Source organism: Streptomyces sp. NPDC107522 (assembly GCF_055657525.1).
The window spans coordinates 109067-151795 of the sequence record NZ_JBVKAU010000006.1; the positions used below are offsets into that span (position 1 = coordinate 109067).

Annotated in this window: 43 protein-coding genes, 1 tRNA gene and 2 pseudogenes (1 of these 46 running past the window's edge); 24 read left to right on the top strand and 22 right to left on the bottom strand. The window is 70.9% G+C overall.

Going from position 1 to position 42729, the window contains the following annotated elements; all coding sequences use genetic code 11:
- From cysS to ACZ7L6_RS20775, 3 genes are all read left to right on the top strand, one after another.
- Positions 1–409 carry the 3' end of a cysteine--tRNA ligase gene (gene cysS / locus ACZ7L6_RS20765; protein ID WP_471925929.1) on the top strand. It extends 989 nt beyond the left edge of the window, so the window shows 409 of its 1398 coding nt (coding positions 990–1398); its start codon lies beyond the left edge, outside the window; it ends in the stop codon at positions 407–409.
- A gap of 90 nt (positions 410–499) precedes the next feature.
- Entirely contained in the window at positions 500–1441 is a 942-nt protein-coding gene (gene rlmB, locus ACZ7L6_RS20770) for a 23S rRNA (guanosine(2251)-2'-O)-methyltransferase RlmB (protein ID WP_471925931.1), read from the top strand.
- 134 nt (positions 1442–1575) lie between these two features.
- Positions 1576–3216 carry a DoxX family protein gene (locus ACZ7L6_RS20775; protein WP_471926793.1) on the top strand — a complete coding sequence of 547 codons (1641 nt, stop codon included), beginning with the start codon at positions 1576–1578 and terminating at the stop codon, positions 3214–3216.
- A 335-nt stretch (positions 3217–3551) separates the two neighbouring features.
- Here ACZ7L6_RS20775 and ACZ7L6_RS20780 read toward each other — a convergent pair whose 3' ends face one another.
- The 3 genes from ACZ7L6_RS20780 to ACZ7L6_RS20790 all read right to left on the bottom strand — a co-directional run bounded on the left by ACZ7L6_RS20780 (position 3552) and on the right by ACZ7L6_RS20790 (position 6136).
- Entirely contained in the window at positions 3552–4283 is a 732-nt protein-coding gene (locus ACZ7L6_RS20780; protein ID WP_471925933.1) for a nucleotidyltransferase family protein, read from the bottom strand.
- 84 nt (positions 4284–4367) lie between these two features.
- On the bottom strand, positions 4368–4826 hold the full coding sequence (locus tag ACZ7L6_RS20785) for a hypothetical protein (protein ID WP_471925935.1): 459 nt from the start codon (positions 4824–4826) through the stop codon (positions 4368–4370).
- Positions 4827–5047: 221 nt separating this feature from the next.
- Positions 5048–6136, bottom strand: a complete 1089-nt coding sequence (locus tag ACZ7L6_RS20790; RefSeq protein ID WP_471925937.1) for an ABC transporter ATP-binding protein — start codon at positions 6134–6136, stop codon at positions 5048–5050.
- A 217-nt stretch (positions 6137–6353) separates the two neighbouring features.
- Between ACZ7L6_RS20790 and ACZ7L6_RS20795 the strand changes: the two genes are divergently transcribed.
- From ACZ7L6_RS20795 to ACZ7L6_RS20815, 5 genes are all read left to right on the top strand, one after another.
- A tRNA-Thr gene (locus ACZ7L6_RS20795) sits at positions 6354–6431 on the top strand.
- A 219-nt stretch (positions 6432–6650) separates the two neighbouring features.
- Entirely contained in the window at positions 6651–6887 is a 237-nt protein-coding gene (locus ACZ7L6_RS20800) for a hypothetical protein (RefSeq protein WP_471925939.1), read from the top strand.
- Positions 6888–7177: 290 nt separating this feature from the next.
- Complete coding sequence (locus ACZ7L6_RS20805) at positions 7178–7564, top strand: hypothetical protein (protein ID WP_471925941.1); 387 nt, start codon at positions 7178–7180, stop codon at positions 7562–7564.
- Positions 7565–8033: 469 nt separating this feature from the next.
- Positions 8034–8246 carry a hypothetical protein gene (locus tag ACZ7L6_RS20810; protein WP_471925943.1) on the top strand — a complete coding sequence of 71 codons (213 nt, stop codon included), beginning with the start codon at positions 8034–8036 and terminating at the stop codon, positions 8244–8246.
- Between the two features lie 336 nt (positions 8247–8582).
- Positions 8583–8936, top strand: a complete 354-nt coding sequence (locus ACZ7L6_RS20815; RefSeq protein WP_471925945.1) for a hypothetical protein — start codon at positions 8583–8585, stop codon at positions 8934–8936.
- Positions 8937–9065: 129 nt separating this feature from the next.
- On the opposite strand, the gene ACZ7L6_RS20820 is transcribed toward ACZ7L6_RS20815, so the two are convergent.
- The 3 genes from ACZ7L6_RS20820 to ACZ7L6_RS20830 all read right to left on the bottom strand — a co-directional run bounded on the left by ACZ7L6_RS20820 (position 9066) and on the right by ACZ7L6_RS20830 (position 10632).
- A complete protein-coding gene (locus ACZ7L6_RS20820; RefSeq protein WP_433042744.1) occupies positions 9066–9374 on the bottom strand; it encodes a hypothetical protein in 309 nt (102 codons plus the stop codon).
- Positions 9375–9630: 256 nt separating this feature from the next.
- Positions 9631–9921, bottom strand: coding sequence for a hypothetical protein (locus ACZ7L6_RS20825; protein ID WP_398818633.1), 291 nt, complete (start codon positions 9919–9921; stop codon positions 9631–9633).
- A 228-nt stretch (positions 9922–10149) separates the two neighbouring features.
- Positions 10150–10632 carry a hypothetical protein gene (locus ACZ7L6_RS20830; RefSeq protein ID WP_471925947.1) on the bottom strand — a complete coding sequence of 161 codons (483 nt, stop codon included), beginning with the start codon at positions 10630–10632 and terminating at the stop codon, positions 10150–10152.
- 468 nt (positions 10633–11100) lie between these two features.
- Here ACZ7L6_RS20830 and ACZ7L6_RS20835 point away from each other — a divergent pair, with 468 nt between their 5' ends.
- The 6 genes from ACZ7L6_RS20835 (at position 11101) to ACZ7L6_RS20860 (ending at position 16489) form a co-directional block, all read left to right on the top strand.
- Positions 11101–11910 carry a hypothetical protein gene (locus ACZ7L6_RS20835; protein WP_471925949.1) on the top strand — a complete coding sequence of 270 codons (810 nt, stop codon included), beginning with the start codon at positions 11101–11103 and terminating at the stop codon, positions 11908–11910.
- 71 nt (positions 11911–11981) lie between these two features.
- Positions 11982–12263 (top strand): hypothetical protein, encoded by a 282-nt coding sequence (locus ACZ7L6_RS20840; protein ID WP_471925951.1) that lies wholly within the window; start codon positions 11982–11984, stop codon positions 12261–12263.
- 143 nt (positions 12264–12406) lie between these two features.
- Positions 12407–13684 (top strand): WS/DGAT domain-containing protein, encoded by a 1278-nt coding sequence (locus ACZ7L6_RS20845; protein WP_471925953.1) that lies wholly within the window; start codon positions 12407–12409, stop codon positions 13682–13684.
- 36 nt (positions 13685–13720) lie between these two features.
- Complete coding sequence (locus ACZ7L6_RS20850; RefSeq protein ID WP_471925955.1) at positions 13721–13996, top strand: acyl carrier protein; 276 nt, start codon at positions 13721–13723, stop codon at positions 13994–13996.
- Complete coding sequence (locus ACZ7L6_RS20855) at positions 13993–15201, top strand: beta-ketoacyl-[acyl-carrier-protein] synthase family protein (RefSeq protein ID WP_471925957.1); 1209 nt, start codon at positions 13993–13995, stop codon at positions 15199–15201. The genes ACZ7L6_RS20850 and ACZ7L6_RS20855 overlap by 4 nt, the downstream gene beginning before the upstream one ends.
- Positions 15202–15223: 22 nt before the next feature.
- A complete protein-coding gene (locus ACZ7L6_RS20860; RefSeq protein WP_471925959.1) occupies positions 15224–16489 on the top strand; it encodes a wax ester/triacylglycerol synthase domain-containing protein in 1266 nt (421 codons plus the stop codon).
- 96 nt (positions 16490–16585) lie between these two features.
- Here ACZ7L6_RS20860 and ACZ7L6_RS20865 read toward each other — a convergent pair.
- Together ACZ7L6_RS20865 and ACZ7L6_RS20870 are read right to left on the bottom strand one after the other, a co-directional pair.
- Positions 16586–16807: pseudogene (locus ACZ7L6_RS20865) on the bottom strand (GNAT family N-acetyltransferase); the annotation flags it as partial.
- A 187-nt stretch (positions 16808–16994) separates the two neighbouring features.
- Entirely contained in the window at positions 16995–17912 is a 918-nt protein-coding gene (locus ACZ7L6_RS20870; RefSeq protein ID WP_471925961.1) for an aminoglycoside phosphotransferase family protein, read from the bottom strand.
- Between the two features lie 18 nt (positions 17913–17930).
- Here ACZ7L6_RS20870 and ACZ7L6_RS20875 point away from each other — a divergent pair, with 18 nt between their 5' ends.
- On the top strand, positions 17931–19337 hold the full coding sequence (locus ACZ7L6_RS20875; protein WP_471925963.1) for an NAD(P)/FAD-dependent oxidoreductase: 1407 nt from the start codon (positions 17931–17933) through the stop codon (positions 19335–19337).
- 85 nt (positions 19338–19422) lie between these two features.
- Here the strand turns inward: ACZ7L6_RS20875 and ACZ7L6_RS20880 are convergent.
- The 3 genes and pseudogenes from ACZ7L6_RS20880 to ACZ7L6_RS20890 form a co-directional block, all read right to left on the bottom strand.
- Positions 19423–20857 (bottom strand): annotated as a pseudogene (locus tag ACZ7L6_RS20880) (MFS transporter); the annotation flags it as partial.
- Between the two features lie 152 nt (positions 20858–21009).
- Positions 21010–21990 carry a zinc-binding dehydrogenase gene (locus ACZ7L6_RS20885; RefSeq protein ID WP_471925965.1) on the bottom strand — a complete coding sequence of 327 codons (981 nt, stop codon included), beginning with the start codon at positions 21988–21990 and terminating at the stop codon, positions 21010–21012.
- A 90-nt stretch (positions 21991–22080) separates the two neighbouring features.
- Positions 22081–23241 carry an FAD-dependent oxidoreductase gene (locus tag ACZ7L6_RS20890; protein WP_471925967.1) on the bottom strand — a complete coding sequence of 387 codons (1161 nt, stop codon included), beginning with the start codon at positions 23239–23241 and terminating at the stop codon, positions 22081–22083.
- Between the two features lie 214 nt (positions 23242–23455).
- Here ACZ7L6_RS20890 and ACZ7L6_RS20895 point away from each other — a divergent pair, with 214 nt between their 5' ends.
- Entirely contained in the window at positions 23456–24109 is a 654-nt protein-coding gene (locus ACZ7L6_RS20895; protein ID WP_471926795.1) for a pentapeptide repeat-containing protein, read from the top strand.
- 203 nt (positions 24110–24312) lie between these two features.
- Here ACZ7L6_RS20895 and ACZ7L6_RS20900 read toward each other — a convergent pair whose 3' ends face one another.
- The gene (locus ACZ7L6_RS20900) at positions 24313–24813 is read right to left on the bottom strand and encodes a hypothetical protein (RefSeq protein ID WP_471926797.1); all 501 of its coding nucleotides are present in this window, start codon (positions 24811–24813) and stop codon (positions 24313–24315) included.
- A gap of 76 nt (positions 24814–24889) precedes the next feature.
- On the opposite strand from ACZ7L6_RS20900, the gene ACZ7L6_RS20905 reads away from it, so the two are divergent.
- On the top strand, positions 24890–26293 hold the full coding sequence (locus ACZ7L6_RS20905) for a M1 family metallopeptidase (RefSeq protein WP_471925969.1): 1404 nt from the start codon (positions 24890–24892) through the stop codon (positions 26291–26293).
- Positions 26294–26326: 33 nt separating this feature from the next.
- Here the strand turns inward: ACZ7L6_RS20905 and ACZ7L6_RS20910 are convergent, their stop codons facing one another.
- The 4 genes from ACZ7L6_RS20910 to ACZ7L6_RS20925 form a co-directional block, all read right to left on the bottom strand.
- Positions 26327–27877, bottom strand: a complete 1551-nt coding sequence (locus tag ACZ7L6_RS20910) for a M4 family metallopeptidase (protein ID WP_471926799.1) — start codon at positions 27875–27877, stop codon at positions 26327–26329.
- Positions 27878–28192: 315 nt separating this feature from the next.
- Positions 28193–28666: a hypothetical protein gene (locus tag ACZ7L6_RS20915; RefSeq protein WP_471925971.1), complete on the bottom strand. Its 474-nt coding sequence runs from the start codon at positions 28664–28666 to the stop codon at positions 28193–28195.
- A gap of 5 nt (positions 28667–28671) precedes the next feature.
- The gene (locus ACZ7L6_RS20920; RefSeq protein ID WP_471925973.1) at positions 28672–29193 is read right to left on the bottom strand and encodes a GNAT family N-acetyltransferase; all 522 of its coding nucleotides are present in this window, start codon (positions 29191–29193) and stop codon (positions 28672–28674) included.
- A gap of 76 nt (positions 29194–29269) precedes the next feature.
- Complete coding sequence (locus ACZ7L6_RS20925; RefSeq protein WP_471925975.1) at positions 29270–29845, bottom strand: TerD family protein; 576 nt, start codon at positions 29843–29845, stop codon at positions 29270–29272.
- Between the two features lie 159 nt (positions 29846–30004).
- Between ACZ7L6_RS20925 and arfB the strand changes: the two genes are divergently transcribed.
- Positions 30005–30442, top strand: coding sequence for an alternative ribosome rescue aminoacyl-tRNA hydrolase ArfB (gene arfB / locus ACZ7L6_RS20930; protein ID WP_471925977.1), 438 nt, complete (start codon positions 30005–30007; stop codon positions 30440–30442).
- Between the two features lie 190 nt (positions 30443–30632).
- Positions 30633–31514 carry a sigma-70 family RNA polymerase sigma factor gene (locus ACZ7L6_RS20935; RefSeq protein WP_471925979.1) on the top strand — a complete coding sequence of 294 codons (882 nt, stop codon included), beginning with the start codon at positions 30633–30635 and terminating at the stop codon, positions 31512–31514.
- On the opposite strand, the gene ACZ7L6_RS20940 is transcribed toward ACZ7L6_RS20935, so the two are convergent.
- Both ACZ7L6_RS20940 and ACZ7L6_RS20945 read right to left on the bottom strand, forming a co-directional pair.
- The gene (locus tag ACZ7L6_RS20940) at positions 31511–32014 is read right to left on the bottom strand and encodes a GNAT family N-acetyltransferase (protein ID WP_471925981.1); all 504 of its coding nucleotides are present in this window, start codon (positions 32012–32014) and stop codon (positions 31511–31513) included. The two genes, ACZ7L6_RS20935 and ACZ7L6_RS20940, sit on opposite strands and share 4 nt — an antisense overlap.
- A 163-nt stretch (positions 32015–32177) precedes the next feature.
- Positions 32178–32780: a flavin reductase family protein gene (locus ACZ7L6_RS20945; RefSeq protein ID WP_471925983.1), complete on the bottom strand. Its 603-nt coding sequence runs from the start codon at positions 32778–32780 to the stop codon at positions 32178–32180.
- 314 nt (positions 32781–33094) lie between these two features.
- Between ACZ7L6_RS20945 and cdgB the strand changes: the two genes are divergently transcribed.
- The gene (gene cdgB, locus ACZ7L6_RS20950) at positions 33095–34753 is read left to right on the top strand and encodes a diguanylate cyclase CdgB (protein WP_471925985.1); all 1659 of its coding nucleotides are present in this window, start codon (positions 33095–33097) and stop codon (positions 34751–34753) included.
- A 116-nt stretch (positions 34754–34869) separates the two neighbouring features.
- On the top strand, positions 34870–35811 hold the full coding sequence (locus ACZ7L6_RS20955; RefSeq protein WP_471925987.1) for a CBM35 domain-containing protein: 942 nt from the start codon (positions 34870–34872) through the stop codon (positions 35809–35811).
- Between the two features lie 70 nt (positions 35812–35881).
- Here ACZ7L6_RS20955 and ACZ7L6_RS20960 read toward each other — a convergent pair whose 3' ends face one another.
- The 4 genes from ACZ7L6_RS20960 to ACZ7L6_RS20975 form a co-directional block, all read right to left on the bottom strand.
- On the bottom strand, positions 35882–36238 hold the full coding sequence (locus ACZ7L6_RS20960) for a peptidase inhibitor family I36 protein (RefSeq protein WP_471925989.1): 357 nt from the start codon (positions 36236–36238) through the stop codon (positions 35882–35884).
- 130 nt (positions 36239–36368) lie between these two features.
- Positions 36369–37286, bottom strand: coding sequence for a 1-phosphofructokinase family hexose kinase (locus ACZ7L6_RS20965; RefSeq protein ID WP_471925991.1), 918 nt, complete (start codon positions 37284–37286; stop codon positions 36369–36371).
- A gap of 166 nt (positions 37287–37452) precedes the next feature.
- Positions 37453–38559: an N-acetylglucosamine-6-phosphate deacetylase gene (gene nagA / locus ACZ7L6_RS20970; RefSeq protein WP_471925993.1), complete on the bottom strand. Its 1107-nt coding sequence runs from the start codon at positions 38557–38559 to the stop codon at positions 37453–37455.
- A 131-nt stretch (positions 38560–38690) separates the two neighbouring features.
- Positions 38691–39635, bottom strand: a complete 945-nt coding sequence (locus tag ACZ7L6_RS20975; RefSeq protein WP_471925995.1) for an ROK family protein — start codon at positions 39633–39635, stop codon at positions 38691–38693.
- Between the two features lie 192 nt (positions 39636–39827).
- Here ACZ7L6_RS20975 and ACZ7L6_RS20980 point away from each other — a divergent pair, with 192 nt between their 5' ends.
- From ACZ7L6_RS20980 to otsB, 3 genes are all read left to right on the top strand, one after another.
- Positions 39828–41063, top strand: a complete 1236-nt coding sequence (locus tag ACZ7L6_RS20980; protein WP_471925997.1) for an ABC transporter substrate-binding protein — start codon at positions 39828–39830, stop codon at positions 41061–41063.
- A gap of 62 nt (positions 41064–41125) precedes the next feature.
- Positions 41126–41371, top strand: a complete 246-nt coding sequence (locus ACZ7L6_RS20985) for a DUF3263 domain-containing protein (protein ID WP_471925999.1) — start codon at positions 41126–41128, stop codon at positions 41369–41371.
- Between the two features lie 204 nt (positions 41372–41575).
- The gene (gene otsB, locus ACZ7L6_RS20990; RefSeq protein ID WP_471926001.1) at positions 41576–42451 is read left to right on the top strand and encodes a trehalose-phosphatase; all 876 of its coding nucleotides are present in this window, start codon (positions 41576–41578) and stop codon (positions 42449–42451) included.
- Positions 42452–42729: the final 278 nt, after the last annotated feature.

Sequence of the window (42729 nt, forward strand, 5' to 3'; positions counted from 1 at the left end):
CGTCGAGCCGTCCGCCGAGGTGCCGCTCGCCTTCGCCGAGGCGATGGACGACGACCTGGGCGTCCCGCAGGCACTTGCCGTCGTGCACACCACCGTCCGGCAGGGCAACAGCGCACTGGCCGCCGACGACAAGGAAGCCGCCGTGGCGCGGCTGGCCGAGGTGCGGGCCATGCTCGGCGTCCTGGGCCTGGACCCGCTCGACCCGCACTGGGCCGGCGAGACCGACCGCGGCGAGGACCTTCACGGCGTGGTCGACACCCTCGTCCGCATGGTGCTCGACCAGCGTGAGGCGGCCCGCTCCCGCAAGGACTGGGCCACCGCGGACGCCATCCGCGACCAGCTCAACCAGTCGGGCCTCGTCATCGAGGACAGCCCGCAGGGTCCGCGCTGGAGCCTCGGCCCGCGGTAGCCACCGCTGGTGATCGATTGTGCCGTCCGGCCATCCGGGCGGCACACTTCATAGACGTACGTACGAAAGCTCACGACAGACAGGTAGGTCATGGCCGCGAACAACCGCCGCATGTCCGGCAAGAAGGGCGCGCAGGTCGGCAGCGGCGGCAAGCGGCGCCGGGGCCTGGAAGGCAAGGGGCCGACGCCTCCGGCCGAGATGCGCAAGGGGCACAAGAAGAACCGCATCGCCACCGCCAAGGCCAAGCAGGCCCAGCGGCGTCCCGCGGCCCGCGGGCGCGGCGGCAAGGGCACGTCCGAGCTGGTCGTCGGCCGCAACCCGGTCGTCGAGGCACTGCGCGAGGGCGTCCCGGCGTCGACGCTCTACGTCCAGCAGTTCATCGACAACGACGAGCGCGTCCGCGAGGCGCTGCAGCTCGCGGCCGATCGCGGCGGCATCAACCTCATGGAGGCCCCGCGCCCCGAGCTGGACCGGATGACGAACGGCCTCAACCACCAGGGCCTCGTCCTGCAGGTCCCGCCCTACGAGTACGCCCACCCCGAGGACCTCGCCGACGCAGCCGCCGACGAGGGCGAGGACCCGCTGATCGTCGCGCTCGACGGCGTGACCGACCCGCGCAACCTGGGTGCGGTCGTCCGCTCGGTGTCGGCCTTCGGCGGCCACGGCGTCGTCGTACCGGAGCGGCGTGCGGCGGGCATGACGGCAGGCGCCTGGAAGACGTCCGCCGGCACGGCGGCCCGCACACCCGTCGCCCGCGCCACGAACCTCACCCGCGCCCTGGAGGCGTACAAGAAGGCGGGCATCGTGGTCGTCGGTCTCGCCGCCGACGGCGAGGTCGAACTCGGCGACCTGGAGGCCCTTCAGGGTCCGGTGGTCATCGTGGTCGGCAGCGAGGGCAAGGGCCTGTCCCGCCTGGTCGGGGAGACGTGCGACTTCCGGGTCCGCATCCCGATGCCGGGCGGCGCGGAGTCGTTGAACGCCGGTGTGGCGGCAGGCATCGTCCTCTACGAGGCGGCCCGCCGACGGGTCTGAACAGACATCCGCGGCATCACCCGTGCGGGTTAATTCTGGTGACAGTGGTGCGACCTGCGCATCTTTGACGGGGTCCGGACAGATCGGACCGGTCAAAGCAGTGTCCTAACCTCACGTCACTCGGTTAGTTGAGTGTGGACACCAGAACACCCCGCACACCCACGGGGGACCGCTCGTCGGGATACGACGACGCTCCCGCGCTGAGCATGGTGAAGGTGCCGAGCGATCCGGCGCAGATCATCGTCAATCACGCGAGTTTCCGCGTGCTGTTGGGCGCCTCGACCGGGCGCACCAAATCTTCGCGCATCGCACGGCACCTGAGCGCCACCGAGGACACCGCCCGCATCCCCGTCGTCAACGCGGCCGGCAGAGCGGGCGCGGCCCCCGCCGCCCGCCGCCGAGTCGCCGTCTGGAACGGCACGTCCGCGCCGGACGACACCGGCGCCCACCGCCTGCTCCAGGCCGTGCGGGACGGCAGCGTCCGCCACGGCGACGAGCCGGTCCCCGCAGGGGCCACCCAGGTCATCCCGCGCGTGGGCGTCGGCGGCTACGACGGCGGCTACGACGACGAGTTGACGCAGACCGTCGAGACGCCGATCGTCGGCGCCCAGCGCACGCACGAGTCGGTGGAGACCCGGCTGCTGCCGGGCATGCGCACGGTCGAGAGCGCGTACGACGAGGAACTCCCGTACGCGGACGAGGACTTCGAGGATCCGGACGGGCCGGACGGACAGGACGGGACCGGTGCACCGCCCAAGCGCCTGGGCGACGACCCGGCACGGCACGCCTACTACCCCGGCCGCCGCATGAACCTCGGCGTCGTCCTCCTCCCTCTCCGCGTCTTCCTCGGCTTCATCTCCATCTACGCCGGCATGGGCAAGCTCTGCGACCCCGTCTACTTCGACGGCGGCAAGCGCGGCTCGATGGTGAAGTGGCTCAACACCCTGCACCCCTGGGAAGTGGCCGAACCGCTCCGCCAGTTCGCCCTGGAGCACCCGATCGGCTCCGGCCTGGTCATCGCCTTCTTCCAGGTCATCGTGGGCGTCCTCACGGTCCTGGGCTGCTGGCAGCGGGTAGCCGCAGTCGTCGGCGCCCTGCTGTCCGCGGCACTCCTGGTCACGGTCAGCTGGAAGAGCGTCCCGGTCTACGACGCCCCCGACATCATCTACCTCGCCGCCTGGTCCCCGCTGATCATCGCCGGCGCGCCCGTCTACTCCATCGACGGCCGCCTCGCCGGCATGGCCTGGCGCCGCCTCGGCCCCCGCTCCGACATCTGGGAGCTGCGCAACTACGTCCTCCGCCGCGGCGCCCTGGTCACCGCGATCGTCAGCGGCCTCACCCTCCTCATCGGCTCGCTTCTCGGCGGCGCCGTCCGCGACGCCGACCGGGTGGTCGTCCCCGGCCCCGGCGAGGCCCCGCGCAACGAACTGCCCGGCTCCCCGTTCCCGCAGGAGCCCGACAGGCACAAGAAGACGCCGTCCGCCTCCAACTCCCCGACCCAGGGAGCCACGTCGGGCGCGGCCACCCCGTCGGGCGCGGCGACCACGCCGGGTGCCACCAGCGACACGGGCGCGACCGGCGCCGCGCCGAGCCAGACGCAGGGCACGACGGGACAGGCTCCGCCGCAGCAGTCCACCCCGGCCGACGAGGCCCCCAGCACCAGCACCGGCCCGACCTCCGGAGGCCCCACCTCCGGCGGCGGCTCAACCGGCGGCTCCGGCAACGGAGGCTCCACCTCCGGCGAACCGGGCCTGGTGGGCGGCCTGTTGGGGTAGACGCCGAGCACCACAACGAAGGGCCCCGGACGCGCCGCCGTCCGGGGCCCTTCGCCGTGGCTGCCGTACTCAGAAGCCCGGCGTGGGGCTGGCCGTGGGTGGGTCGCGCAGCCCGGCGCTGACGGGGTGCCGCCTCTGTGGGTCGGGAGCCGCCCCAGCGGCACGACTGCCCGCAGCTACGTTGGTTCAGCGCCTTCGGCGTCGGCGCGGGCACTGCTGGGGGCCTGCGGCCCCCAGACCCCTGCTTCGGCCCTGAAGGGGCCTCGTCCTCAAACGCCGGACGGGCTGAGTTTGCCGACCCGGCGCTGAGAGGCGGAGTTCACCGCGCCGGAGGCTCACCGCCCCAGCGCCGCCAGTTCCTTCGCTGCCTCTGTCAGGTCCTTCGCCGTGTCGATGGCCCGCCAGTACGCGCCCTGCGGGATGGGAAAACCGGCCAGGCGGCGTTCGCGGGCCAGGTGGGGGAACGTGGTGCGTTCGTGGTCGCCGCGTTCGGGGAGGAGGCCGGCGAACTCGGGGGAGAAGACGTAGACGCCCGCGTTGATCTCGAAGGTCGACGGCGGTGCCTCGATGAAGTCGGTGATGTGACCGAAGCCGTCCGTCTTCACCGCACCCCACGGGATCCGGGGACGCGCGAGCGCCAGCGTTGCGACGGCGTCGCGCTCGGCATGGAAGTCGGCCATGTCGCGCAGCGAGAAGCGCGTCCAGATGTCACCGTTGGTGGCGTACCACGGCTGGTCGGGATGCGGCAGATGCGCGGCCGCGTACTTCAGACCGCCGCCACGCCCGAGCGGCTCCGTCTCGACGACGGTCGTCACCCGCACCGGAAGATCGGCCGACTTCAGCCAGTCCTGCAGCACCTCCGCGAGATGCCCGCAGCTGACCACCACGTCCGTCACGCCCTCCTCGGCGAGCCAGGCGAGCTGGTGGCCGATGATCGGCGTCCCCGTACCGGGGATCTCGACCATCGGCTTGGGCCGGTCGTCGGTGTACGGACGCAGCCGGGACCCCTGGCCACCGGCCAGGACGACGGCTTGAACGGGGCGGGACGCGGCATTCGGATCAGTCATGACCGAACTGTACGCGGCGCCCCGCTCGCGGCATTCGCCGGCAACCGTTCCTTAATCAGCCGTTACCGTCCGCAAAAGGAGTGTTCAGCTGTGCGCGGCCGCCACGCCCGAGGCGAAGGCGGTGTCGCAGACGGGACGGGCGTACGACTGGGCACGCGTCGGACCGTACACCCGCACCGCGGCCCGCCCGAGCGCACGGGCGATCGAGGCGCAGTGCCGGGCCAGCGACGGGCGGTCGTGGACGGCCTGCTGGAGGTGGGTCAGGGCGACGCCCGGGTTCCTCTCCTGCAGCTCGGTCAGGAGCTGGTCGCGGAGCACGTCCTGTGGGGCGCGCGGGGCGGCGTTCTTCGCGTCACCCGCGCTCGTGACGTCGGTCGCGGCGAGCACCGAGTCCGAGGGGTTCCCCGACCAGTTGACCCGGGTGACCGCGAGGGTCCCGGAGAGCACCAGGACGACGGGCAGGACGAGGGCGAGAGTGCGGCCGAGCTGGCGGGCGGGGCCCCGGTGGCCGCGTCGTGTCTGTGGGTTGGTGGAGTGCTTCACGCGAGTGAGGGTAGCGTTCAGTACTGATATGGCGACATTTGGTCACCGTTTCGGGGGACGAAGTAGTGCTCTCCCCTGAACGGCACGTTGACGCACAGCCCTCGAAATCAACCGATTTGCCGGGGTATTTGTCGACACAAAAAAGGGCCCCGCAGCGGTCTGCGGGGCCCTCTTCGTCAACCTGGGTGAATTACCCGGGGTTGTACTGCCTGGTGCTGCCCTCAGTCGGAGAGCCGCTCGCCCGTCGAGGTCGAGAACACGTGGGTCTCGCCGGCGCGCGGGACGATGTGCAGCGAGCTGCCCTTCTCCGGGACGTCACGGCCGCTGACACGGACGACGAGGTCCTTGGACTCTTCGCCGACCTTGGCGGTGCCGTAGACGTACGCATCGGCGCCGAGCTCCTCGACGACGTTGACGGTGACCGCGAGACCCTGGTCCGAGTCGGAGCCGGCCACGTCGAAGTGCTCGGGGCGGACACCCACGGTGACGGTCTTGTCGGTGGTGGCGGAGAGCGCGTCACGGTCCACCGGCACGACCGAGTTGCCGAACTTCACGCCGCCGTCGGTGATCGGGACCTCGACCAGGTTCATGGCCGGGGAGCCGATGAAGCCGGCGACGAAGAGGTTGGCCGGGCGGTCGTACATGTTGCGCGGGGTGTCGATCTGCTGGAGCAGACCGTCCTTGAGGACCGCCACGCGGTCGCCCATCGTCATGGCCTCGACCTGGTCGTGGGTGACGTAGACGGTGGTGATGCCGAGACGGCGCTGCAGCGACGCGATCTGCGTACGCGTCGACACACGGAGCTTGGCGTCCAGGTTGGACAGCGGCTCGTCCATGAGGAAGACCTGCGGCTCACGCACGATGGCGCGACCCATGGCGACACGCTGACGCTGACCACCGGAGAGCGCCTTCGGCTTGCGGTCCAGGTAGTCGGTCAGGTCGAGGATCTTCGCGGCCTCCTCGACCTTCTTGCGGATCTCCGCCTTGTTGACGCCGGCGATCTTGAGCGCGAAGCCCATGTTGTCGGCGACGGTCATGTGCGGGTACAGCGCGTAGTTCTGGAACACCATGGCGATGTCCCGGTCCTTCGGCGGCAGGTGCGTGACGTCGCGGTCACCGATGCGGATGGCGCCGGCGTTGACGTCCTCGAGCCCCGCCAGCATGCGGAGCGAGGTGGACTTGCCGCAGCCGGACGGGCCGACCAGAACGAGGAACTCTCCGTCCTCGATGTGGATGTCGAGCGCGTCCACGGCGGGCTTCTCGGTGCCCGGGTAGATCCGGGTCGCCTTGTCGAACGAGACAGTGGCCATGGTGAATGGGCCCCCTTCTACCGGCAGGAACGTGCCGGACGATCCGTTGTAGGAAGGTGGTTGGTTTAGTCCACATGTGCGGACTGGCTCTGGACGCTACCTGGCGTTCGGCTGGTCTGTCAGTACCTGGAGGCATGTGAACTTCGCGGAAATTTTCGACAGGGCCCGCTCGGAACCTGGGTACACTGCACGGGCGCGTGCGTGACAGTGCGTGCAGGCCTCCTTAGCTCAGTTGGTCCAGAGCGGCTGTCTTGTAAACAGCAGGTCGTCGGTTCGAATCCGACAGGGGGCTCCAAAAAGCATCGGCAATCCGCCACAGAGCCTGGCGTGACGCTCCGCACCGCGGTCGTCACGCCGGGCATTTTTTATGCCCGCCGTGCGCGTGCGTCATATCCCATCTCCCGTCCAGGACACGGGATATGGACCGACATGGAACCTGGTCGCTACTGCTAGTGTTCGTTCAGTCACAGTAGGCAATCAGCCTCATCTATAGGTAATGAAAACCGAGGGTTCCATGCGCAAGCTTCACCAGGTCATGATCGTCGCGGCGGCGGCCGGCAGCCTGTCCGCCATCGGTGCCGGTACCGGTGTCGCCTACGACGTCAGGCCGACCTCAACCGACCTCTACCGCCCCTACCAGGAGTGCAGCCCGCAGACGGTGGCCTCGGGTGACCTCCCGATCGCCGTGCTCGGTCTCTCCGAGACCTTCGACACCACCTGCGGTCAGTTCAACAACGCGTTCACTGGCTGAGGTCGGCGGCGTAGTCGTGCGCGACGCCTTCCGCGGGCCCCTTCGGGGTCAGTCCCCGAGGGGGCCCGTTCCTGTACGGCTGCCCGGAGCGCAGGTCCGCTCCTGTGGCCCGTCGCGGCGCACGACCTGAACCTCGAAGCCCAGGTCACTCCTTCCCTTCGTAAGCGAAACGGCCCCGAACAGCCCGGACATGGCTGGATGCCGGGGCCCGTATCTCCGACCTCCCGGGCCCGGCGCGGCGGTTCGCCGCGCACGGCGTCCGGGCACCCCTCACAAAGGAGACGCATCACATGTTCAACGGAAAGAAGATCGCGGCCATCTCGGGGCTTCTTGGCGGCCTCGCCATGACCTGTATCGGTGTCACCCAGGCTCACGCCGCGGCGGACCCGCCCGCCTGCACGACCGACAGCCAGGGCAACACCAACTGCACCCAGCGGATCGTGGGCCAGACGCCCGAGGGTGACAACTTCATCGTCCGCCGGTCGGTGAACTGCCAGCCGACGAAGCCCGTGAGCGTGCCCGCTCCGGGTCTCTTCTCCAACGGGCAGACGCGGATCGGCCCCCACATCACCTGCAGCGACCTGGGCCCCGAGGTGGCGCCGGCCACGGACAACAATGAGATCAGCCCGGGGGCGGTCGGCAGCGCTCTTCAGCACCTGTTCGGCGGCGGAGCGTAGCCTGCGACGTCTTCCCCCCTCTCAAGCAGCGGACGGCCGCGCCGGGTTGACCGGTCCGGCCGTCCGCTGCTTTCCGCCTCTTCAGGGGTTGGCAAACGGGTGACCGCCGCTCGCTGCCCGTGACTCGCCCTCGGGGAAACGTCGTTCCTTTCAAGGAGAACGGTGGACCCGCGAGGGCCGCACACCGGCTTCCTCAATTCCCTTGGCGTCCATGGCGAGGCGGACGAAAGGGCTCCTTGCCATGGACCGACACGACACAGAGAAAGGTCATAGATCCCAAATTGCTACGGATTACCTGTATATGCTCACACTAAGTAGTCAAGCCAGGGCTTCGCGCCCGGGAAGAAAGGGTCTAACTATGCGCAGGTTTCAGCGCGTTGCGGTGGTAGCTGCAGCGGTCGCAGGGCTGTCCGCTTTCGGTGCTGCCGGCTCCGCGTTCGCCCACGAGGACGACTGGGATGCTCAGAACGTGACCGCGGTGGCCACCTCGACGGCCAACGCCGCGGGCACTTGGGGCGCTCCGTCCGCCGACAAGGCGGCCGCCACCCCGACGGCCACGCAGGCCGCGCCGGCCGCTGCTCCGGCCGCTGCGCCGGAGGCCGCTCCGGTCGCCGCGCCGGCCGCTGCGCCCGAGGCCGGTTACGGGGAGTACACGGCCGCCGCTCCTACCGCCGCTCAGTAACAAAGCACCGAGGGATCGATGCGCGAGTTTCAGGGCACTGTGGACGTCGTCGTGACGGCCGCGGGGCGGATGGCTCCGCATTCCGAGCCACGGTCGGCCCCGTAGGGCGTTTCTCACGACAGGCGCATCGATATCCGTCGGACCCTCAGCACATGCAGCCCGGACGCGCGGCAGACCCCTCGGGGTGCGCGGCCGGGCTGCCTCAATTTCCGTCGTCGGGCGAAGTCGAGAACGCGCCGGACGACGGGTTCCCGTATTTCGACGTTCTCCAAGGCTCGGGCGGGCGCCGGTCGTCGGCGCGGCCGCCCGGGCCTCGATGGCAAAGGAACGCAGCACATGATCGGTCGACAGAAGATCGCAACCGTCTCGGGGCTCCTCGGGGCGCTCGCCGTGATCTACGCAGGTGCCGCGCCGGCGTACGCCGAGGACGAACCCAAGGGTGAGTGCACCATCACCGCCCAGGGGGACATCGTCTGCGTCAAGAAGAGCGAGAAGTTCCACAAGGACAAGCGCGGGTATGTCATCAAGCAGAAGCAGGACTGCCAGATCATGGAGCGGCCGCGCGTCACGTTTCCCGAGGAGACCCTGCTGAACGGCGGTTCCACTCAGTCCGGTCCGGTCGTGGAATGCTCCAACAAGGCCAAGGTGCCCAAGGGTTTCCGAGTGCCCAAGTTCAAGTTCAAGTTCTGAGGCGCGAGCAGGAAATGCCGGACCGGGATTTACGCCCGGTCCGGCATTTCTGTTTTCCGCCGCCTGCGGTCGGCCGACAGAAGACCGGTGCCCCGGCCTGCGGCCGGGGCACCGGTGAAAGGGTCTGGCTTACTTGCCGAAGGCGCTGTTGTTGCAGCCCATCGACGAGCCCAGGCCGGTCTCCTGCGTGCCGGCGCTGCCCTCGCCGTTCAGCAGGTTGCCGCCCAGGCCGTTGGCGATGCCGACCTGGCCGAGGACGTCGACGTTGGCGTCGTGCGACTTGCAGCTGGTGCTCTGCAGGACGCTGACGCTCGAGCCGCCGTGGCCCCGGCCGTTCTTGCCCCATCCGCCCTGGTCGGCGTGGGCAGCGCCGGCACCCAGGAGTCCTACGCTCCCGAGGGCGGCGACCAGGACGGCGGCCTTGCGGAGCTTGTGCATGTTCTTCTCCGGTGGAGTGAAGAGGGTTGCGATCCGTAATGGATCGACTTCGAACGGTTACAGAGGCTAATAGGAAATATTCGGGATTAATCGGAGGCACGCCGAATTCGGGGAAGTCTCACCGCCATGGCCGATTGCCGGGAAATGCCTCGTGCCATGACGAATCGCGGCGCAAAAAAGGAGTCCCGGTACCGGGCTCGAGGCTCGGTACCGGGACTTTCTCCCGCCGTCGGCCGGCTATGCGGCCGTCACGCGCTTAGAAGGCGCTGTTGTTGCAGCCCATGGTCGAGCCGAGGTGGGTGTCCTGCCCACCGGCGTTGCCCTCGCCGTTGAGCGCGTTGCCCAGCAGGCCGTTCAGGATGCCGACCTGGCCGAGGACGTCGACGTTGAGGTCGTGCGACTTGCAGGAGGAGCTCTGCAGGACGCTGAACTTGCCTCCGTCCTTGCCGCCGTGACCACCCTGGTCGGCGACGGCGGTGCCGGCGCCGAGCAGCCCGACGCTGCCGAGGGCGACGACCAGGACGGCAGCCTTGCGAAGCTTGTGCATGTCATCTCCGGTGGAGTGAGGTGGGTGCGATCTGTGAGAGATCGACTTCGTACAGTTACGGGAGAATAATAAGAAATATCCGATATGTCGTAGCGACGCGCCGATATGTGCGATCTCGCGTCGGAAGCACCCGGAAGTCGCAGTGCATGACGAGAAAGTGCTGGTCACAGCCGTTCGTCGAAGGCTGTGACCAGCACTGAGTTCCTGTCGGGTGGGCCGAGGCGGGCCCTAGCTGGTCGCGCGGGCGTGGGCGGCGGCGTTCGCCTGGCTGTTGGCCTGGTCGCAGTCGACACCGCGGGCGTCGGCGGCGGCGAGGGCGGCGATCGGGACGTTCGCGTTGAGCAGCGACTGCGGGCTGCACTCCTGGGACGGACGGAACAGGTTGGTCTGGCCCAGCGGGTCGTACTGGGGAGCCGGCTGGGGCGAGATCTGCGGGTTGATCTGCGGGCTCAGCTGCGGGCTGACCTGCGGGCTGACCTCGGCACCGCGCTGGGGGGCCGCCGGGCGCTGCGGCGCGGTCTGATGGCCCGGGGTCTGGACGCTGGCCTGCGACCGGGTCCAGGTGTGGGCCTGGGCGTCCTGCTGCCCGACCGGGGGCGGAGTGGTGCCCCTGTATGCCACGGGGGCGTCGGCGACGCTGGGGCCGGCGCCGATGGCTGACAGACCACTGGCTGCTGCGACGACGAGCGCGACGTGCTGAAGCTTGCGCATGGAACCTCGGCCCTTCATTGACCTGTTCATGAATCGTATGGAAGTGCTGTGAGCCATTGCTCTGACCTGTGGGAAACGAGACGGGTGCGGGCCCGGTCACGTGTGTCGGGGTGTGGTCACCCATTTGCCGGGGGTGTAAATCATCAACGATGAGAAGTGCGGGCCTGTGGCGTGCTCTTGACGGGGTGACAAATCCGTAGAGCCGTTTATCCGATCGATGGCAATTGAGTGACGGACTTTCTCATCCCGTGACCTGGCCCAGTAATTGTCGTTGCCAGCTGGGAGAGGGCAGCGATCAGGACTCGGAGAGGGGCATTGGGATCCGCTGCCGGCTCCAGCGTGAAGTCCACATGACAGCTCAGGCATTACCCCTGTAAGGGCGCAGTACGAATATCACACTGAGCGCACGCAAGACCGCACTGAATACATACGGATTCCCTGCACAGGTAATGAAGGGCCGAGGGTTCCATGCGCAAGCTTCACAAGGCCGCGCTCGTCGTAGCGGCGGCCGGCGGACTGTCCGCCATCGGCGCCGGCGTCAGCGAGGCCGCCGAATATCCCTACGGGTACGGCGCTCCGGCGCCCGCTCCCGAGTACCCGGCACCTCACTACGCGGCCCCGGCGCCGGCCCCGCAGTACGCGCCACCCCCGTACGCGGCCCCGGCGCCTGCTCCGCAGTACGCGCCGCCCCCGTACGCGGCTCCGGCGCCCGCTCCGCAGTACCCGGCGCCTCAGCAGGCCGTCGCGGAGGCCCGTTCGACGGGCGTCGCACAGTCCTACGCTCCGCGGCCCCAGCCGGCGCCCCAGTACGCGGCCCCGGCCCCGGCTCCGGTGTACGCGGCTCCGGCCCCCGCCCCCGCCCCGGCTCCGGCTCCGGCGCCCGCTCCGGCCCCCGCCCCCCAGCCGCAGAGCGGTTACGCCTCCGCCTCGGCCGCGTCGGGCGGTACCGCGGAGGCGTCGAACGCGCCGCACGCCGCGCCGCAGTCCGCTCCCCAGCAGTCGCCGGTGTCGCAGGTCGTGCCGCAGGTCACCCCGCAGACGGCGCCGCAGGTCATGCCGCAGGTGGCCCCGCAGGTCAATGCGCCGCAGGTCTTCAACCCGGAGCCGCCGCCGCGGGTCGCCCCGCAGGTGAGCCCGCAGGTCAACCCGCAGGTGAACCCGCTCGTCAACCCGCTGATCACGCCCACCCCGGCGGGCCCGCCGCAGATTCCCGGGCTCGGCCTCGGACAGGTCCAGGCGCCTCCCGTGGGCCAGTTGGGTCTGCCGCGGCTCGGCTGATCCCCCTGTAGTTGTCCACCGTCCCAACTCGATCTGCTGCACAGCACATCCGCTCGACCAACGGAGAAGAAATGCGCAAGCTTCAGAAGGTCGCCCTCGTGGGCGCCGTCCTCGGCAGTGTCGGCTCCTTCGGCGTCGGCACCGCCCTCGCCCACGGTGAGGCGGGAGCCCACGACCTCGACATCACGCAGGGCATCGAGTGCCGCTCGCACGACATGAACGTCGACGTCCTCGGCAGCGTCGGCCTCATCAACGGCCTGGCGGGCAACCTGCTGAACGGCGAGGGCAACGCCGGTGGGCAGGACACCCACCTCGGTTCCGACATGGGCTGCAACAGCGCGGCGCTGAAGTAGAGCGTGTGAAGCGTTCGGTCCGACGCCCGCTCCACCACGGGGCGGGCGTCGGACTGTTGGGCGCGTCATATGCGCTGAGTGATAGTTCGTAACCCTGCGTGTAGGGTGATCTCGTTGACCAGGAAGGGTGGGCGACCTGTCGCATGAGACTGTCCTGTGCCGACGAGATGCTGTTGCTCAACGGGTGCCCGGGCGTCATCGGCCTGGCGGCGGTCTTCTCCGGTGAGCAGCCCGATGTGGAGCGGGTGCGGGCGCGCGTCGCCGAGCGGTGGACGGGCCTGGAGCGGATGAACTGCGTGCTCGACCGCCCCTCGGACGACGGCGGGACGGCGCGGCGGGGACCGTTCGGGCGGCGCGGGCGCGTGCGGTGGGTCGTACCGGGGCCGTTCGACCCGGCCGTGCATGTCACCGTCGCCCGGGAGAAGTTGGACGATCTGTGGGCGCAGAGCGTGCACCGGCCGCTCACCGGCAAAGTCCCGCCCTGGCGGCTCTACGTGGTCCCGGACGCGGCGTACGGCGGCGGGTTCGCCCTGGCGCTCGTGGCCCAGCACGTGCTGCTGGACGGGCGCTCCCTGGCGACGTTGATGCGCTCCCTGACGGACAGCCCGGTGACGGCGAGGGACTCGGCGCGGTCGGTGCCGCTCACGCGTACCGGGCTGCGCGCGGCGGGCCGGGAGCTGCGGGCGATGGCGGCCCCGGGACAGGCCCTTCCGATGCGGTCGCCTGCGGAGACGTATCCCTCGGTCGCGGTGAGTGAACTGCCCGCGCAGACCGTCCGATCCGCGCGCCGGCAGCCCGCCGACGGACGGGGCGCGACGCTGAACGAACTGCTGGTGGGCGCGGTGGCCGGGGCGCTGCGGGCCCAGTTCGGTCCGGTGCGGCGGTGGCGGCAGCGGGAGGAGCCCGCGTACACGGCCGTACCGTGCGACCTGCGCACCCGGGCGAATCCGAGAGAACTCGGGAACACGCTCACGGTCGTCCGGGTTCCGTTGCCCGTCGACGTGGACGGTTCCGTGGCGCGGCTGCGGGCGTGTCAGGCCGCGTTGGCCTCGGTCCCGGAGCGGGCCGCCGTCCACGCGGGCGTGCTGTTTCCCGCCGCGGAAGCGGTACGGCGGACCGGTCCGTGGGTGACGGGACTTCTGACCAACCGCGGTCGCCGCTCCTGCTTTGCGGCGACCGCGACCACAGCCATGAAGTGGCCCGGCGGGTCGAGCGCCTTCGAAGGGCGCCGGCTGGTGCGCACCGTGGGTCTGCCGCCCTTGCAGCACCCGGGCACCGCCAGCTTCGCCCTGGCACAGGCGGGGGACACGTTCACGCTCACCGTGGTGTGCAACCTGCGCCCGGACGACGCGAGACGGCTCGGCGACGCGGTCGTCACGGAGTTCGAGGCATGGGCCCGGATGGCGACGCCGTCGGTGTGAGTCAGCCCTGACGGCACCAGGAATGGAGGCAGTTGCATGGATGTGGAACACGGCGACGTATGGGAAGCGCTGCGCCCGCTCTGCGCGCGGGTGATGTCGGTGCCGCCGGAGGCGGTGGTGCCGCAGGCCCGGCTGGTCGCCGACCTGGGAGCCGACAGCCTGGACATCACCGAACTGGAAGCGGCGTCCGAGGAGTTGTTCGGGGTGTCCCTGCGGGGCACGGACAAGACCGGCGTGTCCACCGTGGGTGACGTCGCCGACCTCATCGTGAAGATGCGCGCCCACGCCACCCACAGCCCCCTCGCCCGATGACCCGCCGACACGCGGTCGCCGTCACGGGCCTGGGCGTGCGCTGCGCCGCCGGAGCGACTCCGGCGGCGCTGTGGGAGAGCCTCGTGCAGTGCCGTCCGGCGACGTCGCTGCACACGTTCGACGACGAGGGCACCGTCGTATATCCCGCGTGTGCGATGACCGACTTCGATCCGGCCGGCTACCTGGCGCCCAAGGAGGTGCGCCGGGCCGACCGGTCGGTGCAGATGGCGGTGTGCGCGGCCGCGGACGCGGTGGAGGATGCCGGAGGGCTGCACGTCGCGCCGGGCCGGCGGGCGGTGGTCACCGGCACCGGGTACGGCGGGGTGATCAGCCAGGAGAACGGTCTCGGGCATCCCGACGTCCTCTACGCGCCCCGGCTGATGCACAACGCGGGGGCGTACTGGATCAGCGCCCGGCTCGGTATCACCGGGCCCAGTCTGACGGTCTCCACCGCGTGCGCGTCCGGCACGCATGCGGTGGGCGAGGCGATGCAGATGATCCGGACCGGGTACGCGGACGTGGTGGTGGCGGGCGGCCATGACAGCCCCCTGACGCCCACGACCGCGCTGGCCTTCGGCCGGGCCGGTGCGATGGTCACCGAGTGCGAGGATCCCGCGGCCGCGTCACGGCCGTTCGACGTGGAGCGGCGCGGGTTCGTGCTCGCCGAAGGGGCTGCGTTCCTGGTGCTGGAGCGGCTGGACCTCGCCCAGGCGCGGGGTGCCCGGATCTACGCCACGCTCACCGGATACGGGCGTACCTCCGACGCCCACCACCTCACGGCACCGCATCCCGACGGGGCGGGGGCGCGGGCGTGCATGGAGCAGGCGCTCGCCGACGCCGGCACGACGGCGGACGCCGTCACGCACGTCAACGCGCACGGCACCGGCACCGAGTTGAACGACATCGCGGAAGCGCAGGCGATCAGCGCCCTGTTCGGCCCGCGTGCGGTGCCCGTGACCGCGCCCAAGTCGGTCACCGGGCACGGGCTGGGGCTGGCGGGAGCACTGGAAGCGGTGATCACGGCCTGGTCGGTGCGGGAAGGGCTCGCGCCGCCGACCGCGTCCCTCACGCGGCTGGATCCCCGATGCGAACTGGACGTGGTCACCGCCGAACCGCGCAAGATCCCGAACGGCCCGGTGATCAGCAACAGTTTCGCCTTCGGCGGCCACAACGCCAGTGTCGTGTTCGATTCACCCCACGGCTGAGCACCGAAGGAGGCTGCGGACCATGAGGCTGACGGCCATCGAGGAAGGGCACCTGCGCAACGGGCTGCCGGGGACGATCGGTATCGCCGGGGTGTTCGCCGGAGGGCCGTTCGATCTGGAGCAGGTGCGGTCCCGGGTCCGTGAACGATGGGGTGCACTGGAACGGATGAGCCTGGTTCTGGAGCCCCCGGCCGGACCGGCGGCGCTGTCGGGCCATCGATGGGCGGCGGCCCCGTCCTTCGATCCCGGTGCACACGTCACCGCCACGGACCAGGAGCTGGAGTCCCTGCTCACCGACGGCGTCCGCCACCGGCTGCCGCACGACCGGCCGCTGTGGCGGCTGCTGGTCACGCAGCAGGCCGTCGTTCTGTTCGCCCATCACGCCCTGCTGGACGGCAGGTCCCTCGAGACGCTCTTCCGGCTGCTGATGGACGACGCCGCAGCGCCGCCTCCGCTCGCACCGGCCGCCGCGCATGTGCTCGCGGCAGCGCAGCGGCGCCCGCCCGTGCGTCCGGCCACCCTGGGCAGGGAGCTGCGCCGCATCCGGGCCCTCGGCCGGCCTCTCCCTCCGGCCCTCCCCGCTGAACCCCGGCCGTCGGTGGCCGTGGTCGAGCTCGACCCGCAGGTGATGCGGACAGCGCGCCGCCAACCCGAGGGCGGACGGGGAGCCACGCTCAACGAGCTGCTGCTGAGCGCGTATGCCGGCGCCCTCCACGCCTGTTACGGCCCCCTGCGCTCCTGGCCCGGGGTACCGGCCCCCTTCTACGCCACGGTGCCCGTCGACCTGCGCACCCGTCACCACGCACAGCAGCTCGGCAACGGCGTCACCGCGCTGCGCATCCCGCTGCCCGTCGACGGCGCGTCACCGGTGGCCCGCCTGCAGACGTGCCAGGACCTGGTCGCGGCGTTTCCGCACCGCTGCCACACCCACCGTGCGCTTCTTCCCACGCTGCAGTCGGTCGCCCGTTCCCTGCCGTGGCTGGCCGGGACGATGGCCAGGAGCCTGGCGCGCCCCGAGGTCACCACGAGCCTGTGCACCGCCTTCAAGTGGCGGGACAACCCCAGCCACTTGCACGGACGCCCCCTCTCCCGCGTCGTTCCCCTGCCGCAGCTGTCCCCGCCGGGCACGGCGAACCTCTGCCTCGTCCACACCGCCGACACCTACACGCTGACCGTCGTCAGCCATGCGCGTGCGGGTGACGCGGAGATGATCGGTGCTGCCGTGGCGCAGGAACTGAAAGCGGTCGCGGCGTCCGAGGCGGCTGCCGGGTCTGCCGGAGCGGCTTGATCAGCTCCCTGGTCAGGGCAGGGCGCATCAGCACGCCGGGCCCATTCGGTGAGGGGGCATGCGAACTTCGTTCACGCTGTCGCCTGGTGGAGGCAGTCAGGCCTCCTGGCCTCCGCCCAGCGCCGTGAGCGCTTCGTCCGTCAGCCGGTACACCGTCCACTCGTCCTGGGGGCGGGCGCCGAGGGCCTTGTAGAAGGCGATGGAGGGGGCGTTCCAGTTCAGTACCGACCACTCCAGGCGCTGGTAGCCGCGCTCCACGCAGAGCCGGGCCAGCTCGGTGAGCAGGGCCTTGCCGTGGCCGGCGCCGCGGGTTTTTGGCGGCGGAGAGCTCGGGGCCTTGGGTTGTCTGCCGGATGTGCCTGCGTCGTGGCTGGTCGCGCAGTTCCCCGCGCCCCTTGGGGCGTTGCCGTTCCGCCACACCCATGGCGTCCTCGGCGTGGGTCACCGACGCCCGGTGTCCCGGCTCGCCTTTCAGGAGTTCGCAGTAGAGATCACCGCCGTGCGGCTAGCCCCGGCGCAGGCGCCTCGCGATTTCCAGTTGGCGCTCCTCCAGTGGGCGGCCGTCCTCGATGTCCCAGAGGCAGTTCTGCAGGAGCCGGCCGTACGTCCAGGCGCGGGCCCGGGGGCGGTTCAGGGCGAGGATCTCCGTCATGGCGTCGAAACGCCATCGCACCTCCTCCGCGTCGAAGCGGTTCCACAGCGCCGGGAACAGGTCGAAGCCGGGGTCGCCCGCGAGGGGCTTGGGGTCGATGGCGAGCCAGGGTGCCCGGTCGGAGGCGAGGACGTTCTCGAAGTGCAGGTCCCAGTGGAGCAGCCGGTCGCCGGGTTCGGCGGCCACCTCGCGCACGGCCGCCGCACAGTCCGCGAGGAGGCGACGGGTGTCCGGGTCCGGGATCTGCTCCAGGGCCGCCGGTGTCCGCTCCAGCATGTCCGCGGCGATGTCGCCGAGTCGGCGCAGGCCCGGTGGGGCCGGGGTTGTGGTGAGGTGGGCCAGCAGCCGGGCGACGACCAGGGTGGCCTCGCGGGAGTCCGGCAGGTCGTCCAGCAGCCGGTCCGCGTCGAGCCGCTCCAGCAGCAGCGTGCCGGTGTCGTCGTCGGACCGCAGCAGCCGTACGGCTCCGTCGCCCTGCCACGCCCGCAGCGCGACCGGCTCGCCCACGGTCTCCTCGTCGACGTCCTGGAGTTTGAGCACGGCCCGTGTCCCGTCGGGCTGCAGCACGGGCAGGACCAGCGCGACCCGGCCGTACATCGTGGGCCCGTCCAGTCGCAGCCGCCAGTGCTCCAGGAAGTACGCGGCCCGTTCCGCGAGCGTGGCGACGTAGGCCCGGCCCGCCTCTCCGTCGTAGCGCACGTGCTGGGCGATGAGCTCGTCCGGAATGTCGATCACCTTCGGGACCCTACGGGGCTCCCGGAATCGGCTCACGCGAATTAACGTCCTCACATGAGCAGCTCGGTCAGTGGTGCCGTGAACGGCGGCATCTCCTTCTGGTACGCGGACGACGGCCTCCCCGAGGTGCGCGAGCCGCTCGCGGGGGACGCCTCCGCGGACGTGGTGATCGTGGGCGGTGGATACACGGGACTGTGGACCGCGTACTACCTGAAGAAGGCGGTCCCCTTCCTCCGTATCACCGTCCTGGAACAGAAGTTCTGCGGGTACGGGGCGTCAGGGCGCAACGGCGGGTGGTTGTACAACGGCATCGCGGGGCGTGACCGGTACGCGAAGCTGCACGGCCACGAGGCGGCCGTAAGGCTGCAGCAGGCCATGAACGACACGGTGGACGAAGTCATCAGGGCGGCGGGGGAGGAGGGCTTCGACGCCGGGATCCACAAGGGTGGTGTCCTCGAAGTCGCCCGTACGCCGGCCCAGTGGGCGCGGCTGAAGGCCTTTCACGAGCACGAGTTGTCGTACGGCGAGAAGGAACGCGTGCTGTACGGCGCCCGGGAGACCGCCGAACGCATCAAGGTCGCGGACGCGGTCGGCTCGACGTGGACGCCGCACGGGGCGCGGGTGCACCCGGTGAAGCTGGTCAAGGGCCTCGCGGCGGCCGTGGAGGCGCTCGGGGTCACCATCCATGAGCTGACGCCGGTGACGGAGATCCGGCCCAAGCACGCCGTCACGCCGTACGGCACCGTGCGCGCGCCCTATGTTCTGCGCTGCACCGAGGGCTTCACCGCCGCCCTGAAGGGCCAGAAGCGGACCTGGCTGCCCATGAACTCCTCGATGATCGCCACCGAGCCGCTGACGGAGGAGCAGTGGGCGGCGGTGGGCTGGGCGGGCCTGGAGACGCTCGGCGACATGGCGCATGCCTACATGTACGCCCAGCGCACCGCCGACGGGCGGATCGCGCTGGGCGGGCGCGGGGTTCCGTACCGGTTCGGGTCGCGGACCGACAACGACGGGCGGACGCAGGCCGAGACGATCGAGGCGCTGCGGGAGATTCTCGTCGGGTTCTTTCCCTCGCTGGCCGGGGTGCGTGTCGAGCACGCCTGGTCGGGTGTGCTGGGCGTGCCGCGGGACTGGTGCGCGACGGTCACGCTGGACCGCTCGACGGGGCTCGGCTGGGCGGGCGGTTACGTCGGTTCGGGCGTCGCCACCGCCAACCTCGCGGCGCGGACCCTGCGGGACCTGGTGCAGCAGGACTCCGGGCAGGGCGGGCGGACCGAGCTGACCGAACTGCCGTGGGTCGGGCACAAGGTGCGCAAGTGGGAGCCGGAGCCGTTGCGTTGGCTCGGTGTGCACGGCCTGTACGCCACCTACCGGGCGGCGGACCGGCGGGAGCGCACGACGAACGGAGCTGAGTCGGCGAGGCTGGCGCGGATCGCCGACCGGGTGGCCGGGCGGCACTGAAGCAGGCCGCCGACGCTCGACGAGGGTGGGGGAGGGGCTCCGCGGTCCGGTGGGGCCCCTCCCCCCGTTCGGGGAGGTCGGGCGGGGGCGGGGCCTGCTTCGGGGGCTTCGCCGTCACCATCAGGGCCGCGACCAGGCAGGCCAGGAGCATGATGTCGGCGGCCCACCAGATGGCGACCGTGTAGCCGTGGACCACGCCCTCCTTGGTGACCAGGGCCCGCTGGGCCGGGTCCGTGAGGTGGGCGGTGACGTAGGCGGCGCTGCTGGTGGTGGCGATGGTGTTCAGCAGGGCCGTACAGATCGAACCGCCCACCTGCTGCGAGGTGTTGACGGTCGCGGAGGTCACGCCGGAGTCCTGCGGGGCCACGCCCGCCGTCGCCGTGGCGAACACCGGCATGAAGACCAGGCCCATGCCGAGGCCCATGAGGAGCAGGGCCGGGAGGATGTCGGTGGCGTAGGAGGAGTCCACCGTCAGCTGCGTCAGGAGCAGCATGCCGATCGCCGCCAGCAGGGCGCCCGGGGCCATGAGGAGGCGGGGTGCCACACGGCCGAGGAGCCGGGCGGCGATCTGGGTGGAGCCGGTGATGATCGCGGCCGTGAGGGGGAGGAAGGCGAGGCCGGTCATCACCGGCGAGTAGTCGAGGATGACCTGGAGGTAGTAGGTCATGAACAGGAACAGGCCGAACATGCCGATGACGGCCAGCGCCATGGTGAGGAAGCAGCCGGCGCGGGTGCGGTCCTTGATGATGTGCAGCGGCAGCAGGGGCATCGGCGCCCGGGTCTGCCACCACACGAAGGTGGCGAGGAGGACGGCCGCCATCGCGAAGAGGGTGAGGACCATCGGGTCGGTCCAGCCGCGCGGCTCGGCCTCGCTGAAGCCGTAGACGAGGGCGACCAGGCCGCCGCAGCCGAGCAGCACGCCGGGCACGTCGAGGCGGGCGCCGGCGTGGCCGGGGCGGTCGTGGAGCAGGGTGAGGGCGCCGAAGACGGCGATCACGGCGATGGGCACGTTGACGTACAGGGACCAGCGCCAGTCCAGGTACTCGGTGAGCAGACCGCCGACGATGAACCCGATCGCGCTGCCGCTGCCGGCCAGGGCGCCGTAGATGCCGAAGGCCTTGCCGCGTTCCTTGGGGTCGGTGAAGGTCGTGGTCAGCAACGACAGGGCAGACGGGGCCAGTACGGCGGCGAAGACGCCCTGCAGGGCGCGGGCGCCGAAGAGCATGCCGGCCGTGGTGGCGGCACCGCCCAGCGCGGAGGCGGCGGCGAAGCCGACCAGGCCGATGACGAAGGTGCGTTTGCGGCCCACCAGGTCGGCGATGCGCCCGCCCAGCAGGAGCAGTCCGCCGAAGGCGAGGGTGTAGGGGTGATCACCCTCCCCCACTCTCGGCTTCGCTCGAGCGGGGGGACCCCCAGCGGTCGCCGTCGGAGATGCCCAGGTCGCTCTGGGCGGACGGGAGCGCGATGTTCACGATGGTCGCGTCGAGGACGACCATGAGCTGCGCGAGGGCGATGATCACCAGGCCCCACCAGCGGCGGGGGTCGGCGGCCACGGCGAATTCACCTGTTCGGGTGAAACTCACCCGGCCAGAAGACCACGATTCGGGAGGGGGCGCATTTGGGGAGGGGCGAAGTGTCCCACGTATCGCGTCCGTGGGGTGCTTACGGCTGGTCACGGCTCCAGTACCACCTTTCCGGTGGTCGCGCGTGTTTCGAGGGCCCGGTGGGCGGCCGCCGCCTCGGCGAGCGGGAAGCGCTGTACGGCCGGGGTGAGGCGGCCTGCGGCGGCCTCGGTGAGGGCGCGCAGTTCCAGGGTGCGGACGGGGTTGGGGCCACCGGCCTTCCGCATCATCGCGGGGCCCAGGACGTTCTCGGAGACGCCGTCGACGAGGTAGGGCTCGCCGTCGTGCAGTCCTGCGCCGGACCAGCCGAAGACGAGGTGCCTGCCGCCGGGGCCGAGCAGGGCGACGGACTCGCGGGCGACGTCGCCGCCGACGCCGTCGAGGACGACGGTGGCCGGCCGCCCGCCCAGGAAGGCGCGGACCTTCTCCGGCCATGCGGGGTCCCGGTAGTCGACGGCGAGATCGGCGCCGTTCTCCTGCACGCGGGCGGCCTTCTGCGGGCCTCCCGCGAGGCCGATGACGACGGCGCCGGCGTTCTTGGCGTACTGCACGAGCAGGGTGCCGATACCGCCGGCCGCCGCCGGGATCACGGCGACCGCGTCGGGGCCGAGCTCGGCGAACTGCAGGATCCCCATGGCCGTACGGCCCGTGCCGATCATGGCGACGGCCTCGGCGAAGTCGAGGTTCGCCGGGATCTCGTGGACGCGGTCGACATCGGTGACGGCGAGTTCGGAGTAGCCGCCCGGCGCGAAGCCGAGGTGGGCGACGACGCGCTTGCCGAGCCAGAGTGCGGCGACCCCCTCGCCGAGGGACTCGACGACACCGGCGACCTCGCGGCCGGGGACGGTGGGCAGCGTGGGCGGCGTCGGCGCCGGGCCCTGGATGCCCTCGCGCAGGGCCGTGTCGAGGAGGTGGACGCCGGCCGCTTCGACGGCGATACGGACCTGGCCGGGACCCGGCGCGGGGTCGTCGACCTCTTCGTAGGTGAGGTTCTCGGCCGGGCCGAAGGTGTGCAGGCGGATGGCGTGCATAGGAGGTCCCCCATCGGATGTGCCTGTGCCGGCAGCTGTCAGGAGCCGGCCCCGGTCGCCGGGGCGGCTGATACCTGCGATGCTCCAACCTCAAGCTTGCTTGAGGTCAAGGGCGTGCCGGCCGAGGGCCAGGGACACGGCCGTGAGGGCGCTGTTGAAGGAGACCTCGGACAGCACGCCGGGGGCCGCGACCTGGTCCCCCGCCAGATAGACGCCGTCGCCCCGGTCGACGGCCGGACGGTCGCGCCAGCTGGTGCCGGGCAGGTCGACGGCGCCGGTACGGCCGTTCGCGACGGACTCGCGCCGCCAGGTGACGCGCTCGCGCCAGCCGGGGAAGCCGAGATCGAGGAGCTGCTCGGCGCGGGCGACGCCGTCGGCCTTGGACTCGTGCGGCGCGATGGGGATCTGCCCCTGGATCAGCTGCTCTCCCGCCGGCGCCAGGGACCGGTCCTGCGCGGTGAACCGCTCCAGCCACCCCGTCCCGTCGAGATCGGAGACGATGAAGGCGTCCCCGCGCCGGGTGCGCACCGCCAGGTCGATGAGCGCCGTACGGCCGCTCGTCCAGGTCAGCGAGTCGTCCTTGAGCAGGCGGCGGGCGGCGTCGAGGGAGGTGGCGACGACGACGGGCGTGTCGGTCGGCAGCTCGTCGACGCGGGACAGGGTCTCCATCCGCACCCCGAGGTTCCACGCCCGGGCCGCCATCCGGTCGATGAGGTTCGCCCAGCCGCCCCGCGGATAGTGCGCCTCCGGCGGCAGCTTGGTGGCCCGCCGCAGCCGCTCCTGCACGAAGGCGGCGGACAGCGCTCCGGGGTCGTGGTGGAACAGGGCGACGGCGGAGTAGTGGGCGGCGGCACGGGCGCCCTCCTCGCCGGCGATGCCGGTGGCCCAGGTCATGAAGTCCACGTCGACGGGCGCCTGCGGCAGGCCGCGCCGCAGCAGCTTGAGCATCGCGAAGGGCGGGGTGCGGCGCAGGACGCCCCGGTGCCGCAGCCGCAGCCGGGCCGCCTCCAGGGGCGGGATCGGCGCGAGCGGCCCGATCAGGTCGCGCTGCTTGAGCCAGGCCCAGTGCGGGCCGCCGTTGTACAGGGCGTGCGGACCGTCGTTCGTCCGGTACGGCCCCTCGGCGGTCCGCGCCCGCCCGCCGAGGGTGTGGTGGGCTTCGTACACGGTGACCTTGGCGCCCGCCTCGGCGGCGGTGATGGCGGCGGTGAGTCCGGCGAAGCCGCCGCCGATGACGGTGATGCGGTGCATGGCTGGGGGTCTCCCTCTTGCTCGGGTTCGCCTTGTCTGTCTGTTCGTCTGTCTGTGACTACGACGGTCCGAGGCACCCCGAATGTGACATCGCCGGTGTCCGCGCAGGTCAGGGGGATTGTCAGTGGCGGGGTGCAGCATGGGGGTCATGGCGAGGAGAGCGATGGGTGCGGGCGGCGGTGCGGGCCGGGGCGCCGGTGCGGGGCGGACCGGCGTGAAGGGCGCGCGGCGGCCCGAGGTGCGGCTGCCGGTGCTGGAGCCGTACCGGGACGGGGAGTTGGTGCCGGACGGGGACTACGACGGGCTGGAGTTCCGGGAGGAGGACCTCGGCGGGCAGGACGGCGCAGGCGCCCGCTTCATGGACTGCTCGCTGCGGGGCTGCGCCGTGGACGAGACGCGGCTCCATCACGCCCGGATTCTGGATTCGGTTCTCACGGGCCTACGGGGCGTCGGCACCGACCTCGCCGAGTCGACGCTGCGTGATGTGGAGCTGGTCGATGCCCGCCTGGGCGGAGTGCAGCTGCACGGGGCCGTGCTGGAACGAGTGCTGATCCGGGGTGGCAAGATCGACTACCTGAACCTGCGCAAGACGAAGCTCAGGGACGTCGTCTTCGAGGGCTGCGTCCTGGTCGAGCCGGACTTCGGCGGAGCCCGGCTGGAGCGGGTGGAGTTCGTCGACTGCGCGCTGAAGGGGGCGGACCTCAGCGGGGCGACGCTGATGGACGTGGACCTGCGGAAGGCGGCCGAGCTGGACATCGCGCGGGGAGTGGACCGGCTGGCGGGGGCGGTGATCAGTCCTTCGCAGCTGCTGGATCTGGCACCGGTGCTGGCGGCGGAGATGGGGGTGCGGGTGGAGGCGGAGGAGTAGGGAGACGGCAGCGGAACGGATCCGGTATGATTGATCTTGAGCTGCTCGCCAGAACCCCTGGCGGACGGTGCTGCGTTGGTGGTCCAAGGAAAGACGCCCCGCTTCCTGCGGGGAGATGCAGGTGCAAGGCCTGCCCAGCGCTCTGACAAGAAGCCCCCTCCCGTACGAAACGGGAGGGGGCTTCTTCACTGTCGCGGCGGAGGCTACGCCACCCGCGGAAAGCGAGCCTGCAGCGTCCAGATCGCCGGGTTCTCGCCCAGGTCCTCGTGCAGATCGATCAGGTCGGCGATCAGGTCGTGCAGGAAGTCGCGGGCCTCGCGGCGCAGTTCGGAGTGGGAGAAGGTCAGCGGGGGCTCTTCGGCCGGCATCCAGTCCGCCTCGATGTCCACCCAGCCGAAGCGGCGCTCGAAGAGCATGCGGTCCGTGGACTCGGTGAAGTCCAGTTCCGCGTGCTGGGGGCGGGAGGCGCGGGAGCCGGCCGGGTCCCGGTCCAGCTGCTCGGCGATGTCGCACAGGGCCCAGGCGAAGTCGAGCACCGGCACCCATCCCCAGGCTGTGGACAACTCCCGGTCCGCCTTGGTGTCGGCGAGGTAGACGTCGCCGCAGAACAGGTCGTGGCGCAGGGCGCGGACGTCCGCGCGGCGGTAGTCCGTCTGCGGGGGGTCCGGGAAGCGGGTGGAGAGGGCGTAGCCGATGTCGAGCACGTAGGTGATGGTGTCACGCCTCACCTGGGGCGTAGGTGCTGGTGTCGAGCCACCCCCGGCCTCATAGGATCACCGCGTGTCCCGTTTAGCGCCTGTTGCCCTGACCGTCACCTCCGCCCTGCTCGTCCTCACCGCGTGCAGCGGCGGTGTCCGGGGCACCCCCGGCGGCTCCGGCCTGCGTGACCCGTACTTCCCCAAGGCCGGCAACGGCGGCTACGACGTCACCCACTACGCCCTCGACCTCGCCTACGACCCCGACGACGGCCACCTCGGCGGCACCGCCGAGATCACCGCACGCGCCACCCAGGACCTCTCCGCCTTCGACCTCGACCTGACGGGCATGGACGTCGAGCAGGTTACGGTGGAGGGCGAGCGCGCCCGCTGGAGCCGTACCGGCCAGGAACTCGTCGTCCGCCCCGACGACGACCTCGACGACGGCGAGACCTTCCAGGTCACCGTCCGCTACTCCGGCACCCCTGAGACCGTCACCGATGCCGACGGCTCCGAGGAAGGCTGGCTTCCCACCGACGACGGGGTGCTCGCGCTGGGCGAGCCCGTGGGGTCCATGGCCTGGTTCCCCGGCAATCACCACCCGTCCGACAAGGCGTCGTACGACATCGTGGTCACCGTGCCCGAGGAGCTGGAGGTCGTCTCCAACGGGGAGTTGGCCAACCGGACCACCGCCGACGGCCGTACGACGTTCCGTTGGCGCACCGCCGAGCCCATGGCCAGTTATGTGGCCGCCCTCGCCATCGGGGACTACGACATCCGCCGCTCCACGGTCCTCAGCGAGACAGGCGGGGAACTGCCCGTCTACGCCGCCGTAGCCCCCTCCCAGGACGACGCCGGCCGCGAAGTCCTTGAGGATCTCCCCGAGATCCTGGAGTGGGCCGAGACCAACTTCGGTCCGTATCCCTTCTCCTCCACCGGCGCGATCGTCGCCCCCGAGGAGGCCGCCGGCTACGCCCTGGAGACCCAGAACCGCCCCCTCTTCCCCGGCGCCCCGGACACCGGAACGCTCGTTCACGAGCTCGCCCACCAGTGGTTCGGCAACTCCGTGACGCCGAAGAGCTGGCGGGACATGTGGCTGAACGAGGGCTTCGCGACGTACGCGGAATGGCTGTGGCGGGAGGACGACGGCGGCGACAGCGCGCAGGAGACCTTCGACGCCCTGTACGACCACGGCGAGGAGGACCACGAGGGCCTGTGGGACTTCCCGCCGGCCAAGCCCACGAGCGCCGCGCACATCTCCGACTCACCCGTCTACGAGCGGGGCGCGATGGTCGTCCACAAGATCCGCCAGAAGGTCGGTGACGACACCTTCTACGACATCGTCCAGGGCTGGGCGGCCGACCACCGTCACGGCACCGCGGACACCGCGGACTTCACCGCCTACGTCGAGAAGAAGGCGCCGGACGAGGACTTCAGCGGGATCTGGGACGAGTGGCTGTACGGCGACGGAAAGCCGGACCGCCCGTGACGGACGGCCCGGCCACCGTGCTGGGCGTGGACGTCAGTTGACGTTGACCGCCTTCCACGCCGCCGCCACGGCGTTGTACTCCGCGCCGCCGGAGCCGTACAGGTCGGCCGCCGCCTGGAGGGTGCCGGTGCGGGCGCCGGCGTAGTCGGTCGAGGAGGTGAAGTAGGTGCTCAGGGCCTTGAACCAGATCTGGTAGGCCTTGGTGCGGCCGATCCCGGTGACCGTCGAGCCGTCGTACGTCGGCGAGTCGTAGGAGACACCGTTGATGGTCTTGGCGCCGCTGCCCTCGCTGAGCAGGTAGAAGAAGTGGTTGGCGACGCCCGACGAGTAGTGCACGTCGAGGCGGCCGACGTTGCGGGACCAGTAGTCGGCGGAGTTGCCGTCCTTGCTGGGCTTGTCCATGTAGCGCAGCGGGGTGCCGTTCCCGCGGATGTCGATCTTCTCGCCGATGAGGTAGTCGCCGACGTCGGAGGAGTTGCCCGCGTAGAACTCCACGGAGGTGCCGAAGATATCGGAGGTGGCCTCGTTCAGGCCGCCGGACTCCCGGCTGTAGCGAAGGCCCGCGGTGGCCGCGGTGAGGCCGTGGCTCATCTCGTGGCCGGCCACGTCGAGGGAGGTGAGCGGCTTGAGGTTGTTCGCGCCGTCGCCGTATGTCATGCAGAAGCACTGGTCGGACCAGAAGGCGTTGACGTACGCGTTGCCGTAGTGGACCCGGGAGTAGGCGGCCTTGCCGTCGCCGCGGATGCCGTTGCGGCCCAGCTCGTTCTTGTAGAAGTCCCAGGTGACGGCGGCGCCGTAGTGGGCGTCGACGGCGGCGGTCTGGCGGTTGGCGGGGGTGCCGTCGCCCCAGGCGTCGTCGGCGTCGTGGAAGAGGGTGCCGGTGCCGTTCGTGCCGCCGTTCAGGTCGTACGTCTTGTGGCCGCCGCGGCCGGTGTCGGTGAGGTCGTAGCCGGCTGAGGCGGTGCCGGTGGTGCCGAGCGGGACCGTGCCGCTGTACTGGCTGGTGCCGGTCCCGGTGTCGATGGCCTCGAAGGAGTGGATCTCCTTGCCGGTGGTGGCGTCGGCGATGACGTGCAGCTCGCTCGGGGTGCCGTCGTGCTGGAGGCCCTTGACGACGGACTCGTAGGCGAGGACGGGCTTCGCGCCGGCCGCCCAGACGACCTTGCGCGCGGTGGCCTTCGAGGAACCGGTGCCCGCGAGCGCCGACTTCCTCGCGTCGGCGGCGGATATCGCGGCGTCCGTCGACGCCACGGTTATGCGGGCCTTCGTGGCCTTGCTGACGCCCTTGAGGGCGCCGCTCTTCGTCACGTGCGTGACCAGGTCACCGCCGAGGACGGGGAGTCCGGCGTACGTCCGCTCGTAGCGGGTGTGGACGGTGCCGTTCGCGTCCTTGACGACGTCCCTGACGACGAGCTTCTCCTGCGCGCCGAGTCCGAGCTCACGGGCGGTGGAACCGGCCGTCTCCTGGGCGGACTTGATGGCGGCGGCGCGGGCGGAGGCGCTGAGGGGGAGCGCGGCGGCGCCCGACGGTGTGGGCTCGGGGGCCGCGGTGGCGGGGCCGTTCTGCAACGCGAGCACGACCATCGCTGCCGAGCCGATCAGGGCGGCGGCACGCACGGTGGCCTTGCGGGGGGAGCGGGTCGCGCTGGTGGCGCGGGACTGCTGTCTCACTCGGTCTCCTTCGGACTGGCCTCATGGGGGAGGCACAGGTGGGGCACAGAGTTGCGGCGAGCGGGAGAGAGAGTGACACCGGAAGTGGCTTGTTTGACAGGGCGCCGTCAAGACTTTACGTGTTTGTATCCGAAAGTCGTTACCGGGGAACCGGTATGCGGACGAGTGTGGACGGGTGGCGCGATAGGTCAACTGCCTTTATGTGAAGCGCGGTTGGGGCGCAAGACGTCACACGCGTCGGCCGAGATCGCGGCGCATCGCGGCGCGGGCCGCCCAGACGGCCTCGGCGTGCTGGAGCCGCCGCTCCTGCAACTCCGGCGAGTCGAGCGGCGGATCACCGGCGGCGAACGCGTCCTGGAGGTCCCGCAGGGTCGCGTAGACCTTCTCCAGCACGTCCGACATCTCCTGCGGGGCGCAGATCAGGGCGCTCTCCCGGGCCTCGTCGCAGCCCGACGCCCGGAACGCCTCCCGTACGGACGTCTCCCGCGCCCCGTCGTCCTGACCGCGACCGGCCACGGCGGCCGCGTGCATGGCCTCGTAGGCCAGCCGGTACTTCGTGAGGACGGTGACATAGATCTGTTGGCGTTCCTGCCTGTTCCGGTCGGCCATGTCGCGGCGCCACCGGGCACGGTCCGCGAGCAGCGTCGAACCGACGCCGACCAGCGCGCCGAGGGCCGTGCCGGCCAGGGTTGTCCAGTCCATGCCGTTCAGTCTGCGACGAGCGCCTTGCGCAGGACGGCGCAGGGGCGGCCGAGTTGGCGGTCCTTGCGGTGGGCGATGACCTCGTAACCGAGGGCGGTCCAGAAGGCGAGGCCCTTGGGGTTGTTCTCCAGGACGGCGAGGCGTACGGCGGTACGGCCCGCCGTGCGGAAGCGGTCCTCCACGAGGGCGGCCAGCTGCCTGCCGTACCCCTGGCGGTGGGCCGTGGCGGCCACCATCAGCAGGCCGATCCACGGGTCCGGGTCGGCCGGGTCCGGGTGCTGGGCGAGCGTGATCACGATGCCGACCAGCCGACCCTCGCTGCGGGCGAGCAGCACCTCCACGTCCGGGTTCGCCGACTCGTCCGCCAGCGCGGCCGCCACCTGCTCCGGCCGGATGCCGTCCGGGTCCGGGAAGTCACCGCTGAGCGCGTGGAAGTCGCGGTTGGAGGCGTAGAGGGCGGTGAGTTCGGTGAGGAGCGGGGCCGGGATGTCGTGGTCGGGGGTGAGGGGGAGGGGGGCGAGGATCACGTGGGGCAACCTATCGGACCTCATAACGCTGGAACCCCCGGCCGAAGCCAGGGGTTCCAGCACAGCGCAGCGTCCGTCAGACGTTCACGCCGAAGTCCTGCGCGATGCCCACCAGGCCCGAGGCGTAGCCCTGGCCGACCGCGCGGAACTTCCACTCGGCGCCGTTGCGGTAGAGCTCGCCGAAGACCATCGCGGTCTCGGTGGCCGCGTCCTCCGACAGGTCGTAGCGGGCGATCTCGGCGCCGCCCGCCTGGTTGATGATGCGGATGTAGGCGTTACGGACCTGGCCGAAGTTCTGCGAGCGGGTCTCGGCGTCGTAGATGGAAACCGGGAAGACGATCTTGTCGATGTCGGCCGGGAGGGCCGCCAGGTTGACGTTGATCGCCTCGTCGTCGCCCGCGCCCTCGCCCGTGCGGTTGTCGCCGGTGTGGACGATCGAGTTGTCCGGGGTCTGCTTGTTGTTGAAGAAGACGAAGTGGGCGTCCGAGTAGACCTTGCCCTGCTGGTTGACCGCGATCGCCGAGGCGTCGAGGTCGAAGTCCGTGCCGGTGGTGGTGCGGACGTCCCAGCCGAGGCCCACGGTGACGGCGGTCAGGCCCGGAGCCTCCTTGGTGAGCGAGACGTTGCCACCCTTGGACAGGCTTACAGCCATTGTTGGGAGTCCCTTCCCTCGTTTCGGTACGGCTAGAAGCTACAGCTACCCCTATGAACGCGAAGAGGGGTACCTCAAGTTCCAGGTGTCTTTACTTTCTTTGCCAAAAAGCACTCTCAGGGGATATTCGCGTGACGTGGACCGGACAGGACAGGGAACATGGACGGCATGTCTGGTCCCTACGTCATCCGTGGCTCCGTCTCGCTCCCCGAGGCCGAGCTCATGTGGCGTTTCTCGCGGTCGAGCGGCCCGGGCGGCCAGCACGTCAACACCAGTGACTCCCAGGTCGAGCTGCGGTTCGACCTCGCCAGGACCGAGGCGCTGCCCGAGGTGTGGAAGCAGCGGGCGCTCGAGCGGCTGGCCGGGAGGCTCGTCGACGGTGTCGTCACCGTCCGCGCCTCCGAGCACCGCTCCCAGTGGCGCAACCGCGAGACCGCCGCCGTACGCCTCGCCGCGCTCCTCGCCGAGGCGACGGCTCCGCCACCCAAGCCGCGCAGGCCCACCCGGATTCCGCGCGGGATCAACGAGCGGCGCCTGAGGGAGAAGAAGCAGCGCTCGGAGACCAAGCGGGGGCGGTCGGGGCGGGACTGGGGGTAGCCCCGGAGGAGCTCCGGGCGGGTGGCCCCCGGAGGAGCTCCGGCTGTCCCATGTGCGCCTGCCACATGTGTGCCTGCCCCATGCGCGCGTCTGTCACTGCGCGCGTCTGTCACATGCGCGCGTCTGTCACATGTACGTCGCGCGATCCGTCAAGCCACTGACGACGGACCGCGACGAGAGGCAGCGACAGATGAGCGCCGACGACACCGACTTCCTTGCCCAGCGTTTCGAGGCGCACCGAGGCCATCTCCGCGCGGTCGCCCACCGCATGCTCGGCTCGACCGCCGAGGCCGAGGACGCGGTGCAGGAGGCCTGGTTCCGGGTGAGCCGCTCCGACACCACGCGGGTCGACAACCTCGGTGGCTGGCTGACGACCGTCGTCGGCCGGGTCTGCCTGGACATGCTGCGCTCGCGCAGGTCCCGCGCGGAGGAGCCCCTGGACACCGCGGCACCCCCTCCCACCGCCCCGGCCGCCTTCGCCTCCGCAACCACGGCCGACCCCGAGCAGGACGCTCTCCTCGCCGACTCGGTCGGCATCGCCCTGCTCGTCGTCCTGGACACCCTGACGCCCGCGGAACGGCTGGCGTTCGTGCTGCACGACCTGTTCGGGGTGTCGTACGACGAAGTGGGGGCGGTCGTGGACCGTACGCCCGCCGCCGCGCGGCAGCTCGCCAGCCGGGCCCGGCGGCGGGTGCAGGGCGCCGAGCCCCCCGAGGCCGATCGCGCCAGGCAGCGCAGGCAGCGGGAGATCGTCGACGCCTTCCTCGCCGCCGCGCGGGACGGTGACTTCGACGGGTTGCTCGACGTCCTGGACCCGGACGTCATCGCGCGCACCGAGGCAGGGGTGGCCACGGGGGCGGCGGTGGTGGCGCGGGGCGCGGCGACGTTCGGCGGGTCCTTCGCCGGTGTTGCGCGGGCGGCGCTGGTCGACGGTGCCGCGGGGTTCGTGGTGCTTGCCGAGGGGCGGGTGGAGCGGGCTCTGAAGTTTGCGTTCGTACGGGATCGGATCGCCGTGATCGACATCGTGACGGACCCCGGACGGGTGTCCCGGCTCGACGTCAGGCCGATCTAGGCCGGCTGGTCCGGCTGCGCCTGGTCCAACTCCAGCACGCCCACCGTCTGGCCCCCGGACGTCTCCCCGGTGGTGCGGAAACCGAGCCCGAGGTAGAAGCCCTCGGGGCCGTCGGGCCCCGGGTGCCAGGTGACGTACAGCCGGGTGCCTCCCCGGCGGCGGATCTCCGCGGCGACGGACTCGACGGCGAACCGGCCGTACCCCCGCCCCTGTGCGTCGGCGGCGATGTTCAGGCGCCACAGTCCGGAGCGCAGGAGCGTGCCGTCCCCGCGCCAGTCGATGTCGAAGAAGGCCATCAGGAAGCCGACCGGGCGGTCGCCGTCGACGATCAGGCGGGGCCAGGCGACGCCGGCGGGGTGGACGTACGCCTCGGCGAGGGACTGCATGACGGGGGAGACCGCGTGTTCCTGGTCGGGGCGGACGCGTATCGCGGTGGCGGCCTCGAAATTCGAGGGGGTGATCTTTTCGAGTCGGGGCGCGGGCGCTGAAGTGGTCGACATCACCCCGGAACGGTAAGCGAGTGATCGACTGCCTGCCACGGAATTGTGTGCCGCTCTCGGCCGCGGGATTCACCCCAACTGCCTATACAGGCCGCGTGATTCGACCCGGGTGCCCGCTCTCGGGCCGCCTGATTCGACCAGGGGCCGCTCTCGGTCGCGCGATTCAACCCAGGTGCCGATACCGGCCCCGGAAATACGTCAGCGGCCCCCCGTCCGCGCTCGGCAGCGAGGCCGACAGGACGCGGCCGATCACCAGGGTGTGGTCGCCTGCGGTCACCCGCTGCTCCGTGCGGCACTCCAGGGTGGCCAGGGCGCCGCCCACCAGGGGAGCGCCGGTCTCCTTGCCGCGGACGTACGGGATGTCGGCGAACAGCAGACGGTCGCTGACGCGGCCCTTCATGGCGAAGCGGCCGGCGATGTGGCGCTGGCTCTCGGAGAGCACCGAGACCGCCCACAGGGGCTGTTCGGCGAGCAGGTCGTCCATGCGGGAGCCCTCGCGCAGGCTGACCAGGACCAGCGGCGGGTCGAGGGACACGGACATGAACGCCGTCGCCGTCATGCCGACGTCCTCGCCGGCCGGAGCGTGCGGGTCGTCCGGGTCCAGCGGCGGCTCCAGCGCGGTCACCAGGACCACACCCGCGGCCAGCCGCGACATGGCGGCACGGAACTCGTCGTTGCTCACTCCCTCAGCATGCCCGGAGGCGCTCCGGGAGGCGGGGAGGACGGCGGTCGCGGGCGGCGCGGAGGGAGGGAGAGTGTTCGGCACGACGAAAACGCTAATGTCGGATCCGCATCTCCCACATCGGGCCTGCGCCCGAGAACGGACCTAGGACTCCGGACCGAACCGACTGCAGGTGGGAGCGCCCGCAAAGCTTGCGTTCAGTAAACGCACAGGAAAAACGCAGAAACACCACTCAATTGTTCACGTTTACCTGTGACTTGAGTCACAAGGGCCATTAATTGTTGACCCTGTGTACCGAGTGGGCAGCGCGCTGTGATTCAGTGGCTGGGAACCAGCAAGGGACGTTACGCCGAAGTAGAACCCTTGATTCGCTGCGAGGTCTCGGGGGGAGGGCGAGCATGGAGACCGAGTCGGAGCCGTATGTCCGTCTTGCGACCCTGCGACAACTTCACCAGGTCATGGCTGACATGAACACGGCCCGTAGCCTGGCGGACACACTACAGACCGTCGCCGACGGCGTCGTCACCGGCCTGGGCTACGAGCTCGCGTGCGTCAACCTCGTACGCCCCGACGGCGACCTCGTCGTCGCCGCCTTCTCCGGCAACCCGGCCGCCGAGGCCCTCATCACCGGCCGCGTCGGCTCCCGCGAGTCCTGGGAGCGCCGGCTGAGCATGGGCGAGCAGTGGGGCGACCTGGTGTTCATCCCGCACACCGAGGGCTGGATCCTCGACGACGACGACGTCCCGCAGTGGTACACCGACGGCCCGGCGCCCCGCTTCGAGGACGAGTGGCACCCCTCCGACCGCCTCTTCGCGCCGATGTACACGCCCGGCGTGCAGGGCGGCGCGTGCGGCGAGCTGATCGGCGTCCTGTCCGTGGACCGGCCACGCAACGGCCGGCTGCCGGGCGCGTGGGGGCGCGAGGCGCTCCAGATGTACGCGTTCCAGGCCGCCATCGCGATCAGCAACGCACGTCTACGCGCGAATATGCAGCGGGCACTGGTCAGGCTGGAGCGCGATCAGCAGGCCCTGCGCGCGAGCGAGGAAAGCTTCCGGCAGGCATTCGAGTACGCCCCCTCCGGCATGGCCATCGCCGAGATGGGCGGCGACCAGCACGGGCGGATCCTTCGGACCAACGACGCGCTCTGCCGCCTCCTCGGCCGCCCCGCCTCCGCGATGCGCCGTTACTCCTTCTCCGACCTCGTCCACCCCGAGGACATCGGCACCCTCCTGCGGACCTCCGCGGAGGGCGGCCGCGCGGAGCTCCGCCTGGGCCGCCGGGACGGCACGTACGTCTGGGTGTCGCTCCGAAACAGCGTCGTCGCCGACGCCGCCGACGGCCCCCGCTTCCTGCTCACCCACGTCGAGGACATCGAGGAGCGCAAGCGCCGCGAGCTGCAGCTCGCCCACCGCGCCTCCCACGACTCCCTCACCGGCCTGCCCAACTCCGCCGAGCTGCGCGCCCGCCTCTCCGCCCGGCTGTGCAAGCGCCCCGCACACGCGGGTGAGCTGGAGTCCACCGACGCGGCCTACGGCCATCCCGCCGTGTACGACGCCAACGGCCACGGGTTCGACTTCCGGCCGGTCGCGGCGGCGTACGACGGCTTCGACCACCACGTCCACACGGTCGCCCCGACCGAGGGCGAGCGCGACGACGGCACCAAGGGGCTCGCGGTCCTCTTCTGCGACCTCGACGGCTTCAAGTCGATCAACGACCGGTTCGGGCACAACGCGGGTGACGCGGTGCTCATCGAGGTGGCCAGGCGGTTGTCCCGTGGCGTCCGCGACGGCGACACCGTCGCCCGGCTCGGTGGCGACGAGTTCGTGATCCTCGCCGACGGGCTCGGCCGGGCCGACGCCCAGGACCTCGCGGTACGTCTGCGCAACGAGATCATCCAGCCGATCCGGGCCGAGGGCCGGGCGGTCCGCGTCGGTGCCAGCTTCGGCATCGGGTGGGCACACTGTGGCATGACTGCGGACGAAGTGTTGAAGTCTGCTGACGAGCGGATGTACGTAGAGAAACGATCTCGTCCCAAACAACACAGACGCGCTGGGTAACCCCAGGTCAGCGGGTTGATGCGATCCGAGTCACCCGTTTGGGTCCGCAGGAGCGGGTAGGCTCGCCATTCATCACACGTATCGCATCGCCCGCACCCGGTGAGGAGTATCCAGGGATGACGTCCGGCAACAACGGCGCCAGCACGCCCGAGGACGACGACCCGTTCGGCTACCTCTACGCCGACGGGCAGGCCAACGGAGCCCAGCCGCCGTCCGGTGGCGGTGGCTACGGCTACCCGGGCTCGGTCAACCGGGTGCGCGCGGTCGGACAGCGCCAGTACGGCCAGCAGGCGCCTACGGCCGCCTACGGCCAGGTCCCGCAGCAGCAGGGGGCGTACGGCCAGCCGAACGCGAGCTACGCGGCGCCGGAGACGTTGCCGGGCGGTGCGCCGACGGCTCCGCAGCAGCCGGCGTACAGCGGCGGCAGCGGGTCGGGTGCGGGGCGGGGCCGGGGTCCTAACACCAAGGGGCTGCTGATCGGGGCGGTCGCGGTCGTCGCGGCGGTCGTCGTCGGGATCAGCATCGCCATTCTGAGCGGTGACGACGACAAGGAACCGACCGGCAACCAGGCCGGGTCCACCCCGACGCAGTCCGAAACCGCGGAGTCGAGTCCTTCGGCGAGCAGCAGTGCCGAGGGAGAGGCGGAGCTGCCGAAGACCGAGGCGAAGGCGCTGCGCTTGGAGGGCGGCACCACCACGGCGTCCGACATCAAGGGCGCCAAGTCCGACGGCGGCGTCTACGTGACCGGCTTCAACCAGGTCGGAGCCAAGGTCACCTGGACCGTCAACGGCATCGAGAAGGCCGGAACGTACCGGCTGTACGTGCACTACGGCGTCCCCGGAAAGGACGCCAACGCCACGCTGTTGGTCAATGGCACGGCCAACACCCAGCCGCTGAACATGGAGAACTTCGGCAAGACGCCCGAGGGCGATTGGGAAAAGGGCTGGAAGGACACCTGGGCCAACGTGAACCTGAACAAGGGCACCAACACGATCGAGATCGCCTGCAACCAGGGCAACCAGTGCGAGGCGGTCCTGGACCAGCTGTGGCTGCAGTAGGGCTCGGACAGCGGAATGGTCCGCCGGTACATCGGCGGACCGTTCCTTGTGAGGCTCGGGCTGCGCGGCACTAACCTCCGTAGACCCCAATCCCGGTAACGGTGCCACGGGTGTCATCCGAGTAGGTGTGCGGCTTCAGAGTCACGAGCTTGGTGCCGACTCCGCAGCCGGTGCCGGGGGTGATGTGCCAGAACTCGATGCGATAGGACGTCTGGTTCGAGACGGACCGGGCACCGGTGAAGGGCTCACAGCCGGGTGTTACGGAGAGGACGGTCCTGGTCCCCGTCCTGTTCTTCCCCGACCATCCGCAGACCTTCCCTTGCGGGCAGGTCTTGGGATCAGCCGCCGCGGCCGGTGTGGCGAAAACGCCGCTCAGCAACGCGCCGGTTACGGCCACCGTCGTCAGGCTCTTCTTGAGCATGCTCATATGAGGTTCCCCTTGCATCTTTCGGTGTGGTCATGCACCGAGCAAGTGATCATTTGATCATCCGGCGTTAGATGAAGGGCGCTTTTCGGTCAGCTGCTGGTCGGGCAGGTCCGCGAGGGTCGCCACGCTTTCACGCCGCCGTCATGGACACTTGCGCCAGGAGGTGCTCGTAGACTTCGCGGTCGAAGTCGCCCGCGGTCGCGGACCGTACGGCGGCTGCCGACAGAGCGACCGCGCGGGCCAGCCGGTCCGGCCACGGCAGCCGTTCCACCAACCCCGACAGCAGGCCCGCGACCACCGCGTCGCCGGCGCCGGTCGGGTTGCCGTGGAGGCGGGCGGGCGGAGTGGCTCGCCAGCGGCCCTCGGGGGTCAGGGCCAGGAGGCCGGCCTCGCCGAGTGAGGCCACCACCGCTCGGGCGCCCCGTCGACGCGCGTCCTGCGTGGCGCGCGACGGCTCGTGGGAGCCGGTGAGTTCGGCCAGTTCGTCGGCGTTCGGCTTGATGATGTCCGGGCGGGCGGCGACGCCCCGGCGCAGGGCCTCGCCGCTGGTGTCCAGCAGGACGGGGACGTCGGCCGCTTTCGCCGCGCGGACCAGGCCGGCGTACGCCCCCACCGGCACCCCCGGCGGCAGGCTGCCGCACAGGGCCACGGCCGAGGCCGACGTGAGGAGATCCTCGTAGGCCTCCTGGAAGGCGGACCACTCGGCCGGCGTGATCGTCGGGCCGGGTTCGTTGAGCTGGGTCGTGTCGCCGGTGTGGTCGTCGACGACGGCGATGGTGCGCCGGGTCGCGCCGGTCACCGGGACCAGTGCGTCCACCACACCGGGAGTCTTCGTCAGCTGCTCCTGTACGACCCGTCCTGTCGCGCCGCCCGCGAAGCCTGTGACCGTCACCTCGTGGCCGAGGGCCGCCAGCACCCGGGCCACGTTCAGGCCCTTGCCGCCGGGGCGTTCGGTCACCTCGGAGACCCGGTGGGAGGCGTGGGGCCGTAGCGCCCGTACGCGATAGGTGATGTCGAGAGCGGTGTTCAGCGTGACCGTGAGGATCACCTGGGCCGACCTCCCCCGAAGAGTTCAGAACGCGAAGAAGTGAAGCAGTTCAGAACGCGTTTGCCGTCTGTCTGCCGGACGCGCCGTCCGGAGGGTTGATCATGCCAAAAGGACGGCGGCCGTCCCAGTCTCCCAGGACAACCGCCGCCCTCAACAGCGGGACACATCACCCCAGTTGGGGCTCAACCACCCATTCGCCCCGGCGCATCACGCCCTTGAGGTCGAACTCGGCGTCCAGCAGGACCAGGTCGGCGTCCTTGCCGGGCTCCAGGGAGCCGATGCGGTCGTAGCGGCCGAGGAGGCGGGCCGGGTTGGCCGACAGGGCCGTCACCACGTCCTCGATCGGCAGCCGGTCGATCGTCACCGCCCGCTTGAAGGCGCGGTCCAGGGTGAGGGTCGAGCCCGCGATCGAGCCGCCCTCGACGAGGCGTGCCACCCCGTCGGCCACCTCCACCTCCAGCGGGCCGAGCATGTAGCGGCCGTCGCCGAAGCCGGCCGCGTCCATCGCGTCCGTGATGAAGGCGACCCGCTCCGCACCCGCATGATGGAACGCCAGCTGCAGGGCCGCCGGGTGCAGATGCGTGCCGTCGTTGATCAGCTCGACCGTGATGCGCTCGTCCTCCAGCAGGGCCGCGATCGGGCCCGGCTCGCGGTGGCCGAGCGGCGGCATCGCGTTGAAGAGGTGCGTGGCGACCGTCGCGCCCGCCTCGATCGCCTCCACCGTCTGCTCGTACGTCGCGTCCGTGTGCCCGATCGCCGCGATGACGCCGTGATCGGCCAGGAGGCGTACGGAGTCGATGCCGCCCGGCAGTTCGGTCGCGAGGGTGACCATCGTCGCGTGGCCGCGCGCCGCGTCGATCAGCTTGCGGACCTCCGCCGGGTCCGGGTCGCGCAGGAGCTCCTCGGAGTGCGCGCCCTTGCGGCACGGGGAGATGAACGGGCCCTCGAAGTGGATGCCGGCGATGTCGCCCTGCTCGGCGAGCTCGGAGAGGAGACCGGCTCGCTGGGTGAGGAAGTCCATGTCGCCGGTGACCGTGGAGGCGACGAGGGTGGTGGTGCCGTGCAGGCGGTGGGTGTGGATGCCGGTGACTACGTCGTTCGGGCTGCCCGAAGTGAACGAGGCTCCACCGCCGCCGTGGTTGTGGATGTCCACGAAGCCGGGCACCAGCCAGTAGCCGGTGAGGTCGATGCGGTGGGCGTTTTCCGGGGCTGTGCGGGCGATTCGGGGGCCGTCGACGATCACTTGGGCGTCTTTGACGGTTCCTGTGGGCATGACGGCGGTGGCGCCGGAGAGGATCAGGGGCGCCTTGCCGGATGCGGGCTGCGGGTTGTGTGTGGCTGGTCGCGCCCACGCGGCGGTAGCCGCAGATTCAATAGGGCCCCGCGCCCCTAGGGGGGTTGCCATCAGGCCGATTCCTCCGTGCGGTCGGTGGATGTGAGGAGGTCCCAGGCGAGGAGGCCTGCGCCCAGGCATCCCGCCGTATCGCCCAGAGCCGCGGGGACGATCTCCGGCAGCTTCTGGAAAGTGACCCGTTGCCGGACGGCATCCCGCAGCGGTGTGAACAAGGTTTCCCCCGCCTCGGCGAGGCCGCCACCGATGATCAGGGTGCGGGGGTCCAGCAGGGTGAGCGCGGTGACCAGGCCGTCGGCGAGGGCGTCGACGGCGGCCTGCCAGACCCGTACGGCGTTCGGGTCGCCGGACGTGACGGCCTTGGCGCAGTCCGCGGCGTCCGCCTCCGGGTCCCCGCAGGCGGCGGCCCATGCCTCGCTCACCGCCGCCGCGGAAGCGAACCGCTCCAGACAGCCGCGCTGCCCGCACGGGCAAGGAGACCCGCCGGGCCGTACGACGATGTGGCCGATCTCGCCCGCGAAGCCGTGCGCACCCGCCTCCACCCGGCCGTCGACGCCGATCGCGCCCGCGATGCCGGTGCCGAGGGCCACGAAGAGGTACCGGTCGGCGCCCTTGCCCGCGCCGACCCTGCCTTCCGCCAGCCCTCCGGTGCGGACGTCGTGGCCGAGGGCTACGGGGGCGCCGCCGAGCCGGGCGGTGAGCAGCTGCCGCAGGGGTACGTCCCGCCAGCCCAGGTTGGCCGCGTAGGCGGCGATGCCGTGCTCCGCGTCGACGATGCCGGGGACGGCCACGCCGGCGGCGGACGCGGGCTCGCCGAAGTGCTGTTCGCCGTACGCGCGCAGCTCGGCGGCGAAGTCGAGGATGCCCTCGACGACCGCGTCCGGTCCGCGCTCGCGGCCGGTCGGGCGGCGGGCCTGATGCAGCAGCTCGCCGCTCGCCCCTGCCAGGGCGGCCTTCATCCCGGTGCCGCCCACATCGAGGGCGATGACATGTCTCACGGGGGACAGTGTGGCTTGCGCACCCGCGAGAGGTCTAGTCCACTTACGTGGTGTAGACCTTATGGGGGCAATATGTATGACGTTTCGAAAGTTTCGAACATGGGTGTGGGGCGGTTTTGCGTGCAGCTGCGTAGGCGTACCGGGCGTACTGGGCGTACCGGAGGTACGAGGCGTACGGGGACGATCGCGGGGGTGGCCGTGCTCGGCCTCACGGCGGTGCTGAGCGGCTGCGGGGTGACCGGCGGTTCGGACGCGGTGACGCTGAAGCTGGTCGCCGCCGACTACGGCGACAGCGCCGCGAACAGCTCCCAGAAGTACTGGGACAAGCTCGTCAAGGCGTACGAGGCCGAGCACCCGGGCGTACAGATCGATGTCAGCGTGTACTCCTGGAACGACGTCGACGCCAAGGTCAAGGAGATGGTCGACGCCGGGAACGCACCGGACATGGCGCAGATCGGCGCGTACGCCGACTACGCCGCGAAGGACCTCCTCTACCCGGCGGACGACCTGCTCTCCATCCCCGTCCAGGCCGACTTCCTCCTGCAGCTCGCGGAGGCGGGGCAGGTGAGCGGGGAGCAGTACGGCATTCCGTTCGCCTCCTCCACGCGCCTGCTCTTCTACAACAAGAGCCTCTTCGCGAAGGCCGGCCTCACCCCGCCGACCACCTGGAAGGAGCTCGCCGCCGACGCCGGGGCGCTCAAGGCGGAGGGCGTGAAGTACCCGTACGCGCTGCCGCTCGGGCCCGAGGAGGCGCAGGCCGAGACGATGCAGTGGCTGCTCAGCGGCGGGGGCGGCTACACCGACACCGACCTCGGTACGTACAGCATCGACTCCCCGGACAACGTCGCCACCTTCAGCTGGCTCAAGGACAACCTTGTCGGCAAGGGGCTCACCGGGCCGGTGGCGCCGGGCGAGCTCAACCGGGCCGACGCGTTCTCCGCCTTCGCGGCCGGGGACGTCGGCATGCTCAACGGGCATCCCTCGCTGATGCGGATGGCGGAGCAGAAGGGCGTGAAGTTCGGCATGGTGCCGATGCCCGGTGTGCAGGGCCCCACCAAGATGTCGATGGGTGTGGCCGACTGGATGATGGCCTTCAAGCAGAACGGGCATGCCGAGCAGGTGGGCGAGTTCCTCGACTTCGTCTACGACAAGGAGAACGTCCTGGACTTCTCCCGGGAGTACGACCTGCTTCCCGTCACGACCTCCGCGTCCGAGGCGATGAGCGGGGCCAAGGAGGACGCCGACCTCAAGCCGTTCCTGGAGGAGCTGCCGGGCTCCGAGCTGTACCCGGTCGGCCGGACCTCCTGGGCGGCGGTCAGTGCCGACATCAAGAAGCGCATCGGCAGGACGGTTGCGGCCGGGGGCAGTCCGTCGGTGATCCTGGGGGAGCTGCAGTCGACGGCTACGCGGGCGGAGAACGCGGAGTAGGTGCCTTTCGGTCGGGGGGCGGGTGGTCGCCGGTTGTCAGTGGCGGCGGCTACGGTGCGCACATGAACCAGGACCAGCCCGAGCAGGGACTCGCCGAGCGCGAACAGGCCGTCCTTGCCCTGGAACGCCGGGGGTTTCCGGGCCCGGGGGCGAAGGAGCGGGCGATACGTGAGGAACTGGGCCTGGCCCCCGTCCGCTACTACCAGCTCCTGAACGCCCTGCTGGACGACCCGCGGGCGCTATCCCACGACCCGGTGACGGTGAATCGGTTGCGACGGGTGCGGGAGGCGCGGCGGGCGGAACGCTGACGGGTGCGTGCCGCGCCTTGTCTCGCCCCCGCCGCCCCTACCCGTCCCATCCCGGGGGCTGCGCCCCCGGACCCCCGCTTCGGCCCTGAAGGGGCCTTGTCCTCAAACGCCGGACGGGCTGGGTAAGTCAGCCCCTGCGGCGTTTGAGGAGCTGGGCGGGGGCGAGGACTCTCTCGGTGCGTTTCCGGCGGATAGGGTCGCCCTATGGGCAGTCACAAGGATCTGACCGACTCCGGCTCGACCGACTCCATGGACGACCCCCTGCCGAACCCCACAACCCAGCCCGGCCGTGACGGGCTCGCCGCCCTTCTCGCGCGGCCCTCGCGGGCGCTGGTCGCGCTCGACTTCGACGGGACGCTCGCGCCGATCGTGCCCGACCCGGAGCAGGCCCGGGCGCACCCCGACGCGGTGCCGGCGCTGGCCGCGCTCGCGCCGAAGGTGGCCGCCGTGGCGGTGATCACCGGGCGGCCGGCCGACGTGGCCGTGCGGTACGGCGGCTTCGCGGGCGTCGCAGGGCTGGAACACCTCGTCGTGCTCGGGCACTACGGCGCAGAGCGCTGGGACGCCGTCAGCGGCGAGGTCTCCGCACCCGACCCGCACCCCGGCGTCGCGGCCGTCCGCGCCGAGCTGCCGGGCCTCCTCGAGAGCATCACGCAGGGCACCTGGATCGAGGACAAGGGGCATGCCGTCGCCGTGCACACGCGTCGCGCGGCCGACCCGCAGGGCGCCTTCGACGCCCTCCGCGCCCCGCTCACCGACCTCGCCACCCGCAACGGACTCGTCGTCGAACCGGGCCGCATGGTCCTCGAACTCCGCCCGCCCGGCATGGACAAGGGCGTGGCCCTGAGCGAGTACGTCCGCGAACTCGGCGCCGACTCCGTCCTCTACGCCGGTGACGACCTGGGCGACCTCCCCGCGTACGCCGCCGTCGACAAACTCCGCTCCGACGGCACCCCCGGCCTCCTGGTCTGCAGCGGCAGCGAGGAGGTCACCGAGCTGTCGGAGAAGGCGGACCTCGTGGTCGACGGCCCGGAGGGGGTCGTACGGCTGCTGCAGGCGATCGCTGCGCGAGCAGACTGATCCGACGCCCGCCGCCCGGACGAGCCGACCGGGCTCAGCGGGCCCGGTTCAAGCCGACCGCGCTCAGCGGGCCGGGTGTAAGCCGCCCTGATTCAGGCTGACCGGGTTCAAGCCGTCGGGGATGAACCGGGCCGCGTCTCATGCCGTCCGGGCGTGCGACGGGGTTCGGGCGGGCCCGGTTGAAGCCGCCTGGGTTCGAGTGGACCGGGTTCAAGCCGTCGGGGGTTAAGCGGGCCGTGCTTCATGCCGTCCGGGCGTGCGACGGGGTTCGGGCGGGC

Bases quoted from the DNA above. Each gene is read 5' to 3' on its own strand.
- rlmB (WP_471925931.1), top strand. From the start codon at position 500: ATGGCCGCGAACAACCGCCGCATGTCCGGCAAGAAGGGCGCGCAGGTC.
- ACZ7L6_RS20780 (WP_471925933.1), bottom strand. From the start codon at position 4,283: ATGACTGATCCGAATGCCGCGTCCCGCCCCGTTCAAGCCGTCGTCCTG.
- ACZ7L6_RS20790 (WP_471925937.1), bottom strand. From the start codon at position 6,136: ATGGCCACTGTCTCGTTCGACAAGGCGACCCGGATCTACCCGGGCACC.
- ACZ7L6_RS20800 (WP_471925939.1), top strand. From the start codon at position 6,651: ATGCGCAAGCTTCACCAGGTCATGATCGTCGCGGCGGCGGCCGGCAGC.
- ACZ7L6_RS20805 (WP_471925941.1), top strand. From the start codon at position 7,178: ATGTTCAACGGAAAGAAGATCGCGGCCATCTCGGGGCTTCTTGGCGGC.
- ACZ7L6_RS20815 (WP_471925945.1), top strand. From the start codon at position 8,583: ATGATCGGTCGACAGAAGATCGCAACCGTCTCGGGGCTCCTCGGGGCG.
- ACZ7L6_RS20820 (WP_433042744.1), bottom strand. From the start codon at position 9,374: ATGCACAAGCTCCGCAAGGCCGCCGTCCTGGTCGCCGCCCTCGGGAGC.
- ACZ7L6_RS20825 (WP_398818633.1), bottom strand. From the start codon at position 9,921: ATGCACAAGCTTCGCAAGGCTGCCGTCCTGGTCGTCGCCCTCGGCAGC.
- ACZ7L6_RS20830 (WP_471925947.1), bottom strand. From the start codon at position 10,632: ATGCGCAAGCTTCAGCACGTCGCGCTCGTCGTCGCAGCAGCCAGTGGT.
- ACZ7L6_RS20835 (WP_471925949.1), top strand. From the start codon at position 11,101: ATGCGCAAGCTTCACAAGGCCGCGCTCGTCGTAGCGGCGGCCGGCGGA.
- ACZ7L6_RS20840 (WP_471925951.1), top strand. From the start codon at position 11,982: ATGCGCAAGCTTCAGAAGGTCGCCCTCGTGGGCGCCGTCCTCGGCAGT.
- ACZ7L6_RS20845 (WP_471925953.1), top strand. From the start codon at position 12,407: ATGAGACTGTCCTGTGCCGACGAGATGCTGTTGCTCAACGGGTGCCCG.
- ACZ7L6_RS20850 (WP_471925955.1), top strand. From the start codon at position 13,721: ATGGATGTGGAACACGGCGACGTATGGGAAGCGCTGCGCCCGCTCTGC.
- ACZ7L6_RS20855 (WP_471925957.1), top strand. From the start codon at position 13,993: ATGACCCGCCGACACGCGGTCGCCGTCACGGGCCTGGGCGTGCGCTGC.
- ACZ7L6_RS20860 (WP_471925959.1), top strand. From the start codon at position 15,224: ATGAGGCTGACGGCCATCGAGGAAGGGCACCTGCGCAACGGGCTGCCG.
- ACZ7L6_RS20875 (WP_471925963.1), top strand. From the start codon at position 17,931: ATGAGCAGCTCGGTCAGTGGTGCCGTGAACGGCGGCATCTCCTTCTGG.
- ACZ7L6_RS20885 (WP_471925965.1), bottom strand. From the start codon at position 21,990: ATGCACGCCATCCGCCTGCACACCTTCGGCCCGGCCGAGAACCTCACC.
- ACZ7L6_RS20890 (WP_471925967.1), bottom strand. From the start codon at position 23,241: ATGCACCGCATCACCGTCATCGGCGGCGGCTTCGCCGGACTCACCGCC.
- ACZ7L6_RS20910 (WP_471926799.1), bottom strand. From the start codon at position 27,877: ATGGTCGTGCTCGCGTTGCAGAACGGCCCCGCCACCGCGGCCCCCGAG.
- ACZ7L6_RS20915 (WP_471925971.1), bottom strand. From the start codon at position 28,666: ATGGACTGGACAACCCTGGCCGGCACGGCCCTCGGCGCGCTGGTCGGC.
- ACZ7L6_RS20925 (WP_471925975.1), bottom strand. From the start codon at position 29,845: ATGGCTGTAAGCCTGTCCAAGGGTGGCAACGTCTCGCTCACCAAGGAG.
- arfB (WP_471925977.1), top strand. From the start codon at position 30,005: ATGGACGGCATGTCTGGTCCCTACGTCATCCGTGGCTCCGTCTCGCTC.
- ACZ7L6_RS20935 (WP_471925979.1), top strand. From the start codon at position 30,633: ATGAGCGCCGACGACACCGACTTCCTTGCCCAGCGTTTCGAGGCGCAC.
- ACZ7L6_RS20940 (WP_471925981.1), bottom strand. From the start codon at position 32,014: ATGTCGACCACTTCAGCGCCCGCGCCCCGACTCGAAAAGATCACCCCC.
- cdgB (WP_471925985.1), top strand. From the start codon at position 33,095: ATGGAGACCGAGTCGGAGCCGTATGTCCGTCTTGCGACCCTGCGACAA.
- ACZ7L6_RS20955 (WP_471925987.1), top strand. From the start codon at position 34,870: ATGACGTCCGGCAACAACGGCGCCAGCACGCCCGAGGACGACGACCCG.
- ACZ7L6_RS20960 (WP_471925989.1), bottom strand. From the start codon at position 36,238: ATGAGCATGCTCAAGAAGAGCCTGACGACGGTGGCCGTAACCGGCGCG.
- nagA (WP_471925993.1), bottom strand. From the start codon at position 38,559: ATGCCCACAGGAACCGTCAAAGACGCCCAAGTGATCGTCGACGGCCCC.
- ACZ7L6_RS20985 (WP_471925999.1), top strand. From the start codon at position 41,126: ATGAACCAGGACCAGCCCGAGCAGGGACTCGCCGAGCGCGAACAGGCC.
- otsB (WP_471926001.1), top strand. From the start codon at position 41,576: ATGGGCAGTCACAAGGATCTGACCGACTCCGGCTCGACCGACTCCATG.